Source organism: Micromonospora sp. DT62 (genome assembly GCF_049847285.1).
Classification (GTDB): domain Bacteria; phylum Actinomycetota; class Actinomycetes; order Mycobacteriales; family Micromonosporaceae; genus Micromonospora; species Micromonospora reichwaldensis.
On sequence record NZ_JBNCOB010000025.1, the window covers coordinates 1 to 57,671 of the forward strand.

Below are 57,671 nucleotides of genomic sequence, written 5' to 3' on the forward strand. Positions count from 1 at the left end.
GCGGATGTGCGGTGGGATCGGTTCGTGCCGTCGTTCACGGCGTTGCGTCCGTCCCGCCTGTTCACCGACATCCCCGAGGCACAGCCCGCACAGGCCGAGGAGACGCCGAAGGGCGAGGACCGCGGCGCGGCGTCGGCGCTGCGCGAGCGGCTCGCCGCCGCCTCCGGGCCGGAGCGCGACCGCATCCTGCTCGACCTGGTCCGCAGCACCGCTGCGGCGGTGCTGGGACACGCCACGCCGAGCGGGATCAGGCCCGCCCGCGGCTTCCTCGAACTGGGCTTCGACTCACTCACCGCCGTCGAGCTGCGCAACCGGCTGACCGCCGCAACGGGCATCGGACTGCCGGCCACCCTCGTCTTCGACCATCCCACCCCGAACGCGCTCGCCGGTCACCTGCGGGCCGAGTTGGCGCCCGAGCAGCCGGCGTTGCCGATCGTGGCCGAGATCGAACGCCTCGACAAGCTCCTCGGCGGGCTGCCGGGCGACCAGGTCGACGACGCGGTCGTCGGTCGGCTGGAGGACCTGGTGGCCAGGTGGCGGGGACGACCCGCCGCCACCGCACCCGCGCCGGCCGCCACGCAGGAGTTGGAGTCGGCGAGCCGGGATGAGCTCTTCGACATCATCCAGCGGGAGTTCGGCAAGTCCTGAGCGGACAACTGCCCGACCCCGGGCAGGACAGGCCGGGGAAAGGGACACCCGACGGCGCCGGACGCCTGACCGGCGCCGTCGGGCAGGTGCGGCTGCCTAGGGGTGCACGGATCCTGTCTAGGGGTGTGCCGGTGCGGGCCCGGCTCCGTAGGGTCGGAGCCCGTCAGGCCGTCTCGCCCTGCCCACCGGCAGCCGAGCGGTACGGATGTGGGTGCGTGCGGTACCCCGGATGGACGGGAGGTCCGCATGGCCGGATCCGGCCTGCCTCAGTTGCTCGCCATCAGTGACCTGCACGTGGTCCACGCGGAGAACAAGGCCATCGTCGAACGGCTGCGGCCGGAGCGCGACGGCGACTGGCTCATCGTCGCCGGCGACGTCGGCGAGTTCGTCGCCGACATCGAGTGGGCGCTGGGACTGCTCAGCAGCCGGTTCGCCAAGGTGATCTGGGCCCCCGGCAACCACGAGCTCTGGACCCCCCGCGAGGACCCGATCCAGCTGCGGGGAGACGCGCGCTACCAGCACCTGGTGCAGCTGTGCCGCGGGCTCGGGGTGGTGACTCCGGAGGACCCGTACCCCGTCTGGGACCCGCAGGGCGACGACCCGGTCCTGATCGCGCCGCTGTTCCTGCTCTACGACTACAGCTTCCGGCCGGCCGGGACGTACACGAAGGAGCAGGCCCTGGCGCGGGCCCACGAGGTCGGCGTGGTCTGCACCGACGAGATCCTGCTGCATCCCGACCCGTACCCGACGCGCGACGCCTGGTGCCGGGCGCGGCTGGCCCTGACCGAGCGCCGGCTCACGGCGGAACGCAACGGGCTGCCCACCGTCCTGGTCAACCACTTCCCGCTCGTCCGCGAACCCACCCGGATCCTGCGGTACCCGGAGTTCGCGCAGTGGTGCGGCACCGAGGCCACCGCCGACTGGCACGTCCGGTTCGACGCCCGCGTCGCCGTCTACGGCCACCTGCACATCCCGCGCACCACCTGGTACGACGGGGTCCGGTTCGAAGAGGTCTCGGTCGGCTACCCACGGGAGTGGCGCCGCCGCTCGACGCCGCCGGGACGGCTGCGCCGCATCCTGCCGGCGGTCGCCGGACAGCCCACCTGAGCGCCGTCGCGATCCTGGTCACCGCTTCGTCCGGGACCCGCCGCGACGGCCCTCACGGGCCGGTCGATCAGGGGTTCTCTAGGGGTTGGGCGCGTGATGGGCGCTCAGTACCGTCCAGTCACGGTGGCGGGCATGTGTCGGCGGGACAGCCCGGCGTGGCGGGCGCCTGAGCAGGCACGACAACCGGAATCAGGAGCAGGTGTCGGGATCGTTGGCCGAACGGCCGAGTCTCCACCCACCTGTGCACGAAGCCGGTCCGTCGGCGGTGGTGTGGTCAACGAATCGGCAGATTCCGATCGATAGCAAGCTCTGGGCGGGTGGGTCATGGCGGACGAAGACAAGCTCCTCGAACACCTGAAGTGGGTGACCTCCGAGCTCCGCCTGGCGCGCCGGCGCCTGACCGAGCTGGAGAACGAGGACGCCGAGCCGATCGCGATCGTCGGCATGGCCTGCCGGTTCCCCGGCGGGGTCGCCTCGCCGGAGGACCTCTGGGACCTGGTCGCGGGCGGGGTGGACGCCACCGGCACGTTCCCCGACGACCGGGGCTGGGACCTCGACGGGCTCTACGACCCCGACCCGGACCACCCCGGCACCACCTACAGCAACCGGGGCGGCTTCCTGCGCGACGCCGGCCTGTTCGATCCGACCCTGTTCGGCATCTCGCCGCGCGAGGCGCTGGCCATGGACCCGCAGCAGCGGCTCCTGCTCGAGGTGACCTGGGAGGTCTTCGAGCGGGCCGGCATCGACGCCACGTCGGTGCGGGGCAGCCGTACCGGGGTGTTCGTCGGCACCGCCGGGCAGGACTACACGTCCGTGCTGCGGCAACTGCCCGAGGGCACGGAGGGCTACGTCCTCACCGGCACGGCCGCGAGCGTCATGTCCGGCCGGCTGGCGTACTCCTTCGGGCTGGAGGGCCCGGCCGTCACGATCGACACCGCCTGCTCCTCGTCGCTGGTCGCCCTGCACCTCGCCGGTCAGGCCCTGCGTGACGGCGAGTGCTCCCTCGCCGTGGCCGGCGGCGTCACCGTGCTCGCCACGCCCGGCGCCTTCGTCGAGTTCTCCCGCCAGCGGGGGCTCGCCTCCGACGGCCGGTGCAAGGCCTTCTCCGCCGACGCCGACGGGACCGGCTGGTCCGAGGGCGTCGCCATGCTGCTCGTCGAGAAGCTCTCCGACGCCCGGCGCAACGGTCACCCCGTCCTGGCGGTGATCCGGGGCAGCGCCGTGAACCAGGACGGCGCCAGCAGCGGCCTGACCGCCCCCAACGGTCCCTCGCAGCAGCGGGTCATCCGGCAGGCGCTGGAGAACGCCCGGCTCAGCCCGTCCGACGTGGACGTGGTCGAGGCGCACGGCACGGGCACCCGGCTGGGCGACCCGATCGAGGCGCAGGCGCTGCTCGCCACGTACGGCCAGGGACGCTCCGCCGACCGGCCGCTGTGGCTGGGGTCGCTGAAGTCGAACATCGGTCACCCGCAGGCCGCGGCCGGCGCCGGCGGCGTCATCAAGATGGTGATGGCGATGCGGCACGGCGTGCTGCCGCCCACCCTGCACGTGGACCGGCCGTCGCCGCACGTCGACTGGTCGACGGGGGCCGTGTCGCTGCTCGACGAGGCACGCCCGTGGACGGGCGGTGACCACGTCCGCCGGGCCGCCGTGTCGTCCTTCGGCATGAGCGGCACGAACGCCCACCTGATCCTGGAGCAGGCCCCGGCCCCCGACCCGGCTGCCGACGAGGCCACGCCGTCGCGCCGTCCCGTCGTCGCGCCGGTGCTGCTCTCCGCCGCGCAGCCGGCCGCGCTGTCCGCGCAGGCCGACCGGCTGGCCCGTTGGCTGGGCGACGACGAGGAGCCGCGCCCGCTCGACGTGGCCTGGTCGTCGGTGGTGTCCCGCTCGACGCTCGACCGGCGTGCGGTGGTGTTCGCCGAGGACCGTGCGGGCCTGCTGGCGGGCCTGGAGTCCCTGGCGGCGGGAGCGCCGTCGGGCACGGTGGTGACGGGCCAGGCCGGGGACCGGGGTCCGCTGGCGGTGCTCTTCTCCGGTCAGGGCGCGCATCGCGCCGGCATGGGCCGGGAGCTGTACGCGGAGTTCCCCGTCTTCGCCGCCGCACTGGACGAGGCGTGCGGGCACCTGGACCGGGTGCTGCCGCGCCCGCTGAAGGAGGTGCTGTTCGCGCCGGAGGGGTCCGCCGAGGCGGAGCTGCTGGACCAGACCGCGTTCACCCAGGCCGGGCTCTTCGCGGTCGAGGTGGCGCTGTTCCGCCTGGTGGAGTCGTTCGGCGTGGTGCCGGACTTCGTGGGCGGCCACTCCGTCGGCGAGATCGCCGCCGCGCACGTGGCCGGGGTGCTGTCCCTCCAGGACGCCTGCCTGCTGGTGGCGGCGCGGGGCCGGTTGATGCAGGCGCTGCCGGAGGGCGGCGGCATGCTCGCTGTGGCCGCCGACGAGGCGGCGGTGGTCGAGTCGATCGCCGGGCTGACCGACCGGGTCGGCGTCGCGGCGGTGAACGGCCCGACCTCGGTCGTGGTCTCCGGCGCCGTCGACGCGCTGGACGAGGTGGAGCGGGCCTGGCGGGACCGGGGTGTGCGTACCCGCCGGTTGACCGTCAGCCACGCGTTCCACAGCCCGCTGATGGAGCCGGTGCTGGAGCGCTTCCGCGGCATCGTCGAGCGGCTGGACTTCGCCGCCCCCGCGCTGCCGATCGTGTCGAACCTGACCGGGGCGCTCGCCGACGCCGACGAGATCCGCACCGCCGACTACTGGGTGCGGCACGTGCGTGCGGCGGTGCGCTACGCCGACGGGATCGCGGCCCTGCGGGACGCGGGGGTCGACACGTTCCTGGAGGTCGGCCCGCAGAGCGTGCTGACCGCGATGACGGCGGACGCCCTGCCCGACGACGACGTGCTGACCGTCGCCGCCCAGCGCCGGGACCGGCCGCAGGCGCAGGCGCTGCTGGCGGCGCTGGCCGAGCTGCACGTGCACGGCGTGCCGGTCGCCTGGCAGGAGTGGTTCGCCGACACCGGGGCGCGGCGGGTGGAGCTGCCCACGTACGCCTTCCAGCGGGAGCGGTTCTGGCCCGAGGTGGTGCCGTGGCGCGTCGGTGACGTGTCGGGTGCCGGCCTGGGCGTGGCGGGCCACCCGCTGCTCGGCGCGGCGGTGCGCCTCGCCGGTGACGACGAGGTGGTGCTGACCGGCCGGCTGTCGGCGTCGACACACCCGTGGCTGGCGGACCACGTGGTCGGCGGTGCCGTGGTGGTGCCGGGCACCGCGCTGGTCGAGCTGGCGGTGCGCGCCGGCGACGAGGTGGGCGCGTCGCGCGTACGGGAGCTGACCGTGGCGGCGCCGCTGGTGCTGCCGGAGTCCGGGGCGGTACGCGTGCAGGTGCGCGTCGGCGCGGCCGACGACTCCGCCGTCCGGTCGGTGTCGGTGTACTCCCAGCCCGAGGACGACGACGACACCGAGTGGACGCGGCACGCCGACGGTGTGCTCGAACCGGTGTCGGCCGACGAGCCGGGCGTCGGCGCGTGGCCGCCGGCGGGCGCGACCGAGGTGGACCTGACCGGGTGGTATCCGGCGCTGGCGGAGCACGGCCTGTCGTACGGGCCGGTGTTCCAGGGCGTGCGGCGGGCCTGGACGGCCGACGGTGAGGCGTACGCCGAGGTGGCGTTGCCGGATGGCGCGGCCGGCGACGCGGGCGCGTTCGGGGTGCACCCGGCGTTGCTGGACGCCGCCCTGCACCCGGTGGCCCTGCTGCTGGCGGCGGAGCCGGCGGGCGGGCCCCGCGTGCCGTTCGCGTTCGAGGGCGTGCAGGTGCACGCCTCGGGCGCCAGGACGCTGCGGGTGCGGCTGACCCGGGACGGCTCCGGGGTGCGGCTGGTCGCCTGCGACGGCTCGGGCGCGCCGGTGGTGTCGGTGGACTCCCTGGTGCTGCGGGAGATGACCGCGACGGCGACCCGGGGCGCCGCCGCCCGGTCGCTCTACGAGGTGGCCTGGCAGGCCGAGCAGATCGACGGCGTCGACGACCTTCCGGGGTGGGCGGCGCTGGGCCGGCCGACCACGGAGGCGCTGCCGGAGGTGCCGGTCTTCGCGGACGTGGCGACCCTGGCGGCGGGCGGGGCCACGGCCCGGCAGGTGCTGCTGAGGGTGCCCGCCGGCGAACCCGGCGTCGCCGTGCCGGAGGCCGTGCGGGCGGTCACCGGCGGTGTGCTGGACGTGCTGCGGTCCTGGCTCGCCGCCGAGCCGCTGGCCGACACGAAGCTCGTGGTGGTGACCCGGGGCGCGGTGGCCGCCGGGGACGACGACCAGGTCACCGACCTGGCTGCCGCCGCCGTCTGGGGCCTGCTGCGCTCGGCGCAGTCGGAGCACCCGGGGCGGATCGTCCTCGCCGACGTCGACGGCGAACTGACCCCCGCGACCCTCGCCGTGCTGGCCGGGGCCGCCGTCGATTCGTCGGTCTCCGGCGGCCAGCTCGCGGTGCGCGGCGAGCGCACCCTCGTGCCGAGGCTGGCGCGGCCGGTGGGCGACGAGCTGACCCCGCCGTCCGGGCCGTGGCACCTCGCCCCCGTCACTCCCGGCACCCTGGACGGGATCGGGCCGGTCCGGGCCACGCCCGTGGAGCTGGACGCGGGCCAGGTGCGCGTCGCGGTGCGCGCGGCCGGCGTGAACTTCCGGGACGTGTTGATCGGCCTGGGCATGTACCCGGATCCGGCGGCTGTGATGGGCAGCGAGGGTGCGGGTGTCGTGGTCGAGGTCGGCCCCGGCGTGACCGACCTGGCGCCCGGCGACCGGGTGATGGGCATGTTCGAACTCGGGTTCAGCCCGCAGGCGGTCGCCCACCGCCAGCGCATCGCCAAGATGCCCGCCGGCTGGTCCTTCACCCAGGCGGCGTCCGTCCCGCTGGTCTTCCTGACCGCGTACTACGCGCTGCGTGACCTGGCCGGGCTGCGGTCCGGGGAGTCGGTGCTGATCCACAACGGCGCCGGTGGCGTCGGGATGGCCGCCATCCAGCTCGCCCACCACCTCGGCGCCACCGTCCACGCGACCGCCAGCCCCGGCAAGTGGGGTGTGCTGCGGGGCCTGGGGGTGGCCGGGGAGCGGATCGCGTCGTCGCGGACCACGGAGTTCGAGCAGGTCTTCGGCGCGGCCAGCGGTGGCGCCGGGGTCGACGTGGTGCTCGACGCGTTGGCCGGCGAGTTCGTCGACGCGTCGCTGCGGCTGCTGCCGCGCGGTGGCCGGTTCGTGGAGATGGGCAAGGCCGACGTGCGCGACCCGGAGACGGTCGCCGCCGACCACCCGGGCGTGACGTACCGCGCGTTCGACCTGAACGAGGCGGGCAGCACCCGCATCGGCGAGATGCTGACCGAGATCCTCGACCTCTTCGCGCGGGGCGCGCTGCGGCCGCTGCCCGTACGGGCGTGGGACGTGCGTCAGGCCCGGCAGGCGCTGCGGCACGTCAGCCAGGCCCGCCACGTCGGCAAGGTGGTGCTGCGCGTCCCCGCGCCCGTGGACCCCGACGGCACCGTGCTGCTCACCGGCGCGGCCGGGACCCTGGCCGGCGTACTCGCGCGGCACCTCGTCGCCACCGGCCAGGCCCGCCGCCTGCTGCTGGCCTCCCGCCGCGCACCCGGCCGGGACGACGAGTACGCCACCCTGGTCCGGGAGTTGACCGACGCGGGCGCCGACGTCACCGCCGTGGCCGTCGACGTCAGCGACCCCGCTCAGGTCACCGAGCTGGTCGCCGGGATCGACCCGGCGCACCCGCTGACCGCGGTGGTGCACACCGCCGGCGTGATCGCCGACGCGACCATCGGTTCGTTGGACGAGTCCGCCCTGCGTACGGTGCTGGCGCCGAAGGTGGACGCCGGCTGGGCGTTGCACGAGGCGACCGCGCACCTGGACCTGTCGGCGTTCGTGCTGTTCTCCTCGGTGGCGGCCACCCTCGGCTCGCCGGGGCAGGGCAACTACGCGGCGGCCAACGCGTTCCTCGACGCCCTCGCGCAGCACCGCCGCCAGCAGGGGCTGCCCGCCACCAGCCTCGCCTGGGGCATGTGGGCCACCGACAGCGCGATGACCGCCCACCTCGACGGCGACGACCAGCAGCGGCTGCGGCGGGTCGGGATGAGCCGGCTCTCCCCGGCCGAGGGCGCCGAACTCTTCGACGCCGCCCTGCCGGCGGTGCAACCCGTCGTCGTCGCGGCGCGCCTCCACGTCACCGGCGAGGCGAGCGGTGTACCGCCGCTGATGCGGCACCTGCTGCGCGGCGGCGGCCGACGCCGCACCGCCACCGACCGGCCGAGCGCCGGGGCGTCGTGGCGGGAGCGGCTCGACGGCCTGTCCGAGGCGGACGCCCGCCAGGCGCTTGTCGACCTCGTCTGCGGCCAGGCCGCCACGGTGCTGGGGCACGCCTCGGCGCAGGCGGTCCCCGCCGCCCGAGCCTTCAAGGACCTGGGCTTCGACTCGCTGACCTCGGTGGAGCTGCGCAACCGGCTGGGCGCCGCCACCGGACTGCGGCTCACCGCCACGCTGGCCTTCGACCACCCCACCCCGGCCCGACTCGCCGACCACCTGTTCGCGCAGCTCGGCCGGGCCACCGGCGCCGGCACCACCGTCCGTACGGTCGTCACGGCCGACGCCGACGAGCCGATCGCCATCATCGGCATGGCCTGCCGCTACCCCGGCGGCGTCGCCACCCCCGAGCAGCTGTGGCAGCTCGTCACCTCCGGGTCCGACGCCATCGGCGGCTTCCCCACCGACCGCGGCTGGGACCTCGACCGGCTGTACGGCACCGACGGCGACCAGGCCGGCGGCACCGTCACCGACCAGGGCGGCTTCCTCTACGACGCGGCCGACTTCGACGCCGGCTTCTTCAACATCAGCCCCCGCGAGGCCCTCGCCATGGACCCGCAGCAGCGGCTGCTGCTGGAGACCGCCTGGGAGAGCTTCGAGTACGCCCGCATCGACCCCGCCGCGCTCGGCGGCACCGCCACCGGTGTCTTCATCGGGGCCGCCTCCTCCGGCTACGCCACCAGCGGACGCGACGACCTGGACGGCCTCGAGGGGCACCTGCTCACCGGAACGGCCGGCAGCGTCGCCTCCGGGCGGGTCGCCTACATGTTCGGCCTCGAAGGCCCGGCGGTCACCGTCGACACCGCCTGCTCCTCGTCGCTGGTGGCGCTGCACCTCGCCGCCCAGGCGCTGCGCGGCGGCGAGTGCGACATGGCCCTGGCCGGCGGGGTGGCGCTGATGGCGCAGCCCGGCATGTTCTCCGAGTTCTCCCGGCAGGGCGGCCTCGCCCCGGACGGGCGGTGCAAGGCGTTCGCCGCCGGCGCCGACGGCACCGGCTGGTCCGAGGGCGTGGGCATGCTGCTCGTGGAGCGCCTGTCCGACGCCCGGCGCAACGGGCACCGGGTGCTCGCCGTACTGCGCGGCTCCGCGATCAACCAGGACGGCGCGTCCAACGGGCTGACCGCCCCGAACGGCCCGTCGCAGCAGCGGGTGATCCGGCAGGCCCTGGAGAACGCGCGGCTGAACCCGGCCGACGTGGACGCCGTCGAGGCGCACGGCACCGGTACCGTCCTCGGCGACCCGATCGAGGCGCAGGCGGTGCTGGCCACCTACGGGCAGGACCGCGCCGACGCCGAGCCGCTCTGGCTCGGCTCGATCAAGTCGAACATCGGCCACTCCCAGGCCGCGGCCGGCGTGGCCGGCGTGATCAAGATGGTGCTGGCGATGCGGCACGGCGTGCTGCCGCCCACCCTGCACGTGGATGAGCCGTCGCCCCACGTCGACTGGAGCGCCGGGGCGGTCGCCCTGCTCACCGAGGCCCGTCCGTGGCCGGCGGTGCAGCGGCCGCGCCGGGCCGCCGTGTCGTCGTTCGGCATCAGCGGCACCAACGCGCACACCATCATCGAGCAGGCGCCCGACGAGGCGGCCCCGGCGACGACCCCGCCGGCGGGGCAGGTCCCCGGCCTGGTCGGCCCCGCCGCCGTACCCCTGCTGATCTCCGGCCGCAGCGCCCGCGCGCTCGGGGCGCAGGCCGCCCGGGTCGGCGACCGGCTGGCCGGCGACGCCGACCTGGACCTGCGCGAACTCGGGTTCTCCCTGGCCGCCCAGCGGGCGCACCACCCGTACCGGGCGGTCGTCGTGGCCGCCGACCGGGACGACGCGGCCGCCCGACTGGCCGCCCTCGCCGCCGGCGACGGCCCGCCGGCCGGCGGGGACGCCGCGTCGAAGGTCGTCTTCGTCTTCCCCGGCCAGGGCTCCCAGTGGAAGGGCATGGCGCTGGACCTGCTGGAGACCTCGCCGGTCTTCCGGCAGCGGATGGGGGAGTGCGCCGAGGAGCTGTCCCGGCTCGTGGACTGGTCCCTCACCGACGTGCTCCGGGAGGCGCCCGGCGCCCCGCCCCTGGACCGGGTGGACGTGGTCCAGCCGGTGCTCTTCTCCGTCATGGTCTCCCTCGCCCAGCTCTGGCGCTCGTGCGGCGTCGTGCCGGCCGTCGTCGTCGGGCACTCGCAGGGTGAGATCGCCGCGGCCTGCGCGGCCGGCGCGCTGACCCTCGCCGACGCGGTACGGCTCGTCGTGGCGCGCAGCCGTGGCCTGCTGGCCATCTCGGGCCGGGGCGGCATGGTCTCCGTCCCGCTGCCGGCCGCCGACACCGAGCAGCTCATCGCGCAGTGGCGGGGCACTCTCTCCGTGGCCGCCCTCAACGGCGCCGCCGCGACCGTGGTCTCCGGTGACGCGGCGTCGGTCGCCGAACTGCTCGCGCACTGCGCCGAGCGGGACATCCGGGCCCGCGCGATCGCCGTCGACTACGCCTCACACTGCGGCCACGTCGACGCCGTACGCGACGACCTGGTGGCCGCGCTCGGCACGGTCGACTCCCGTTCGACCGGGGTGGCCTTCCACTCGACGGTCACCGGCGAGCCGATCGACACCGCCGAGCTCGACGCGGGCTACTGGTACCGCAACCTGCGGGAACCGGTCCGGCTCGCGCCGGTGCTGGATGAGCTGATCGACCAGGGCTTCCGGGTCTTCGTCGAGGTCAGCCCGCACCCCGTGCTGAAGGTGGTGGTCCAGGACGCGCTGGAGAAGGCCACCGGCGCCGTCGACGCGGGCGTCGTGGTCGGTTCGCTGCGCCGCGACGAGAACGGGCCGCACCAGCTGCTGACCGGCCTCGGCGACCTGCACGTCGCCGGGGTGCCCGTCGACTGGGCGGCGGTGTTCGCCGGCTCCGGCGCCACCGGCGTCGACCTGCCGACGTACGCCTTCCAGCGGGAGCGGTTCTGGCCGGCGGTGGACCACTCCGCCGGCGGCGACGTGTCGGGCGCGGGACTGGGGGCGGCGGGACATCCGCTGCTCGGCGCGTCGGTGCGTCTCGCCGGTGACGACGAGGTCGTGCTGACCGGCCGGCTGTCGGTGTCGACGCACCCGTGGCTGGCCGACCACGTGGTCGGCGGCGCGGTGCTGGCGCCGGGTACCGCGCTGGTGGAGCTGGTGGTGCGCGCCGGCGACGAGGTGGGCGCGTCGCGGGTACGCGAGTTGACGGTGGCGGCGCCGCTGGTGCTGCCCGCCTCCGGTGCCGTCCGTGTGCAGGTACGCGTCGGCGCGGCCGACAGCTCCGGCGTCCGGTCGGTGGCGGTCCACTCGCAGCCCGACGGCGACGCGGAGGCTGAGTGGACGCGGCACGCCGACGGTGTGCTGGAGCCTGCCGCCGACGAGCCGGAGGTGGGCGCCTGGCCGCCCGTCGGGGTGCCCGAGGTGGACCTCGCCGGCTGGTATCCGGCGCTGGCGGAGCGGGGCCTGACCTACGGCCCGTCGTTCCAGGGGCTACGCCGGCTGTGGGCCGCCGGCGACCACGCGTACGCCGAGGTCGCGTTGCCGGACGAGGCGATCGCCGACACCGACCGGTTCGCCGTGCACCCGGCGCTGCTGGACGCCGCGCTGCACCCCGTGGGGCTGCTGCTGGCGGACCGCTCCGGCGGGCCGCGGGTGCCGTTCGCGTTCGAGGGCGTGCAGGTGCACGCCTCCGGTGCCCGGGTGCTGCGGGTGCGGTTGACCCGGACGGGTTCCCGGGTGCGGCTGGTGGCCGGCGACGAGTCGGGCGCGCCCGTGGTGTCGGTGGACGCGCTCGCGTTGCGGGAGATGACCGCGTCCGCCGGCCAGGACCCCGCCGAGCGGGCGCTGTTCGAGGTGACGTGGCAGCCCGAGCGGGTCACGCCGGCGCGCGACGTCACCGGCTGGATGCTGCTCGGCGACACCGAGGTGCCGGCCGACCTGTCCATGCCGGCGTTCCCGACCGTGGACGACCTGGTCACGGCGATCTCCGGCGGCGTGGTCGAGGCGCCCCGCGCGCTGGTGCTGCCGGTCCGGGCGGACACGCCGGACGCCGGGCTGCCCGACCTGGTGGGCACGGTCACCGCCCAGGTGCTGGACGTGCTGCGGTCCTGGCTGGACGCCGAGGCCCTGGCCGACACGAAGCTGGTGGTGGTGACCCGCTGCGCGGTGCTCGCCGCACCGGCCGACGCGCTGTGGGACCTGGCCGGCGCGACGGTCTGGGGCCTGCTGCGCTCGGCGCAGTCGGAGCACCCGGGACGGATCGTCCTCGCCGACCTCGACGGCGCGCTCACCCCTGCGGTCCTCGCGGTGCTGGCCGCGGTGGCCGAGGACCCGTCGGCGACCGGCGGCCAGGTGGCCGTACGCGGCGACGAGGTGCGCACCCCGCGCCTGGGCCGGCCCGTTGGTCCGGCCGCCGAGGAACTCGTCGCGCCGGCCGGGCTGTGGCAGGTCGGCGCGGTGAGCCCCGGCACCCTCGACGGGATCGGCATGGTGCCCGCCACGCCCGTCGCCCTGGACGCCGGGCAGGTGCGCGTCGCGGTGCGCGCGGCCGGCGTGAACTTCCGGGACGTGTTGATCGGCCTGGGCATGTACCCGGATCCGGCGGCCGTGATGGGCAGCGAGGGCGCGGGCGTCGTGGTCGAGGTCGGCCCCGGCGTGACCGACCTGGCGCCCGGCGACCGGGTGCTCGGCATGTTCGAGCCGGCCTTCGCCCCCGAGGTGGTCGCCGCCCGCGACCTCGTCGCGAAGATCCCCGCCGGCTGGTCCTTCACGCAGGCCGCGTCGGTGCCGGTGGTGTTCCTGACCGCGTACTACGCGCTGCGTGACCTGGCCGGGCTGCGGTCCGGGGAGTCGGTGCTGATCCACAACGGCGCCGGTGGCGTCGGGATGGCCGCCATCCAGCTCGCCCGGCACTGGGGCGCGACGGTGTACGCCACCGCCAGCCCCGGCAAGTGGGATGTGCTGCGGGGCCTGGGGGTGGCCGGGGAGCGGATCGCGTCGTCGCGGACCACGGAGTTCGAGCAGGTCTTCGGCGCGGCCAGCGGTGGCGCCGGGGTCGACGTGGTGCTCGACGCGTTGGCCGGCGAGTTCGTCGACGCGTCGCTGCGGCTGCTGCCGCGCGGCGGCCGGTTCGTGGAGATGGGCAAGGCCGACGTGCGCGACCCGCAGACGGTCGCCGCCGAACACCCCGGCGTCACCTACCGTGCGTTCGACCTCAACGAGGCCGGACACCCGCGGATCGGCGAGATGCTGACCGAGATCCTCGACCTGTTCGCGCAGGGCGCGCTGCGGCCGCTGCCCGTACGGGCGTGGGACGTGCGCCAGGCCCGGCAGGCGCTGCGGCACATCAGCCAGGCCCGCCACATCGGCAAGGTCGTCCTGCGGGTGCCCGCGCCCGCCGACCCCGACGGCACCGTGCTGCTCACCGGTGCGGGAGGCGCCCTCGCCCGGGTGTTCGCCCGGCACCTGGTCGCCACCGGTCAGGCGCGGCACCTGCTGCTGGCCTCGCGCCGTGGCCCGGAGCAGTACCAGGACCTGGTCGAGGAGCTCACCCGGGCCGGTGCCCGGGTCACCGCCGGCACCGCCGACGTGACCGACCCCCGGCAGGTGACCCGGCTGCTGGAACTGGTGGACCCGGCGCACCCGCTGACGGCGGTGGTGCACACCGCCGGCGTGATCGCCGACGCGACCATCGGTTCGTTGGACGAGTCTGCCCTGCGTACGGTGCTGGCGCCGAAGGTGGACGCCGGCTGGGCGTTGCACGAGGCGACCGCGCACCTGGACCTGTCGGCGTTCGTGCTGTTCTCCTCGGTGGCGGCCACCCTCGGCTCGCCGGGGCAGGGCAACTACGCGGCGGCGAACGCGTTCCTCGACGCGCTCGCGCAGCACCGCCGGCAGCAGGGGCTGCCCGCCACCAGCCTCGCCTGGGGACTGTGGGCCACCAGCAGCGCGATGACCGCGCACCTGCACGGCAACGACCACCGCAAGGCGATCCGCGCCACCAGCGCCCCGCTGACCGACCAGCAGGGCGTCGCCCTCTTCGAGGCGGCGCGGCAGCGCGGCAGCGCCCACCTCGTACTCATGAACCTGCCGCCGGCGACCGCGCGCCCGGCCGGCGGCACCGTGCCCAGCCTGCTGCGTGACCTGGTCCGCGCCTCCGCTCCGGCCCGCCGCGCGGTGGGTCGGGGCCCGGCCGACACCGCGTCGGTGCGGGACCGCCTGGCGATGCTCAGCCCGGCCGAGCGGCGCAACCACCTGCTCGACCTGGTGGCCGCGAACGTCGCCAGCGTGCTCGGGCACCGCTCCGCGGAGAACGTCGACCCCCACCGCGCCTTCAAGGAGTTGGGCTTCGATTCGCTCACCTCGGTCGAACTACGCAACCGGCTCTCCGCCGCGACCGGGCTGCGGCTGCCCGCGACCGTGGCGTTCGACCACCCGGCCCCCGCGGTGCTCGCCGACTTCCTCGACCGGGAACTGGGCGGCGGTTCGGACGCCGCCCGCCCGGCCGCGGTCGGTACGGCCGCCGCGCTCGACGAGCCGATCGCCATCATCGGCATGGCCTGCCGCTTCCCCGGCGAGGTGCAGACCCCCGAGCAGCTCTGGCAGGTGGTCACCGCCGGCGCCGACGTCATCTCGCCGTTCCCCACCGACCGGGGCTGGGACCTGGACGACCTGAGGGCCAGCGGCGGGGACGACACGTCCGTGCCCCGCCAGGGCGGCTTCCTGCACGACGCCGCCCAGTTCGACGCCGCCTTCTTCGGGATCTCGCCCCGGGAGGCGCTGGCCATGGACCCGCAGCAGCGGTTGCTGCTGGAGACGTCCTGGGAGGCCTTCGAACGGGCGGGGATCGACCCGCACTCGGCGCGGGGCAGCAGCACCGGCGTCTACGTCGGGCTCATCTACCACGACTACGCCTCCCAGGCCGCCGGAACCACCGACGAGGTGGACGGCTACGTCGGCAACGGCAGCGCGGGAAGCGTCGCCTCGGGACGCATCTCGTACCTGTTCGGCCTCGAAGGTCCCGCGGTGACCGTCGACACCGCCTGCTCGTCGTCGCTGGTCGCCCTGCACCTGGCCACCCAGGCGCTGCGGCAGGACGAGTGCCGGCTCGCGCTCGCCGGCGGGGTGAGCGTGATGTCCACCCCCGGCATGCTGACCGAGTTCTCCCGGCAGCGCGGCCTGTCGCCCGACGGCCGGTGCAAGGCCTTCGGCGCGGGCGCCGACGGCACCGGCTTCGCCGAGGGCGTCGGCATGCTCCTGCTGGAGCGCCTCTCGGACGCGCAGCGCAACGGCCACCGCGTCCTCGCCGTCGTGCGGGGCAGCGCGGTGAACCAGGACGGGGCCAGCAGCGGCCTGACCGCGCCGAACGGTCCCGCGCAGCAGCGGGTCATCCGGCAGGCGCTGGCGAACGCCCGGCTGACCCCGGGCGACGTGGACGCCGTCGAGGCGCACGGCACGGGCACCGCGCTGGGCGACCCGATCGAGGCGCAGGCCCTCCTGGCCACGTACGGGCAGGACCGGCCGCAGGACCGGCCGCTGTGGCTCGGTTCGATCAAGTCGAACATCGGTCACGCCCAGGCGGCGGCGGGCGTCGCCGGGGTGATCAAGATGGTGTTGGCGATGCGGCACGGTGTGCTGCCGCCGACCCTGCACGCGGACGAGCCGTCGCCGCACATCGACTGGACCGCCGGATCGGTGGCCCTGCTCACCGGCACCCGCTCGTGGCCGGTCGTCGACCGGCCGCGCCGGGCCGCGGTGTCGTCGTTCGGCATCAGCGGCACCAACGCGCACACGATCATCGAACAGGCGCCGGAGTCCGTCCCGCCGCCCGCCGGACCGCCCGCGACGCCCCCGGTCGACCTCGTCGCGTGCGTCCTCTCGGCCCGCGACGACGCCGCCCTGCGCGAGCAGGCACGCCGGCTGCGGAGCCTGCTGGACGACGAACCGGACCTGACGCTCGCCGACGTCGCCCACGCGCTCGCCACCCGCCGCACGGCCTTCGAACACCGCGTGGTGCTGCTGGCCCAGGACCGCGGCGACCTGCTCACCGCCCTCGACGCGGCGGCCGACGACCAGCCCTCGGCCGCCGTCGTCCACGGCGTGGCCCGCGGCGGACGTACCGCGATCCTCTTCTCCGGCCAGGGCGCCCAGCGTCCCGGCATGGGGCGCGAGCTGTACGACGCCCACCCGGTCTTCGCCGCCGCCCTCGACGAGGTGTGCGGGCACCTGGACCAGCACCTGTCCCGTCCGCTGCGCGAGGTGCTGTTCGCCGAGGCGGGCACGCCGGAGGCGGAGCTGCTGGATCAGACCGTCTTCACCCAGGCCGGGCTGTTCGCCGTCGAGGTGGCCCTGTACCGGCTGGTCGAGTCGTTCGGCGTCCGGGCGGACCTGGTGGCCGGGCACTCGATCGGCGAGGTGGCCGCCGCCCACGTCGCCGGGCTGTTCAGCCTCGCCGACGCCTGCGCGCTGGTCGGGGCCCGTGGCCGGCTCATGCAGGACCTGCCGCAGGGCGGCGGGATGCTCGCGGTCGGCACCGACGAGCAGGCCGTCGTGGAGTCGTTGGCCGGGCTCACCGACCGGCTCGGCGTCGCGGCGGTGAACGCCCCGACCGCCGTGGTGGTCTCCGGCGAGGTCGGGGCCCTCGACGAGGTGGAGCGGACCTGGCAGGACCGGGGCGTACGCACCCGCCGGCTGAACGTCAGCCACGCCTTCCACAGCCCGCTGATGGAACCGATGCTGCGCGAGTTCCGGCAGGTGCTCGACACCCTGACGTTCCGCTGGCCGACCCTGCCGATCGTGTCGAACCTGACGGGCGAGATCGCCGACCCCGACGAGATCGGCACCCCCGACTACTGGGTCCGGCACGTCCGCGAGACCGTCCGGTTCGCCGACGGGGTCGCCAGCCTGCGTACGCGCAACGTCCGGGTCTTCCTCGAACTGGGCCCCGACGCGGTGCTCGCCGGCATGGTGCGCGGCTGCCTGCCCGACGACGGCGACACCCTCCCGTCGGCCGTGGTGGCGAGCCTGCGCCCGGGCCGCCCGGAACCGGTGTCGCTGATGAACGCGCTGGCGGAGCTGCACGTGCACGGCGTGCCGGTCACCTGGACCGACCTCCTGCCGGGCACCGCGACCCGCCCCGTGGACCTGCCGACGTACCCGTTCCAGCGCCAGCGGTTCTGGCCGGCGGTGGGACGGCTGCGGGCCGGTGACGTCAGCGGCGCGGGCCTCGGTGTGGCGGGGCACGGCCTGCTCGGCGCGACGGTGGACCTCGCCGGCGACGACGAGGTGGTACTGACCGGCCGGCTCTCGCTGACCACCCACCCCTGGCTGGCCGACCACGTGATCTCCGGCGTGCCGCTGGTCCCGGGCACGGCGCTGGTGGAACTGGCCGTGCGCGCGGGCGACGAGGCGGGCATGTCCCGGCTGCGTGACCTGGCGGTGCTGACGCCGCTGGTGCTTCCCGACGCGGGCGCCGTGCGGATCCAGGTCCGGGTGTCGGCGGGCGACTCGTCGCAGCGTCCCGTCGCCGTCTACTCGCGCCCCGACGACGACCCCGAGGCGGGCTGGCTCCAGCACGCCGAGGGTGTGCTGGAACCGGCGACGGCGGACGAGCCGAGGACGGGCACCTGGCCGCCGGCCGGCGCGACCGAGGTCGACCTGGCGGGCTGGTACCCGGCGCTCGTCGCGCGTGGCCTGGCGTACGGTCCGGTGTTCCAGGGTCTGCGCCGTGCGTGGGTGGGCGACGGCGAGGTGTTCGCCGAGGTGGTCCTGCCGGACGACGCGGTGGCGGGCACCGACCGGTTCGGGGTGCACCCGGCGCTGCTGGACGCGGCCCTGCACCCGGTCGGTCTGCTGCTGGGCGAGGAGCCGGGCGGGCCACGGGTTCCGTTCGCGTTCGAGGGTGTGCAGGTGCACGCCTCCGGTGCCAGGGTGCTGCGGGTCCGGTTGTCCCGCAGCGGTGCCGGCGTGCGGCTGGTGGCGTGCGACGAGGTGGGCGCGCCGGTGGTGTCGGTGGACTCCCTCGTCCTGCGTGAGCTGGCTGGCACGGCCACGGCGGGTGTGGCGTCCCGGTCGATGTTCGAGGTGGTCTGGCAGGCGGAGGAGACCGAACCGGTCGACGACGTGTCGGGTTGGGCGGTGCTGGGCGGTCCGGCCCTGCCGGGCGTTCCCGGCGGTCCCTCCGCCGAGACGATCAGGCAGCTGCTGGCCGCGATCGACACCGGCACCGCGCCGCCGCGCCGACTGCTGTTCACGCCGACCGGGCCGGACGCCGGCGACGTCGACGCGGCGCAGCGGGCCCGGGCCATGACGGCGGACGTGCTGGGCCTCGTGCAGGCGTGGCTGGCCGCCGACGTCCTGGCGGACTCGAAACTGGTGGTGGTCACCCGACGGGCCGTGTCCGTCGGCGACGAGGACCAGGTGACGGATCCGGCCGCCGCGGCGGTGTGGGGTCTGCTGCGCTCGGCGCAGTCCGAGCACCCGGGCCGCATCGTCCTGGCCGACGTGGACCGTGGCGTGAACCCCAACGTGCTGGGCACCCTGACCCGCTACGCGGCGGACCCGACCGGCGGCCAGGTGGCCGTCCGTGGCGGCGAGGTCTTCGTGCCGCGTCTGGTCCGTGCGGTGGTTCCGGCCTCGGCGCAGGCGCCGGCCGTGGGTGACGGCGTGGTGCTGGTGACCGGCGGTACGGGTGCGCTCGGTGCGCTGGTCGCGGAGCACCTGGTGTCGGTGCACGGCGTGCGCTCGCTGGTGCTCGTGTCGCGGCGCGGCCCGGAGGCCGAGGGTGCCGGCGAGCTGACCGGGCGGTTGACCGCGCTGGGCGCCGACGTACGAATCGTCGCCTGTGACGTGACGGACCGGGACCAGGTGTTCGGCCTGGTGGCGGAGATCGGCGCCGCAGGTCGGCTGGCGGGTGTGGTGCACACGGCCGGCGTCCTGGACGACGGTGTCGTGGAGGGGCTGACGGCGGAGCGGCTGGCCGGGGTGTTGGCGCCGAAGGTGTCGGCCGGGTGGTTCCTGCACGAGGCGACGGCGTCCCTCGCCCCGGATCTGGACCTGTTCGTGGTGTTCTCGTCGGTGGCGGGGGTGCTGGGCTCGCCGGGTCAGTCGGCGTACGCGGCGGCCAACGCGTTCCTGGACGGGCTGGCGGTGTGGCGGCGCAAGTCGGGTCTGCCCGCGGTCAGCCTGGCGTGGGGCATGTGGGACACCGCCGGCATGGCCGCGTCGATCGGTGGCGTCGAGCGGGCCCGCTCGGCGCGCGCCGGCCTGCGGGGCATGAACGCCCGGACCGGACTGGAGCTGTTCGACGCCGCCCTGGGCGCCGGCCGGCCGGCCCTGGTGCCGGCCGTGATCGACGTGCCCGCGCTGCGCTCGGCGGCCTCCGGCGGGATGGTTCCGCCCATGCTGCGGGTCCTCATCGGCACGGCGAACACCCGCCGCCAGGCGGGCAAGGGCGGTGACGGCTGGGCCGACCGGCTCGCCAGGCTCAGCGAGGAGAACGGCCTCACCGAGGTGGACCAGCTGGTGCGGGGTCTCGTCGCGCAGGTGCTGGGGCACGGCGGCGCCGAGGCGGTGCCGGCGGACCGGGCGTTCCGCGAGCTGGGCTTCGACTCGCTGACCGCCGTCGAGCTGCGCAACCGGGTCAACGGTGCGACTGGCCTGCGGCTGGCCTCGACCCTGGTGTTCGACTACCCGACCCCGCAGGCCCTGACCGCCCACGTGTACGCGGAACTGGTCGGCGAACGGCTCGCCGCGGTCGTCTCCGACGAGCCGGCCGGCGGCGACGCCGACGAGCCGATCGCGATCGTGGGCATGGCCTGCCGCTACCCCGGTGGCGTCCAGTCACCCGAGCAGCTGTGGAAGCTGGTCAGCACCGGCGGGGAGGGTGTCGGCGAGTTCCCGGCCGACCGCGGCTGGGACCTCGACACGCTCTTCCACCCCGATCCGGACCACCCCGGGACGTCGTACACGCGGCACGGCGGTTTCCTGTACGACGCCGGCGCGTTCGACCCCTCGTTCTTCGGCATCTCGCCCCGTGAGGCCCTCGCCATGGACCCGCAGCAGCGGTTGCTGCTGGAGGCGTCGTGGGAGACGTTCGAGTCGGCGGGGCTGGACCCGCAGCGGTTGCGGGGCAGCCGGACGGGCGTGTTCGCCGGCGTGATGTACCACGACTACGCGACGCGGCTCATGGAGTTGGCCGGCGAGGTCGAGGGCTACGTCGGCACCGGCAACTCGGGCAGCGTGCTGTCGGGTCGGGTGGCGTACACGTTCGGCCTGGAGGGCCCGGCGGTCAGCGTCGACACGGCGTGCTCGTCGAGCCTCGTGGCGCTGCACCTGGCGGTGCAGGCGTTGCGCTCGGGTGAGTGCGATCTGGCGCTGGCCGGTGGTGTGACGGTGATGGCGACGCCGGGGACGTTCATCGAGTTCTCGCGGCAGCGTGGCCTGTCGGCCGACGGCCGGTGCAGGTCGTTCGCGGCGTCGGCCGACGGCACGGGCTGGTCGGAGGGCGTCGGCGTGCTGCTGGTGCAGCGCCTCTCCGACGCCCAGCGGGAGGGTCGGCGGATCTACGCGGTCGTGCGGGGCACGGCGGTGAACCAGGACGGTGCGTCGAACGGGCTGACGGCCCCGAACGGCCCGTCGCAGCAGCGGGTGATCCGTCAGGCGCTGGCGAACGCGCGGCTGACCACCGCCGACGTGGACGCCGTCGAGGCGCATGGCACGGGCACCACGCTGGGTGACCCGATCGAGGCGCAGGCTCTGTTGGCGACGTACGGGCAGGAGCGTCCGCAGGATCGGCCGCTGTTGTTGGGGTCGGTGAAGTCGAACATCGGGCACACGCAGGCTGCCGCCGGTGTGGCTGGTGTGATCAAGATGGTCATGGCGATGCGGCACGGCGTCGTCCCGTCGACGCTGCACGTGGACGAGCCGTCGCCGCACGTGGACTGGTCGGCCGGGGCGGTCGCTCTCACCACCGAGGCGACGCCGTGGCCGGCCGTGGACCGGCCGCGTCGGGCGGCGGTGTCGTCGTTCGGCATCTCCGGCACCAACGCGCACGTGATCATCGAGCAGCCGCCGGCCGAGCTGGTCGAGGGCGAGATCGTCGCCGGGAACGTACCGCCGCTGGTGCCGGTGCTGCTGTCAGCCCGCGACGGCGCGTCGCTGGCCGCGCAGGCGGGCCGCTGGGCGAGCTGGCTGGCCCCCGATGGCGGCGTACGTCCGCTGGACGTGGCGTGGTCGAGCGTGGTGTCCCGGTCGGTGCTGGAACATCGTGCGGTGGTGGCCGGGACGGGCCGCGACGAGCTGCTGGCGGGCCTGGCGGCGTTGGCGGCGGGTGAGCCCTCCGGCGGGGTCTTCGCGGGTCCGGGTGGGTCCCGGGGCCAGCTGGCGCTGCTGTTCTCGGGCCAGGGCGCGCAGCGCGCCGGCATGGGCCGGGAGCTGTCCGAGGCGTTCCCGGTGTTCGCGGCCGCCCTGGACGAGGTGTGCGGACACCTCGACCCGTTGCTGCCTGGTGCGCTGCGGGAGGTGTTGTTCGCCGAGGCGGGTACGGAAGAGGCGGAACTGCTGGACCACACGGTGTTCACGCAGGCCGGGCTCTTCGCCGTCGAGGTGGCGCTGTTCCGGCTGGTGGAGTCGTTCGGCATCGTGCCCGACATGGTGGCCGGCCACTCGATCGGTGAGGTGACGGCGGCGTACGTGGCCGGGGTGCTGTCCCTGGCCGACGCGTGCGCCCTCGTCGCCGCGCGGGGCCGGTTGATGCAGGCGCTGCCGGCCGGCGGCGGGATGCTGGCCGTGGCCGCCGCCGAGGAGGCCGTGGCGGAGTCGATCGCCGGCCTGACCGACCGGGTCGGTGTCGCGGCGGTGAACGGGCCGACGTCGATCGTCGTGTCCGGCGCGGTGGAGGCCCTCGACGAGATCGAGCGTGACTGGCGGGACCGGGGCGTGCGCACCCGTCGGCTCGCCGTCAGCCACGCGTTCCACAGCCCGCTGATGGAGCCGATGCTCGCCGAGTTCCGGACGGTCCTGGACGGGCTGGAGTTCTCCGCGCCGGCGCTGCCGATCGTGTTGAACGTGACCGGGACGCTCGCCGACGCCGACGAGATCCGCACCGCCGACTACTGGGTGCGCCACGTCCGGCAGGCCGTCCGCTACGCCGACGGGGTCACCGCCCTGCGGGCCGCCGGGGTGGACACGTTCCTGGAGATCGGCCCGCAGAGCGTGCTGACCGCGATGGCGGCGGACATCCTGCCGGACGACGACGACGTCCTGTCGGTCGCCGCCCAGCGTCGGGACCGGTCGCAGGCCCAGGCGCTGCTCGGCGCGCTGGCGGAGCTGCACGTGCACGGCGTGCCGGTGACCTGGCAGGAGTGGTTCACCGACAGCGGGCCGCGGCGGGTCGACCTGCCGACGTACACCTTCCAGCACCAGCGCTACTGGCCGGAGCCGGCGAGCCGGCCGCGTACGAGGACGACCGACAGCGTCGACGCCGACTTCTGGGCCGCCGTCGAGCAGGGCGACCTGAGCGCCCTCGCCACGCAGTTCGGCGACGACGGCGCCGCCCTGGACGCCCTCACCCCGGCCCTGCCGGTCCTGTCGACCTGGCACCGGGCGCGTACGCGGCGGGCGGTCGTGGACGCGTGGTCGTACCGGGTCGGGTGGAAGCGGACCGACATCACCGCCGAGCCGGCGCGGCCCGGCGTGTGGCTGCTCGTGACGGCCGAGGACGACCTGACGGACGGCACCCGCGCGGAGGCGGTCACCAAGGCCCTCGCCGAGGTCGGCGCCGACGTGGTCCGGCTGACCGTCGACCCGGTCGGCACCGACCGGGCGGAACTCGCCCGCCGGCTGGCCGACGCGCTGGCCGACGGGCCCGTCACCGGCGTGCTGTCCCTGCTCGGCCTCCGCGACCGGCCGCACCCCGCCCACCCGGCCGTACCGGTCGGGACGGCCGCCACGCTGCTGCTGCTCCAGGCCCTGCACGACGCCGGGGCGACGACCCGGCTGTGGTGCCTGACCCAGGGCGCGGTCAGCACGAGCGACGGGGACGCGGTGCACGGCGTCGCCCAGAGCGGGCTGTGGGGCCTCGGGCTCGTGGCGGGCCTGGAACACCCCCAGCTGTGGGGTGGACTGGTGGACCTGCCCGAGCAGGTCGACGCGACGGCCTGGGACCGGGTGGCGCGGGTGGTGACCGGCGCCGGCGACGAGGACCAGCTGGCCGTACGCCCCTCCGGGGTGTTCGTCCGCCGCCTGGTCCGGGCGGCACCCGCCGCCCCCGACACGGCGGAGCGGTGGCGGCCGTCCGGCACGGTGCTGGTCACCGGCGGCACCGGCGCCCTGGGCGCCCACGTCGCCCGGTGGGCAGCGGCCAACGGCGCCGCGCACGTCGTGCTGACCAGCCGCCGGGGCGAGCGCGCCCCGGGGGCGGTGGAGCTGCGCGAGGAGCTGACGGCGCAGGGCGTACGGGCGTCGGTCGTGGCCTGCGACGTGGCCGACCGCGACCAGGTGGCGGCACTGCTGGCCCGGCTCGACGAGGACCCCGCGCCGTTGACGGCCGTGGTCCACGCGGCGGGCGCCGGCGAGCCCGGCCTGATCGCCGACACCGACCTGGCCGCGTTCGCCGGCGTGCTCGACGGCAAGGTCGCCGGCGCGGTGCACCTGGACGCGCTGCTCGGGGACCGGCCGTTGGACGCCTTCGTGCTGTTCGCCTCCATCGCCGGGGTGTGGGGCAGCGGCGGGCAGTCCGCGTACGCCGCCGGCAACGCCTTCCTGGACGCGTTGGCGGAGCAGCGTCGCGGGCGGGGCCTGCCGGCGACCTCCGTGGCCTGGGGGCCGTGGGCCGACGGCGGCATGGCCACCGGCGAGGCCCAGCAGCTGCTGGCCCGGCGCGGCCTGACCGCCATGGCACCGGCCGAGGCCGTGCACGCCATGCGGTACGCCGTCGGCCTGCCCCGGGCGGCGCTGACCGTGGTGGACGTCGACTGGGCGGTCTTCGCCCCGGCGTACGCCTCGGCCCGCCCCCGGCCGCTGCTCGACGACATCGCCGAGGCCCGCGAGGCGCTGCACGCCCAGGCCGGGCAGCAGCAGCCCGGCGGGGCCGTCGACGCCCTGCGGGAGCACCTGCTCACGCTGCCCCGGCCCGAGCGGGTCCGGCACCTGGTCGACCTCGTCCGCACCCACGCCTCCGCCGTGCTCGGCCACTCGGGCACGGACCGGGTCAAGCCGCAGCGCGCCTTCAAGGAGCTCGGATTCGACTCGCTGACGGCGGTCGAGCTGCGCAACCGACTGACCGGGGCCACCGGCCTGTCGCTGCCCGCGACCCTCGTCTTCGACTACCCGAACCCGGCCGTGCTCGCCGAGAACCTGCTCGACGGCCTGCTGCCCGAGGGGGCACAGGCGGACGGCGGCGACCCGGCGGAGACGGCCGTCCGGCAGGCGCTCGCGGCGATCCCGCTGACCCGCCTGCGGGAGGCCGGACTGCTGGACCTGCTGCTCAACCTCGCCGACGCCGACGGCGGCGACGGTGACGAGTCCACCGACGAGGACCTGGACCTCGACGACCTCGACACCGACGCCCTCGTCAGGCTGGCGCTTGACGGAACCGATTCCTGACCGTTGTCCCCAGTACGGAGCTCATGATGTCTACGTCCGCAGACAAGGTCGTCGAGGCGCTTCGCGCCTCGCTCAAGGAGACGGGCCGCCTCCGTCAGCTCAACCAGCAGCTGACCGCTGCCGCCCGGGAGCCCATCGCGATCGTCGCGATGTCCTGCCGCTACCCGGGCGGCGTCGCCAGCCCCGAGCAGCTCTGGGACCTGGTGGCCTCCGGCAGCGACGCCATCGGCGGTTTCCCGACCGACCGGGGCTGGGACCTGGCCAACCTGTACGACCCGGACGCCGACCGGGCCGGCCACTCCACCACGCGGGAGGGCGGCTTCCTCTACGACGCGGCCGACTTCGACGCCGAGTTCTTCGGCATCTCGCCGCGCGAGGCCGTGGCGATGGACCCGCAGCAGCGGCTGCTGCTGGAGACGTCGTGGGAGGCGTTCGAGCAGGCCCGGATCGCCCCCGCGTCCATGCGCGGGCAGAAGGTCGGCGTCTTCGTCGGAACCGCCGCCAACGGCTACGGCGTGGGCCCGCAGACCGAGGTCGAGGGCACCGACGAGGGCTACCTGCTGACCGGCACGGCCACCAGCATCGTCTCGGGGCGGATCGCGTACGCCCTCGGCCTGGAGGGCCCCGCCGTCACGGTCGACACCGCCTGCTCGTCGTCGCTGGTCGCCCTGCACCTGGCCTGCCAGGCGCTGCGGCAGGGCGACTTCGACCTGGCCCTGGCCGGCGGCGTCTGCGTGATGGCCACCCCCGCCCCGTTCGTGGGCTTCTCCCGGCAGCGGGGGCTCGCCCCCGACGGCCGGTGCAAGTCGTTCGCCGCCGCCGCCGACGGCACCGGCTGGTCCGAGGGCGTCGGCATCCTGCTGGTGGAGAGGCTGTCGGACGCCCAGCGCAAGGGGCACCCCGTCCTCGCCGTGATCGCCGGCAGCGCCGTCAACCAGGACGGCGCGTCCAACGGCCTCACCGCCCCCAACGGGCCGGCCCAGCAGCGGGTCATCCGGCAGGCCCTCGCGAACGCCCGGCTGACCACGGCCGACGTGGACGCCGTCGAGGCGCACGGCACCGGCACCGTCCTCGGCGACCCGATCGAGGCGCAGGCGCTGCTGGCCACGTACGGGCGGGACCGCCCCGCCGACCGGCCGCTGCTGCTCGGCTCGATCAAGTCGAACATCGGCCACAGCCAGTCCGCCGCGGGCGTGGCCGGCGTGATCAAGATGGTCATGGCGATGCGGCACGGGCTCGTCCCGTCCACGCTGCACGTCGACGAGCCGACGCCGAAGGTGGACTGGTCGGCCGGCGAGGTGTCGCTGGTGACCGAGGCGACGCCGTGGCCGGTGACCGACCGTCCCCGCCGGGCGGCCGTCTCGTCGTTCGGCATCTCCGGCACGAACGCGCACACCATCCTGGAGGAGCCGCCCGCCGCCGACGCCGCGGCCCCCGCCGACGCCGGCCCGGCCCCCGCCCTGCCGGCGATTCCCGTGCTGCTGTCCGCCCGGTCGGAGGCCGCGCTGAGGGCGCAGGCGGGCCGCTGGGCCCGGTGGCTGGACGACGACGAGACCCTCCGGCCGGTGGACGTCGGCTGGTCGTCGGTGGTGTCGCGCTCCGCGCTGGAGCACCGCGCGGTCCTCACCGCCACCGGCCGAGAGGACCTGCTGGCCGGGCTGCGCGCCCTCGCCGCCGGCCAGCCGTCCGGCGCGGTCGTCGCCGCTCAGGCCGCCGACCGGGGCCCGCTCGCGGTGCTCTTCTCCGGCCAGGGCGCGCAGCGCGCCGGCATGGGTCGGGAGTTGTACGCCGAGTTCCCGGTCTTCGCCGCCGCGCTCGACGAGGTGTGCGTGTACCTCGACGCGCTGCTGCCGCGCCCGCTGAAGGACGTGCTGTTCGCTCCCGAGGGTTCCGCCGAGGCGGAGCTGCTGGACCAGACCGCGTTCACCCAGGCCGGCCTGTTCGCCGTCGAGGTGGCGCTGTTCCGGCTCGTGGAGTCCTTCGGGATCACACCGGACTTCGTGGGCGGGCACTCGATCGGCGAGGTCGCCGCCGCGCACGTGGCGGGGGTGCTGTCGCTGGCCGATGCGGCGGCGCTGGTGGCGGCGCGGGGTCGGCTGATGCAGGCGCTGCCTACCGGCGGCGGGATGCTGGCCGTCGCGGCCACCGAGGCCGACGTCCTCGCCACGCTCGACGGTCTGGCCGACGTGGGGATCGCGGCCGTGAACGGGCCGACGTCGATCGTGGTCTCCGGCGCGGTCGAGGCCCTGGCCGAGGTGGAGCGGCTCTGGCGGGACCGGGGCGTACGCACGCGCCGGCTCACGGTCAGCCACGCGTTCCACAGCCCGCTGATGGAGCCGATGCTCGCCGAGTTCCGGGCCGTCCTCGACGGGCTGACCTTTGCCGCGCCGGCGCTGCCGATCGTGTCGAACGTGACCGGGGCGCTCGCCGACGCCGACGAGATCCGCACCGCCGACTACTGGGTGCGCCACGTCCGGCAGGCCGTCCGCTACGCCGACGGGGTCGCCGCGCTGCGCGCCGCCGGCGTGGACGCGTTCCTGGAGATCGGCCCGCGCAGCGTACTGACCGCGATGACCCGGGACGTGCTGAGCGGGCAGGAGCCGGCGGACGCCGACGACGACACCCCGGTCATCGCCGTGCCCGTCCTGCGCGCCGACCGCCCCGAGGCGCGGGCCCTGCTCGCCGCCCTCTCCGAGCTGCACGTCAACGGGGCGCCCGTCGACTGGCCGGCCCTCTACGCCGGCGCCGGCGCGACCCCGGTCGCCCTGCCCACGTACGCGTTCCAGCGGCAGCGCTACTGGCCCGAGCAGATGCCGGTCTCGGTCACCGGCCCGGTCAGCCCGGACGTGGTGGACGTCGAGTTCTGGTCGGCGGTGGAACGCTCCGACGTGGCGGCCCTCGCCGCGCAGTTCGGCGACGACGGGGCGGACGTCCTGGCCCCGGCCCTGCCGGTCCTGTCGTCCTGGCGCAAGGCGCGGCTGCGGGACGCGGTCGTCGACGGCTGGTCGTACCGGGTGGTGTGGAAGCGGACCGCCGCCCCCGCGCCGGTCACCCCCTCCGGCCGCTGGCTGCTTGTCGAACCGGCCGGCGACGCCCCCACGACGGAATGGGCCGAGGCGCTCGCGGGGGCGCTGACCGCCGCCGGCGGCGAGGTGTCCCGGCTGGCGGTGGACCCGACGGCGGAACGCGAGCACGCGACGACGCGGGTGACCGAGGCCGTGGGGGACACCCCGTTCACCGGGATCGTCTCCCTGCTGGGCCTGCTGGACCGGCCGCACCCCGGCCAGCCGGCGGTGCCGCTCGGCACGGCCGCCACGATGACGCTGGTGCAGGCCCTGCACGCGGCCGACGTCGCCGCACCCCTGTGGACGGTGACCCGGGGCGCGGTCGGCACCGGGGACGCCGACCCGGTCCGCAGCGTCGCCCAGGGCGGCCTGTGGGGCCTGGCCCGGGTCGCCGGGCTGGAACACCCGCAGCTCTGGGGCGGCCTCGTCGACCTGCCGGACGGGCCCGACCGGAGCGACTGGGACCACCTGGTGGGCGTCCTGACCGGCGGCGGTCCGGAGGACCAGGTCGCCGTCCGGCCCTCGGGCGTCTTCGTGCGCCGACTGGTGCGCGCCACGCCTGCGGCCGTGGGCACGGTCGAGCGCTGGCAGCCGTCGGGCACGGTGCTGATCACCGGTGGCACCGGGGCGCTCGGCGCCCACGTGGCCCGCTGGGCGGCGGCCAACGGCGCGGCGCACGTCGTGCTGACCAGCCGCCGGGGCGACCGCGCCCCGGGGGCGGCGGAGCTGCGCGACGAGCTGACCGGGCTCGGCGCCCGGGTGACCCTGGTCGCCGCCGACATGGCCGACCGCGCCCGGGTCGAGGCGCTGCTGCGCGACGTCGACGCCGACCCGGCGCCGCTGACGGCGGTGGTGCATGCCGCCGGGGTGGGCCAGCTGAACATGCTGGCCGACACCGACCTCGCCGGGCTGGCCGGAGTGCTGGACGGCAAGATCGCCGGTGCCGTGCACCTGGACGAGCTGCTGGGCGACCGGCCGCTCGACGCGTTCGTGCTCTTCTCCTCCATCGCCGGCATCTGGGGCAGCGGCGGACAGGCCGCGTACGCCGCCGGCAACGCCTTCCTCGACGCGCTCGCCGAGCGGCGCCGCGCCCGCGGCCTGGCCGCCACCGCCGTGGCCTGGGGACCCTGGGCCGAGGGCGGCATGGCCAGCGGCGAGGGCCAGGAACTGCTGGCCCGGCGCGGCCTCAGCCCCATGTCGCCCGCCCAGGCCGTGTACGCGCTGCGCAGCGCCGTCGGCCGGGCCGTGCCGTCGGTGACCGTGGCGGACGTCGACTGGTCCCTGTTCACCCCGGCGTTCGCCGCCGCCCGCGCCCGCCCCCTGCTCGACGACATCGCCGAGGCACGCGACGCCCTGCGCGTGGTCGACGCCGAACCGGAGGACACCGCCGGCGGCGGGCTGCGGCAGCACCTGCTGACGCTGCCCCGCGCCGAGCAGGACCGCTACCTGACCGACCTCGTACGCACGCACACCGCCGCCGTGCTCGGCCACTCCGGCACCGAGCTGGTCAAGGCGAACCGGGCGTTCAAGGAACTGGGCTTCGACTCGCTGACCGCCGTCGAGCTGCGCAACCGGCTCGGCGCCGCCACCGGGCTCACCCTGCCCACCACCCTGGTCTTCGACTACCCGAACCCGGCCGCCCTCGCCGACCACCTGTCGGCGACGCTGCGCCTGCACGAGGTCGACACCGTCACCACCTGGGGCCCCGCCGGGCCGGTGGACGACGACCCGATCGTCATCGTCGGCATGAGCTGCCGGTACCCGGGCGGCGTGGCCAACCCGGACGACCTGTGGGACCTGGTCGCCACCGGGCGCGACGGCATCAGCGGCTTCCCCGACGACCGGAACTGGGACATGGGCCGGCTGCTGGCCGTCGACGCCGACGGGCGACCCGTGTCGCACACCCGCGAGGGCGGCTTCGTCGACGGCGCCACCACGTTCGACCCCGGCTTCTTCGGCATCTCGCCGCGCGAGGCGGTCGCCATGGACCCGCAGCAGCGCCTGCTGCTGGAGGCGTCCTGGGAGGCCGTCGAGCAGGCCGGCATCGACCCGGACGAGCTGCGCGGCAGCCGTACCGGCGTCTTCGTCGGCGCCTCCCCGTCGGGCTACGGCACCACCGACACCCCGGCGGAGCTGGCCGGATACCAGCTCACGGGCGGCGCGCACAGCGTCATCTCCGGCCGGGTGTCGTACACCTTCGGGCTGGAAGGCCCGGCGGTCACGGTCGACACCGCCTGCTCGTCGTCCCTGGTGGCGGTGCACCTGGCCGCCCAGGCGCTGCGCGGCGGCGAGTGCGACCTGGCGCTGGCCGGCGGCGTCACCGTCATGGTGACCCCGGGCGCCTTCGTCGAGTTCTCCCGCCAGGGCGGCCTCGCCCCGGACGGGCGCTGCAAGTCCTTCGCCGCCGACGCCGACGGCACCGGCTGGTCGGAGGGCGTCGGCGTGCTGCTGGTCCAGCGGCTCTCCGACGCCCGACGGCAGGGCCGCCAGGTGCTCGCCGTGATCGCCGGCAGCGCCGTCAACCAGGACGGCGCGTCCAACGGCCTCACCGCCCCCAACGGGCCGGCCCAGCAGCGGGTCATCCGGCAGGCCCTCGCGAACGCCCGCCTGACCACGGCCGACGTGGACGCCGTCGAGGCGCACGGCACGGGTACGACCCTGGGTGACCCCATCGAGGCGCAGGCCCTGCTGGCGACCTACGGCCAGGGCCGCCCCGCCGACCGGCCGCTGCTGCTCGGCTCGATCAAGTCGAACATCGGCCACAGCCAGGCCGCGGCCGGTGTCGCCGGCATGATCAAGATGGTGCAGGCGATGCGGCACGGCCTGCTCCCGCAGACCCTGCACCTCGACGAGCCGACCCCCCACGTGGACTGGGCTGCCGGCGCGGTGTCCCTGCTGGCCGAGGCGCGTCCCTGGCCGGTGGTGGACCGGCCGCGCCGGGCCGCCGTGTCGTCGTTCGGCATCAGCGGTACGAACGTCCACCTGATCCTGGAGCAGCCGCCCGCGCCGACCGGCGGGGACGAGCCGGAGGTCGAGGGCGAGCCGTCGCGGACGCCGTCGGTGCTGCCGGTGCTGCTCTCGGCCCGGGACGCGGCCGGACTGTCGGCGCAGGCCGACCGCTGGGCGCAGTGGCTCAGCGGCACCCGGACCTCGCGCCCGCTCGAAGTGGCCTGGTCGTCGGTGGCGTCGCGGTCCGTGCTGGAGCACCGGGCGGTCGTGTCCGGGGCGACCCGCGACGAACTGCTGGCGGGCCTCGAAGCCGTGGCGGCGGGCGAGCCCTCGGCCGGCGTGCTCACCGGCCCGGGCGGTCAGCGCGGCCAACTCGCACTGCTGTTCTCGGGTCAGGGCGCGCAGCGCGCCGGCATGGGCCGGGAGTTGTCGGCGGAGTTCCCGGTGTTCGCCGCCGCGCTGGACGAGGTGTGTGCGCACCTCGACCCGCTGCTGCCGCGTCCGTTGCGGGAGGTGCTGTTCGCTGAGGCGGGCACCCCGGAGGCGGGGTTGTTGGATCAGACGGTGTTCACGCAGGCCGGGTTGTTCGCGGTCGAGGTGGCGCTGTTCCGCCTGGTGGAGTCGTTCGGGGTCGTGCCGGACATGCTTGCCGGTCACTCGATCGGTGAGGTGACCGCCGCGCATGTCGCGGGCGTGCTGTCGCTGGCTGACGCGTGCCAGCTCGTGGCTGCGCGGGGTCGGTTGATGCAGGCGTTGCCCACGGGTGGCGGGATGCTGGCCGTGGCCGCTGACGAGGCTGCGGTGGTGGAGTCTCTCGCTGGGCTGACCGACCGCGTCGGCATCGCCGCGGTCAACGGGCCGACCGCCGTGGTGGTGTCCGGTGCCGTCGAGGCCCTCGACGAGGTGGAGCGGATCTGGCGCGACCGCGGCACCCGCACTCGCCGGTTGACGGTGAGCCACGCGTTCCACAGTCCGTTGATGGAGCCGATGCTCGAGGAGTTCCGGGCGGTCCTGGAGGGGTTGACGTTCGCCGCGCCGCTGCTGCCGGTCGTGTCGAACGTGACCGGTGCGCTGGCCGGCGACGAGATCCGTACGGCCGACTACTGGGTGCGGCACGTGCGGGAGGCCGTCCGCTTCGCCGACGGGATCACCGCGCTGCGGAACGCCGGGGTGGACACGTTCCTGGAGGTCGGGCCGCAGAGCGTGCTGACCGCGATGGCCGCCGACGTGCTGCCCGCCGACGACGCCGTGCTGGCTGTCGCCGTGCAGCGTCGGGACCGGGCGGAGGCGCACGCGCTGCTGCACGCCCTCGCCGAGCTGCACGTGCACGGCGTTCCCGTGTCCTGGCCGCAGTGGTTCGCCGATGCCGGCGCGCGCCGCGTCGACCTGCCCACGTACGCCTTCCACCGCGAGCGGTACTGGCTGCCGCCGGCCGGCCAGTCGGCCGACGTCTCGGGAGCCGGCCTCGGCGTGGCGCGGCACCCGCTGCTCGGCGCGGCGGTGTCGGTCGCCGGCGAGGACATGGTCGTGCTGACCGGCCGGCTGTCGGTGTCGACCCACCCGTGGCTCGCCGACCACGTCATCTCCGGCGCCGTGATCGTGCCCGGCACCGCCCTGGTGGACCTCGTCGTCCGGGCGGGCGACGAGGTCGGTGCCTCCCGCGTCCGCGAGCTGACCGTGCTCGCCCCGCTCGTGCTGCCCGCCACCGGCGGCGGGGTACGGGTACAGGTCCGGGTCGGTCCCGTCGACGGGACCGGCAGCCGCTCGGTGACCGTGCACTCCCAGCCCGAGGACGACCCGGAGTCGGGCTGGACCCGGCACGCCGACGGCCTCGTCAACGCCCCCACGGCAGACGAGCCCACGGTGGGCGCGTGGCCGCCGCCCGGCGCGTCCGAGGTGGACGTCACCGGCTGGTACCCGGCGGTGGCCGAGCACGGGCTCTCGTACGGGCCGGTCTTCCGGGGGCTGCGGCGGGCGTGGACCGCCGAGGGCGAGGTGTTCGCCGAGGTCGCCCTCCCCGACGAGGTGATCGGGGACCCGGCGGGATTCGGGGTGCACCCGGCGCTGCTGGACGCCGCGCTGCACCCCGTCGGGCTGCTGCCCGCCGACGAGGCCGGCGGCGGGGCCCGGGTGCCGTTCGCGTTCGAAGGGGTGCAGGTCCACGCGGTCGGGGCCCGGACGCTCCGGGTCCGCCTCACCGCCACCGGCAACTCCGTGCGGCTGGTCGCCGTTGACGAGACCGGCGTGCCGGTGGTGTCGGTGGACTCGCTGACGCTGCGCGAGCTGACCGGCATGGCGGCGCCCTCCGACGAGGCGCACCGATCCCTGTTCGAGGTGTCCTGGCAGCCCGAGCAGATCACCGCGCCCGACGGCGCGTACGGCTGGGCCGTGCTCGGTGACCGCCCGCTCGACGGCGCGCCGCAGCTTCCGGCGTACGCCGAGGTCGCGGCGGTGGCCACGGCGGTGACGGACGGAACGGCCCCCGCTCCCGCGGCGCTGCTGCTGCCCGTCACCTCGGCCGCCTCCGGGGCGGACCTGCCCGACGCGGCGCGGTCGGTCACGGCGGACGTCCTCGGCGCGGTGCAGGCCTGGCTGGCCGCCGATGCCCTGGCGGACTCGCGGCTGGTCGTGGTGACCCGCGGCGCGGTGGCCACCGGCACGACCGACCGCGTCGCCGACCTGGCGGGCGCCGCGGTCTGGGGCCTGCTGCGCTCGGCCCAGTCGGAACACCCCGGCCGGATCGTGCTGGCCGACCTCGAACCGGGCGTCGACCTGGACGCCGACCTGCTGGCCCTGCTCGCCGCAGCCGCCGACGACCCCGCCCTCGGCGGGCAGTTCGCGGTGCGGGCGGGCACGGCGTACCTGCCGCGGCTGGTCCGCGCCACCGGCGACGCGCGTACCCCGGCGACCCTGGGCCGGGGGACCGTCCTCGTCACGGGCGGCACCGGCTCGCTGGGCGCCCTGGTGTCCGAACACCTCGTCACCGCGTACGGCGTGCGCTCGCTGGTGCTGGCGTCCCGGCAGGGCCCGGCGGCCCCCGGCGCCGACGAGCTGGTGCAGCGGCTGGCCGCGCTGGGCGCGACCGCCCGGGTGGTCGCCACGGACGTGACCGACCGCGAGCGCGTCGGCGAGCTGGTCCGGGCGATCACCGCCGAGGACCGCCTGGCCGGGGTGGTCCACACCGCCGGCGTCCTCGACGACGGCGTCATCAGCGGGATCACCGCCGAGCGGCTGGCGGACGTGCTGGCCCCGAAGGTCACGGCCGGCTGGTGGCTGCACGAGGCGACCGCCGAGCTGGACCTCGACCTGTTCGTGCTCTTCTCCTCCGTCGCCGGGGTGCTCGGCTCTCCCGGCCAGGCCGCCTACGCGGCCGGCAACGCCTTCCTGGACGCCCTCGCCGTGCTGCGGGTGCAGCGCGGACTGCCCGCGGTCAGCCTCGCGTGGGGCATGTGGGACACGGACGGCATGGCCGCGTCGATCAACGACACCGACCGGGCGCGGGTGACCCGGGCCGGTCTGGTCCCGATGACCGCCCCGGTCGGGCTCGGGCTGTGGGACGCCGCCCTGGCCCACGGCGGCGCGGCGCTGGTGCCGGCGGTGGTCGACCTGCCCGCCATGCGGGCGCAGACCGCCGCGGGCCGGGTGCCGGTGATGCTGCGGGCCCTGGTGGGACCGGGCACGAAGCGTCGCCGCTCCGGCTCCGGCGCCTGGGTCGACCGGCTGGCCGGGCTCGACCCGCAGGAGGCGCGCACGCAGGTGGCCCTGCTGGTCCGGGGGATGATCGCGCAGGTCCTCGGTCACGGCGGCGCCGAGGCGGTGCCAGCGGACCGGGCGTTCCGGGAACTGGGCTTCGACTCGCTGACCGCCGTCGAGCTGCGCAACCGGATCAACGGCGCGACCGGGCTGCGGCTCACGTCGACGCTCGTCTTCGACTACCCGACCCCCGGCGCCCTGTCGGAGCACCTGTACGAGCAGCTGTCCGGCCAGGTCGCCGACCAGCAGCAGGCCGTGCGGGCGACCACCGTCGACGAGCCGATCGCGATCGTGGGCATGGCCTGCCGCTACCCGGGTGGCGTGACGAACCCGCAGCAGTTGTGGGACCTGGTCGCCGCCGGGGCCGACGGCATCGGCGAGTTCCCCACCGACCGGGGCTGGGAACTCGACCGGCTCTTCCACCCCGACCCGGACAACCCCGGCACGTCGTACACCCGGCACGGTGGCTTCCTGTACGGGGCCGCCGAGTTCGACCCGGACTTCTTCGGCATCTCGCCCCGCGAGGCGATCGCGATGGACCCGCAGCAGCGGCTGCTGCTGGAGACCTCGTGGGAGACGTTCGAGTCGGCCGGTCTCGACCCGCAGCGGTTGCGCGGCAGCCGGACCGGCGTGTTCGCCGGCCTGATGTACCACGACTATGCCTCCGGCGTGCAGGACCTGCCCGAGGGCGTGGGCGGTTACCTCGGCACCGGCACCTCCGGCAGCGTGCTGTCCGGTCGGGTGGCGTACACGTTCGGCCTGGAGGGGCCGGCGGTCACGGTGGACACGGCGTGCTCGTCGTCGCTGGTGGCGCTGCACCTCGCGGTGCAGGCGTTGCGCTCCGGTGAGTGTGATCTGGCGCTGGCCGGTGGCGTGACGGTGATGGCGACGCCCGGCACGTTCATCGAGTTCTCGCGGCAGCGTGGCCTGTCGGCCGACGGCCGGTGCAAGTCGTTCGCCGCCTCGGCCGACGGCACGGGCTGGTCCGAGGGCGTCGGGGTGCTGCTCGTGCAGCGCCTCTCCGACGCCCGGCGCGAGGGCCGGCGGGTCCTGGCGGTGGTACGCGGATCGGCGATCAACCAGGACGGCGCGTCGAACGGGCTGACGGCCCCGAACGGTCCCTCGCAGCAGCGGGTGATCCGGCAGGCCCTCGCTAACGCGCGGCTCACCACCGCCGACGTGGATGCCGTCGAGGCGCACGGCACGGGCACCACCCTGGGTGACCCGATCGAGGCGCAGGCCCTGCTGGCGACGTACGGGCAGGACCGGCCGCAGGACCGGCCGCTGTGGCTGGGCTCGATCAAGTCGAACATCGGGCACACGCAGGCCGCCGCCGGGGTGGCCGGCATCATCAAGATGATCATGGCGATGCGGCACGGGCTGCTGCCGTCCACGCTGCACGTCGACGAGCCGTCCCCGCACATCGAGTGGAGCGCCGGGGCGGTCTCCCTGCTCACCGAGGCACGCGACTGGCCCGTGGCGGGCCGGCCGCGCCGCGCGGCGGTCTCGTCGTTCGGAGTCAGCGGCACCAACGCGCACGTCATCATCGAGCAGCCGCCCGCCGAGGCGGAGCCCACCCGGGGCGAGGGCGCGCCGACGCCCGGCGACGAACCCGCCGCCGAGCGGCTGCCGGCCCCCGTGCTGCTGTCGGCCCGGTCCGAGGCCGCCGTCGCGGCGCAGGCGGAGCGCTGGGCCGGCTGGATCGCCGGCGACGAGGAACTGCGCCCCGTCGACGTCGGCTGGTCGTCGACGGTCAGCCGCGCCGTGCTGGAGCACCGCGCGGTGGTCACCGCGACGGACCGGGACGAACTGCTGGCCGGGCTGCGTGCCCTCGCCGCCGGCGAGTCGGCCGCCACCGTGGTCACCGGCACGGGCACGACGCGTACGCAGCTGGCTGTGCTCTTCTCCGGCCAGGGCGCGCAGCGCGCCGGGATGGGCCGGGAGCTGTCCGCCCTGTTCCCGGTGTTCGCGACCGCGCTCGACGAGGTGTGCGCGCAGCTCGACCCGCTGCTGCCGCGCCCGCTGCGGGAGGTGCTGTTCGCCGAGGCGGGCAGCCCCGAGGCGGAGCTGCTGGACCAGACCGTCTTCACCCAGGCCGGTCTGTTCGCGGTCGAGGTGGCGCTGTTCCGCCTCGTGGAGTCGTTCGGGATCGTGCCCGACGTGGTGGCCGGTCACTCGATCGGCGAGGTGACGGCGGCGTACGTGGCCGGGGTGCTGTCCCTTGCTGACGCGTGCCAGCTCGTGGCTGCGCGGGGTCGGTTGATGCAGGCGCTGCCCACGGGTGGCGGGATGCTGGCCGTGGCCGCTGACGAGGCTGCGGTGGCGGAGTCTCTCGCTGGGCTGACCGATCGCGTCGGCATCGCCGCGGTCAACGGGCCGACCGCCGTGGTGGTGTCCGGTGCCGTCGAGGCGCTGGACGAGGTGGAGCAGGCCTGGCGGGACCGGGACGTGCGTACGCGCCGACTCACCGTCAGCCACGCCTTCCACAGCCCGCTGATGGCGCCGATGCTCGACGAGTTCCGCGCCGTCCTGGCGGGGCTGACGTTCCGGGCGCCGCTGCTGCCGGTGGTGTCGAACCTGACCGGAGCGCTCGCCGAACCGCAGGAGATCACCCGCGCCGAGTACTGGGTGCGGCACGTGCGGGAGGCCGTCCGCTACGCCGACGGCATCGCCGCCCTGCGGGCCACCGGGGTCGACACCTTCCTGGAGATCGGCCCGCAGAGCGTCCTGACCGCGATGAACGCCGACCTGCTCGCCGAGGACGCGCTCGCGGTGGCCGTCCAGCGCCGGGACCGTCCCGCCCCGCAGGCACTGCTGCACGCCCTCGCCGACCTGCACGCCCACGGCGTCCCGGTGACCTGGACGCAGTGGTTCACCGACGCCGGCGCCACCCGGGTGGACCTGCCGACGTACGCCTTCGAGCACCAGCGGTACTGGCTCGGCGCAGGCCAGGCGCGTACCGCCGACGTGTCCGGCGCGGGCCTCGGCGTGGCCGGGCACCCGCTGCTCGGCGCGGCGGTCACCGTCGCCGGCGCGGACATGGTGGTGCTGACCGGCCGGCTGTCCCTCGCCACCCACGCGTGGCTCGCCGACCACGTCGTCTCCGGCGCGGTCATCGTGCCCGGCACCGCCCTGGTGGAGTTGGCCGTCCGGGCCGGCGACGAGGTGGGCGCGTCGCGGGTGCGGGAGCTGACCGTGGCCGCGCCGCTGGTGCTGCCGGAGGCCGGCGCGGTACGGGTGCAGGTGCGCGTCGGCGCGGCCGACGAGGCCGGCACCCGGGTCGTGGCGGTGCACTCGCAGTCCGAGGGCGACCCGGAGGCCGACTGGGTCCACCACGCGGAGGGCGTGCTGGAGCCGGCGACGGCCGACGAGCCGAGCCTGGGGGAGTGGCCCCCGACCGGCGCGTCCGAACTCGACCTCGCGGGCTGGTACCCGACGCTGGCGGAGCACGGCCTGACGTACGGGCCGGTGTTCCAGGGGCTGCGCCGGGTGTGGACCGCCGGCGACGACGTGTACGCCGAGGTCGTGCTGCCGGACGAGGCGGCGACGGAGGCGGCGCGCTTCGGCGTGCACCCGGCCCTGCTGGACGCCGCCCTGCACCCGATCGGGCTGCTGCCCGGCACCGAGGGGTCGGGCGGGGCGCGGGTGCCGTTCGCGTTCGAGGGTGTGCAGGTGCACGCCTCGGGTGCGCGGGTGCTGCGGGTGCGGCTGTCGCGTACGGGCTCGGCGGTGCGCCTGGTGGCGTGCGACGAGTCGGGCGCGGCCGTGGTCTCGGTCGACTCCCTCGCCCTGCGCGAGCTGACCGGCGTGACCGCGGCGGGCGCGGCGGCCCGCTCGATGTTCGAACTCACCTGGCAGGCCGAGGAGATCGCCGCCGCCGGGGACCTCTCCGGGTGGGCGCTGGTCGGCGCGCCGGCAACCGCCGACCTGCCGGCGTACGGCGACGTCGAGGCGCTCGTCGCGGCGGTCGACGCCGGCCGGACGGTCGCACCGAAGGCGCTGCTGCTGCCGCTCGACGCGCCGGAGAGCGCCGTCCCCGACGCGGTACGCGCGGCGACCACGGCCGTGCTGGCGACCGTCCGGTCCTGGCTGTCGGCCGACGTGCTGGCGGAGTCGCGGCTTGTGGTGGTGACCCGGGGTGCGGTGTCGGTTGCGGCGGACGACCGGGTGTCGGACCTGGGCGGTGCGGCGGTGTGGGGTCTGCTGCGTTCGGCGCAGTCGGAGCACCCGGGTCGCATCGTGCTGGCGGACGTCGACGGTGACGTGGATGCCGGGCTGCTGGGTGTGTTGGCCTCGGTGGCTGACGAGCCGGTGGCGTTCGGTGGTCAGGTCGCGGTGCGCTCGGGTGGGGTGTTCGTGCCGCGTCTGGTGCGCGCGGTGGCCCCGGCGTCGGTGGAGACGCCGGTCGTGGGTGACGGTGCGGTGCTGGTGACCGGCGGTACGGGTGCGTTGGGTGCGCTGGTAGCGGAGCACCTGGTGTCGGTGCACGGCGTGCGGTCGCTGGTGCTGGTGTCGCGGCGGGGCCTGGAGGCCGCGGGTGCTGGCGAGCTGTCGGAGCGGCTGTCGGCGCTGGGTGCGTCGGTGCGGGTGGTCGCGTGTGACGTGACGGACCGGGACCAGGTGTTCGGTCTGGTGGCCGAGGTTTCCGCCGGGGGCCGCCTGGCGGGTGTGGTGCACACCGCCGGTGTGTTGGACGACGGGGTGATCGAGCGGGTCACCGAGGAGCGTCTGGCGGGGGTGTTGGCGCCGAAGGTGTCGGCGGGTTGGTTCCTGCACGAGGCGACGGCGTCCCTCGCGCTGGACCTGTTCGTGGTGTTCTCGTCGGTGGCGGGTGTGCTCGGTTCGCCGGGTCAGTCGGCGTACGCGGCGGGCAACGCGTTCCTGGACGGGCTTGCGGTGTACCGGCGGCAGCTCGGGTTGCCTGCCGTCAGCCTGGCGTGGGGCATGTGGGACACGGCGGGTATGGCGGCGTCGATCGAGGAGGCGGATCGGGCGCGTTCGGCGCGGGCTGGTCTGACGCCGATGAGCGCCGAGGTCGGGCTGGAGCTGTTCGACGCCGCCCTGGTGGCGGAGCGGCCGACGTTGGTGCCGGCCGTGATCGACGTACCGGCGATGCGCGCAGCGCTCGGCGCCGGCCCGGTGCCAGCCGTGCTGCGTACCCTGATCGGGTCGACGGCGGCCCGGCGACGGGCCGCGCGGGGCGGCGACTGGGCCAACCAGCTCGCGGGCCTGGCACCCGACGAGGCGCGCGCCCAGATCGACGTGCTGGTGCGGGGCCTGGTCGCGCAGGTGTTGGGGCACGGCGGTGCGGAGGCGGTGCCGGCGGACCGGGCGTTCCGGGAGTTGGGCTTCGACTCGCTGACCGCCGTGGACCTGCGTAACCGGTTGAACGCGGCCACCGGGCTGCGGCTGGCTTCGACGCTGGTGTTCGACTACCCGACACCGGCCGTGCTCGTCGACCACCTGCACGAGCAGGTCTCCGGGCAGATCACCGCCCGCCAGACGGCGGTGCGCACCGCCAGCACCGACGAGCCGATCGCGATCGTGGGCATGGCCTGCCGCTACCCGGGTGGCGTCGAGAGCCCGGACCAGCTGTGGGCGTTGCTGGCCGGCGGCGGCGACGGGATCTCGGAGTTCCCCACCGATCGCGGCTGGGACCTGGAGAGCCTGTTCGACCCGGACCCGGAGCACAGCGGCACGTCGTACACGCGCCACGGTGGTTTCCTCTACGGGGCGGCCGACTTCGACCCGGGCTTCTTCGGCATCTCGCCGCGCGAGGCCCTGGCGATGGACCCGCAGCAGCGGTTGTTGCTGGAGGCGTCGTGGGAGTCGTTCGAGTCCGCCGGTCTGGACCCGGTCCGGCTGCGGGGCAGCCGGACGGGCGTCTTCGCCGGCGTCATGTACCACGACTACGCCTCCCGCCTGATGGACCTGCCGCCGGACGCCGAGGGCTTCGTCGGCACGGGCACGTCGGGCAGCGTGCTCTCCGGTCGGGTGGCGTACACGTTCGGCCTCGAAGGCCCGGCGGTCACCGTGGACACGGCGTGCTCGTCGTCGCTGGTGGCGCTGCACCTCGCGGCGCAGGCGTTGCGCTCCGGTGAGTGCGATCTGGCGCTGGCCGGTGGTGTGACGGTGATGGCGACGCCGGGGACGTTCATCGAGTTCTCCCGGCAGCGCGGGTTGTCGCAGGACGGCCGCTGCAAGTCGTTCGCCGCCTCGGCCGACGGCACCGGCTGGTCCGAGGGCGTCGGCGTGCTGCTCGTGGAGCGGCTGTCGGACGCGCGGCGCAACGGGCACCGCGTCCTGGCAGTGGTACGCGGCACGGCCGTGAACCAGGACGGCGCGTCGAACGGGCTGACGGCCCCGAACGGCCCGTCGCAGCAGCGGGTGATCCGTCAGGCCCTCGCTAACGCGCGGCTCACCACCGCCGACGTGGACGCCGTGGAGGCGCACGGCACGGGCACTACCCTCGGCGACCCGATCGAGGCGCAGGCCCTGCTGGCGACGTACGGGCAGGAGCGTCCGGGGGATCGGCCGTTGTTGTTGGGGTCGGTGAAGTCGAACATCGGGCACACGCAGGCCGCTGCGGGCGTGGCTGGTGTGATCAAGATGGTCATGGCGATGCGCCACGGTCTTGTGCCGGCGACCCTGCACGTGGACGAGGCGTCGCCGCACGTGGACTGGACGGCCGGGGCGGTGGCCCTCGCGACGGAGGCGACCCCGTGGCCGCAGGTCGGTCGGCCGCGTCGGGCGGCGGTGTCGTCGTTCGGCATCTCCGGCACCAACGCGCACGTGATCATCGAGCAGCCGCCGGCCGAGACGATCGAGGGCGAGATCGTCGCCCGCGACGTACCGCCGGTCGTGCCGGTGCTGCTGTCGGCCCGCGACGCCGGCGCGCTGTCGGCACAGGCGGGCCGGTGGGCGCGCTGGCTGACCGCCGACGAGGCCCCGCGTCCGCTGGACGTGGCCTGGTCCTCCGTCACCACCCGACCCGCGCTGGAGCACCGGGCGGTCGTCACCGCCGCCGACCGGGACGACCTGGTCGCGGCGTTGACCGCCCTCGCCGACGGCGACCCCACCGGCACGGTCGTCTCCGGCGCCACCGGGCAGCGCGGCCAGCTCGCCCTGCTCTTCTCCGGCCAGGGCGCGCAGCGCGCCGGGATGGGCCGGGAGTTGTCCGCCCTGTTCCCGGTGTTCGCGACCGCGCTGGACGAGGTGTGTGCGCACCTCGACCCGCTGCTGCCGCGTCCGCTGCGGGAGGTGCTGTTCGCGTCGGCGGGTTCCGCCGAGGCGGAGCTGCTGGACCAGACCGTCTTCACCCAGGCCGGTCTGTTCGCGGTCGAGGTGGCGCTGTTCCGCCTGGTGGAGTCGTTCGGGGTCGTGCCGGACATGCTTGCCGGTCACTCGATCGGCGAGGTGACGGCGGCGTACGTGGCCGGCGTGCTGTCCCTGGCCGACGCGTGCGCCCTCGTGGCCGCGCGGGGTCGGTTGATGCAGGCGCTGCCCACGGGCGGCGGGATGCTGGCCGTGGCCGCTGACGAGGCCGCGGTGGTGGAGTCTCTCGCTGGGCTGACCGACCGGGTCGGCATCGCCGCGGTCAACGGGCCCACCGCAGTGGTCGTGTCGGGTGCCGTCGAGGCGCTGGACGAGGTGGAGCGGGTCTGGCGGGAGCGGGGCGTGCGTACGCGCCGCCTCACGGTCAGCCACGCCTTCCACAGCCCGCTGATGGAGCCGATGCTCGACGAGTTCCGGGCAGTCCTGGAGGGGCTGACGTTCGCCGCGCCGCTGCTGCCGGTCGTGTCGAACGTGACCGGTGCGCTGGCCGGCGACGAGATCCGCACGCCCGGCTACTGGGTGCGCCACGTTCGCGAGGCCGTCCGCTTCGCCGACGGGATCACCGCGCTGCGGAACGTCGGTGTGGACACGTTCCTGGAGGTCGGGCCGCAGAGCGTGCTGACCGCGATGGCCGCCGACGTGCTGCCCGGCGACGACGCCGTGCTGGCCGTGGCCGTGCAGCGGCGGGACCGGGCGGAGGCGCAGGCGCTGCTGCACGCCCTGGCGGAGCTGCACGTGCACGGCGTGCCGGTGACCTGGGCGCCGTGGTTCACCGACACCGGCGCCGCCCGGGTCGACCTGCCCACGTACGCCTTCCAGCACCAGCGCTACTGGCCCGCCGCCAACCGGGCGCGTACGGGCGACCTGTCCGGGGCCGGGCTCGGCCGCACCGAGCACCCGCTGCTCGGCGCGACCGTGGACCTGGCCGGCGACGACGAGATGGTGCTGACGGGCCGGCTCTCCCTGGCCACGCACCCGTGGCTGGCCGACCACACGGTCTCCGGGCTGACGCTGGTCCCGGGTACCGCCCTGGTCGAGCTGGCCGTGCGGGCTGGCGACGAGGTGGGCCTCTCCCGGCTGCGGGAGCTGACCATGGCCGCCCCGCTGGCGCTCCCCGGAACGGGAGGCGTGCGGATCCAGGTGCGGGTGTCCACGTCGGAGTCGCCGCAGCGTCCCGTCGCCGTCTACTCCCGCCCCGACGACGACCCCGAGGCGGGCTGGACCCGGCACGCGGAGGGCGTGCTGGAGCCCTCGACCGCCGACGAACCGGACCCGGTCACCTGGCCCCCCGCCGGCGCGGCGGAGGTGGACCTGGCGAGCTGGTACCCGACGCTGGCGGAACACGGCCTGACGTACGGGCCGGCCTTCCAGGGGCTCCGGCGTGCCTGGACCAGCGGCGCCGAGGTGTACGCCGAGGTGGTCCTGCCGGACGACGCCGCGACGGAGGCCGCCGGGTTCGGCGTGCACCCGGCGCTGCTGGACGCCGCCCTGCACCCGATCGGGCTGCTGTTGGGTGGCGAGGAGTCGGGCGGGCCACGGGTGCCGTTCGCGTTCGAGGGCGTGCAGGTGCACGCCTCGGGGGCGGGGGCGCTGCGGGTGCGCCTGACCCGCGACGGCTCCGGGCTGCGGCTGGCCGCGTACGACGAGGTGGGCGCGCCGGTCGTGTCGGTGGACTCCCTCGTCCTGCGGGAGCTGACCGGCGTGGCCGCGCCGGGCGTGGCCTCGCGGTCGCTGTTCGAGCTGCGGTGGCCGGCCGTGGAAACCGCGTCCGCCGGGGAGCTTTCCGGATGGGCGCTGGTGACCGGCGGCCGGGAGCTGGTGGCACCCGTCGGAGTGCCCACGTACCCCGACGTGGCGACGATCGCGGGGGAGGAGTCCGTCCCCCGGACGCTGCTGCTGCCGGTGTTCCCCGCGCCCGGGTCTGCGGCGCGGACGCCGGAGGCGGTCCGGGCGGTGACCTCGGACGTGCTGGCGACCGTGCAGTCCTGGCTCGCGGCGGACGCCCTGGCGGACTCGCGGCTCGTGGTGGTGACCCGGGGCGCGGTGTCCGTCGGCGACGACGACCGGGTGACCGACCTGGCCGGTGCGGCGGTGTGGGGTCTGCTGCGGTCGGCGCAGTCGGAGCACCCGGGCCGCCTCGTCCTCGCGGACGTCGACGGTGACCCGGATGCCGCGCTGGTGGCCCTGCTGGACGGCGTCCTGCGGGAGCCGGCCGCGACCGGCGGCCAACTCGCCGTCCGCGAAGGCGCGGTCTACTCGCCGCGCCTGGTCCGGGCCGCCATCACGGCCGCGCAGACGCCAGGCCTGGGCGACGGCGCGGTGCTGGTGACCGGTGGTACGGGTGCGTTGGGTGCGCTGGTGGCGGAGCACCTGGTGTCGGTGCACGGCGTGCGGTCGCTGGTGCTCGTGTCCCGGCGCGGTCCGGAGGCCGCCGGTGCTGGCGAGCTGTCGGAGCGGCTGTCCGCGCTGGGCGCGTCGGTGCGGGTCGCCGCGTGTGACGTGACGGACCGGGACCAGGTGTTCGCCTTGGTGACCGAGATCGGCGCCGCAGGCCGGCTGGCGGGTGTCGTGCACACCGCCGGTGTCCTGGACGACGGTGTCGTGGAGGGGCTGACGGCCGAGCGGCTGGCGGGGGTGTTGGCGCCGAAGGTGTCGGCGGGTTGGTTCCTGCACGAGGCGACGGCGTCCCTCGCGCTGGACCTGTTCGTGGTGTTCTCGTCGGTGGCGGGTGTGCTCGGTTCGCCGGGTCAGTCGGCGTACGCGGCGGGTAACGCGTTCCTGGACGGGCTTGCGGTGTACCGGCGGCAGTTGGGTCTGCCGGCGGTGAGCCTGGCGTGGGGCATGTGGGACACGGCCGGCATGGCCGCCTCGATCGACGAGGCGGATCGGGCGCGTTCGGCGCGGGCGGGTCTGACGCCGATGAGCGCCGAGGTCGGGCTGGAGCTGTTCGACGCCGCCCTGGGCGCCGACCGGGCGGCCCTCGTACCGGCCGTGATCGACGTGCCCGCGCTGCGGGCGGCCACCTCCGGCGGCCCCGTGCCGGCCGTGCTGCGCACCCTGATCGGCGTGACCAGCACCCGCCGCCAGGCGGGGCAGGGCGGTGGCGGCTGGGCCGACCGGCTCGCCGGGCTGACCGAGGACGAGGGCCGCGCCCAGGTCGACGTGCTGGTGCGGGGCCTGGTCGCGCAGGTGTTGGGGCACGGCGGTGCGGAGGCGGTGCCGGCGGACCGGGCGTTCCGGGAGTTGGGCTTCGACTCGCTGACCGCCGTGGACCTGCGTAACCGGTTGAACGCGGCCACCGGGCTGCGGCTTGCCTCGACGCTGGTGTTCGACTACCCGACCCCGGCGGTGCTCGCCGACCACCTGTGGTCGGAGTTGGCCGGGGTGCGTCAGTCGACCGCCGGCCCGGTCGCCGGCACGGTCGTCGGCACCGACGAGCCGGTCGCGATCGTGGGCATGGCCTGCCGCTACCCGGGCGGGGTGGAATCCCCCGACGAACTGTGGGAGCTGCTGGCCGGCGGCGGCGACGGGATCTCCGAGTTCCCGGCGGACCGGGGCTGGGACCTGGAGTCGCTGTTCGACCCGGACCCGAACCGCAGCGGCACGTCGTACACGCGCCACGGTGGCTTCCTCTACGGGGCGGCCGACTTCGACCCGGGCTTCTTCGGGATCTCGCCGCGCGAGGCCCTCGCGATGGACCCGCAGCAGCGGCTGCTGCTGGAGGCCTCGTGGGAGTCGTTCGAGTCCGCCGGGCTGGACCCGCAGCGGCTGCGGGGCAGCCGGACGGGTGTCTTCGCCGGCGTCATGTACCACGACTACGCCTCCCGGCTGATGGACCTGCCGACCGAGGTGGAGGGCTACGTCGGGACCGGCACCTCCGGCAGCGTGCTGTCCGGTCGGGTCGCCTACACCTTCGGGCTGGAGGGCCCGGCCGTCACGGTCGACACGGCGTGCTCGTCGTCGCTGGTGGCGCTGCATCTCGCCGCGCAGGCGTTGCGCTCCGGTGAGTGCGATCTGGCGTTGGCCGGTGGCGTGACGGTGATGGCGACGCCGGGGACGTTCATCGAGTTCTCCCGGCAGCGCGGGTTGTCGCAAGACGGCCGCTGCAAGTCGTTCGCGGCGTCGGCCGACGGCACGGGCTGGTCCGAGGGCGTCGGCGTGCTGCTCGTGCAGCGCCTCTCCGACGCCCAGCGCGAGGGCCGGAAGATCTACGCCGTGGTGCGCGGCACCGCCGTGAACCAGGACGGCGCGTCGAACGGGCTGACCGCCCCGAACGGTCCCTCGCAGCAGCGGGTGATCCGGCAGGCCCTCGCGAACGCGCGGCTCACCACTGCCGACGTGGACGCCGTCGAGGCGCACGGCACGGGCACCACCCTGGGTGACCCGATCGAGGCGCAGGCGTTGCTGGCCACCTACGGGCAGGAGCGTCCGCAGGATCGGCCGTTGCTGTTGGGGTCGGTGAAGTCGAACATCGGGCACACGCAGGCGGCTGCCGGTGTGGCTGGTGTGATCAAGATGGTCATGGCGATGCGCCACGGCCTCGTCCCGGCGACCCTGCACGTGGACGAGGCGTCCCCGCACGTCGACTGGACCGCCGGGGCGGTGGCCCTCACCACCGAGCCCACCCCGTGGCCGCAGGTCGGCCGGCCGCGTCGGGCGGCGGTGTCGTCGTTCGGCATCTCCGGCACCAACGCGCACGTGATCATCGAGCAGCCGCCGGCCGAGACGATCGAGGGCGAGATCGTCGCCCGCGAGGTACCGCCGGTCGTGCCGGTGCTGCTCTCCGCGCGCTCCGATGCGGCCCTGGCCGGCCAGGCGGGCCGGTGGGCACGCTGGCTCGCCGCCGACGAGGCCCCGCGTCCGCTGGACGTGGCCTGGTCCTCCGTCACCACCCGACCCGCGCTGGAGCAGCGCGCCGTCGCCGTGGTGGCCGACCGGGACGACCTGCTCGCCGCGCTGCGGGCCCTCGATGCGGGCGAGCCCTCCGGGGCCGTCGTGACCGGCTCCACCGCCGTACGCGGCCAGCTCGCGTTGGTGTTCTCGGGTCAGGGCGCGCAGCGCGCCGGCATGGGCCGGGAGTTGTCGGCCGAGTTCCCGGTGTTCGCGGCCGCGCTGGACGAGGTGTGTGCGCACCTCGACCCGCTGTTGCCGCGTCCGTTGCGGGAGGTGCTGTTCGCGTCGGCGGGCAGCCCCGAGGCGGAGTTGCTGGACCAGACGGTGTTCACGCAGGCCGGGTTGTTCGCGGTCGAGGTGGCGCTGTTCCGCCTGGTGGAGTCGTTCGGGGTCGTGCCGGACATGCTTGCCGGTCACTCGATCGGCGAGGTGACCGCCGCGCATGTCGCGGGCGTGCTGTCCCTGGCCGACGCGTGCGCCCTCGTGGCCGCGCGGGGCCGGTTGATGCAGGCGCTGCCCACCGGCGGCGGCATGCTGGCCGTGGCCGCTGACGAGATTGCGGTGGCGGAGTCTCTCGCTGGGCTGACCGACCGCGTCGGCATCGCCGCGGTCAACGGCCCCGCCGCCGTGGTGGTGTCCGGTGCCGTCGAGGCCCTCGACGAGGTGGAGCGGGTCTGGCGCGACCGGGGCGTGCGTACGCGCCGGTTGACGGTCAGCCACGCCTTCCACAGTCCGCTGATGGAGCCGATGCTCGACGAGTTCCGGGCGGTCCTGAACGGCCTCACCTTTGCCGCGCCGCTGCTGCCGATCGTGTCGAACGTGACGGGGGTCCTCGCCGGCGACGAGATCCGTACCCCGGAGTACTGGGTGCGGCACGTTCGCGAGGCCGTGCGCTTCGCCGACGGGATCACCGCGCTGCGGGCCGCCGGTGTCGACACGTTCCTGGAGGTCGGGCCGCAGAGCGTGCTGACCGCGATGGCCGGCGACGTGCTGCCCGACGACGACGCCGTGCTGGCTGTCGCCGTGCAGCGCCGGGACCGGCCGGAGGCGCACGCGCTGCTGCACGCCCTGGCGGAGCTGCACGTGCACGGCGTGCCGGTGACCTGGCAGCAGTGGTTCGCCGACGCCGGCGCGCGCCGCGTCGACCTGCCCACGTACGCCTTCCAGCACCAGCGCTACTGGCCGGAGGGCGCGCCCGCGAAGCAGGCCGCCCCGGAGGGCGGCGACGCCGACTTCTGGGCCGCCGTCGAGCGTGGCGACCTGGCCGCCCTCGCCGCCGAACTCGGCGACGACACCGAGGGCCTGGACGCGCTCGCCCCGGCCCTGCCGCTGCTGGCCCGCTGGCGTCAGCACCGGTCGCGGGACACCGCCCTCGACGGGTGGTCGTACCGGATCGGCTGGGAGCCGGTGCGGCCGGCCCCGGCGACCCGGCTGTCCGGGCGGTGGCTGGTCGTCACCGTCGACAGCGGCGCCGACGCGGGCGTGGCGAAGACCCTCACCCAGGCGGGCGCCCGGGTGGACACGCTCACCGTGTCGTCCACCCTCGCCCGCACCGAACTGGGCGAGCGGCTGAGCCGGATCAGCGGGGACGGCTGGGCCGGGGTGCTCTGCGTGCTGCCCCGGCAGGACCGGCCCCTGACGCACACCCCGGCGGTGCCCGCCGGCGCGGCCGCCCTGCTCACCCTCACCCGGGCGCTCACCGACACCGGCCTGCCGGGACGGGTGTGGGCGCTGAGCCGTACCGCGATGCCGGTCACGGCCGGGGAGCGGGCCGGTGACGTCTGGGCGGCCCTGGCCTGGGGCCTGGGCCGGGTCGTCGCCCTCGAACAGCCGGACCGCTGGGGCGGCCTGGTCGACCTGCCCGACCGCGCCGACCGCGGCGCCCGCGCCGGGCTCGTCGCCGTCCTCGCCGACGGCACCCTGGACCAGGTGGCCGTCCGCCGCAACGGCCTCTTCGGCCGGCGGCTGGTGCCGGCCGCGCCGCCCGCCGGGTCGGGTTGGCGGCCCGCCGGGACGGTGCTGGTGACCGGCGGTACGGGTGCCCTCGGTCGGCACGTGGCCCGCTGGTTGCTGGCCAACGGGGCTGCCGAGGTGGTGCTGGCATCGCGGCGCGGTCCGGCGGCGCCGGGCGCGGCCGAGCTGGTGGCCGAGCTGGGCGCGGTACGGGTGGTGGCGTGCGACGTCACCGACCGGGCGGCAGTCGACGCGCTCGTGGCGGACCTGCCCGGGCTGACCGCCGTCGTGCACACCGCCGGGGCGTCCGGCGGCACCACCCCGGCGTACGAGGTGACCGACGGCGAGCTGTCGGAGACCCTGGCCGGCAAGGTGCTCGGCGCCGTGCACCTCGACGCCGCCTGCCGGGGCCGGGACCTCGACGCGTTCGTGGTCTTCTCCTCCGTCGCCGGCGTCTGGGGCGGCGGCGGCCAGGCTGGCTACGCGGCCGGCAACGCCCTGCTCGACGCGCTCGTCGCCGCCCGCCGGGCGGCCGGCCTGCCCGCCACCGCCCTGGCCTACGGCCCGTGGGCGGAGGACGGCATGGCCTCCGGCGAGACGGCCGACGGCCTGCGCCGCCGCGGGTTCAGCCCGCTCGCGCCCGACGCCGCCGTCGCGGCGCTCGGCCGCTGGGTGAACGCCCCGGAGGCGGCCCCGGTGATCGTGGACGTCGACTGGTCCCGGTTCGTCACGGCGTTCACCGCCGCACGGCCGAGCCACCTCTTCGACCGGGTCGCCCCCGCCGTCGCCGAGGAGCCGGAGCGGCCGGAGAGCGCCGCCGCCACCGACGGGCTGCGGGCCAGGCTCGCCACGCTGCCGGCGACCGGCCAGGAGGCGCTGCTGGTCGACCTCGTCCGCGCGGAGGCGGCGGCCGTCCTCGGCCACCCCACCACCGACCAGGTGCCGGCCGACCGGGCGTTCCGGGAGCTGGGCTTCGACTCCCTCGCCGCCGTGCAGCTGCGCGACCGGCTGGGCCGGGTCACCGGCCTGACCCTGCCGTCGACAGTGGTCTTCGACCACCCGTCGGCGGCGGAACTGGCCCGCTTCCTGCGTACCGAAATCGTGGTCGGCGCGGACGGCGGACCGGTCACCGGCGGCGTGGCCTCGGCCCGGCCGCCGGCGGACGAGCCGATCGCGATCGTCTCCATGGCCTGCCGCTTCCCCGGCGGGGTGTCCTCGCCGCAGGAACTGTGGCGGCTGCTGGCCGACGGCGTGGACGCGGTGACGCCGATGCCCACCGACCGGGGCTGGGACCTCGACGCCCTGTTCGACAGCGACCCGGAGCGGGTCGGCACCAGCTACACGCGCAGCGGCGGGTTCCTGCGGGACGTGGCCGGCTTCGACGCCGCGTTCTTCGGGATCAACCCGCGCGAGGCCCTCGCCATGGACCCGCAGCAGCGGCTGCTGCTGCACACCACCTGGGAGGTCTTCGAACGCGCCGGCATCGACCCGCACCGGGTCCGTGGCTCCGCCACCGGCGTCTTCATGGGCACCAACGGTCAGGACTACGCCACGCTGCTGCTGGGCGCCCGCTCCCAGGTGGAGGGCTACCAGGCGACCGGCAACGGCGCGTCGGTGGTCTCCGGCCGCCTGGCGTACTCGTTCGGGCTGCACGGCCCGGCGGTCACCGTCGACACGGCCTGCTCGTCGTCGCTGGTGGCGCTGCACCTGGCCGCGCAGGCCCTGCGCAGCGGCGAGTGCGACCTCGCCCTGGCCGGCGGCGTGACGGTGATGTCGACCCCGGGCGCGTTCCTGGAGTTCTCCCGGCAGCGCGGCCTCGCCGCCGACGGGCGGGTCAAGGCGTTCGCCGAGGCCGCCGACGGCACCGGCTGGGGCGAGGGCGTCGGCGTCCTGCTGCTCCAGCGGCTCTCCGACGCCCAGCGCGACGGCAACCGGATCCTCGCCGTCGTACGGGGCAGCGCCGTCAACCAGGACGGCGCGAGCAACGGCCTCACCGCGCCGAACGGGCCCGCGCAGCAGCGGGTCATCCGGCACGCGCTGGACAACGCCGGCCTGACCCCGGGCGACGTGGACGTCGTCGAGGCGCACGGCACCGGCACCACCCTCGGCGACCCGATCGAGGCGCAGGCGCTGCTGGCGACGTACGGCAGGGAACGCTCCGCCGAGCGGCCGCTGTGGCTCGGGTCGGTGAAGTCGAACATCGGCCACACCCAGGCCGCGGCGGGCGCCGCCAGCCTGATCAAGATGGTGCTGGCCCTGCAACACGAGGTGCTGCCGGCGACCCTGCACGTCGACGCGCCGACCCCGCACGTCGACTGGTCCTCCGGCACGCTGGCGCTGCTCACCGAGGCACGACCGTGGACCACCACGGACGGGCCGCGCCGGGCCGGCGTCTCCTCGTTCGGGATCAGCGGCACCAACGCGCACGTGATCATCGAAGAGGCCCCGCAGCGGCCGGCACCGGTCGCCGCCGACGGGGAAGGACCCGAGGCGACCGTCGGGCACGGCGACGCGCGACGCGACCACCGCGGCGTGGCCCTGCCGTGGCCGGTCTCCGCCGCCGACCTGCCCGCGCTGCGCGAGCAGGCCGGCCGGCTGGCCGACCGGGTGGCGACGGTCGACGACCCCGCCGACCTGGTCGCCTGGGCGCTCGCCGCCGGCCGGGCCCACCTCGGCCGGCGGGCCACCGTGGTCGCCGCCGACCGGGAGACCCGGCTCGCCGCGCTGCGGGCGCTGGCCGGCGGCGAGGACCACCCCGCGCTGGTCACCGCCCGACGGCACGGAGGCGGCCTCGCCGTCCAGTTCTCCGGCCAGGGCGCCCAGCGCCCCGGCGCCGGCCGGCAGCTGTACGACACGTTCGGAGTCTTCGCGGCGGCCCTCGACGAGGTCTGCGCGGCGCTGGACCACCAGCTGCCGCAGCCGCTGAAGCCGGTGCTGTTCGCGGCCGAGGGCAGCGCCGAGGCCGCGCTGCTCGACGAGACGGTGTTCACCCAGGCGGGGCTCTTCGCGCTGGAGGTGGCCCTGTTCCGGCTGGTCGAGTCGTTCGGGGTGGTGCCCGGGCACGTCGCCGGGCACTCCATCGGCGAGATCACCGCCGCGCACGTCGCCGGGGTGCTGTCCCTCGCGGACGCCGCCACGCTGGTGGCCGCCCGGGGCCGGCTCATGCAGGCCCTGCCCGCCGGGGGCGGGATGCTCGCCGTCGCCGCCGACGAGGCGGCCGTGGTCGAGTCCCTCGCCGGGCTGACCGACCAGGTCGGCGTCGCCGCCGTCAACGGCCCCACCGCCGTGGTGCTCGCCGGGGCCCTCGACGCCCTCGACGGGCTGGAGCGGACCTGGCGGGAGCGCGGCGTACGTACCCGCCGGCTGCGGGTCAGCCACGCGTTCCACAGCCCGCTGATGGAGCCGATGCTGGCCGAGTTCCGGGCCGTCCTCGACGGGCTGACGTTCGCCGCGCCGCTGCTGCCGATCGTGTCGAACCTGACCGGGCGGCTCGCCGGGCCCGACGAGATCCGTACGCCCGACTACTGGGTGCGCCACGTCCGGGAGGCCGTCCGGTACGCCGACGGGATCGCCGCGCTGCGCGACGCGGGCGTCGACACCTTCCTGGAGCTCGGCCCGCAGGCGGTGCTGACCGCGATGACCGCCGGCCTGCTGCCCGGCGACGACGACGGGACGGCCGTGGCGGCGCTGCGCGCCGGCGTCGACGAGCCGGTCGCCCTGCTCGCCGCGCTGGCCGTCGTGGACGGCACCGGGCGGGACGTCGACTGGGCGGCGGTGCTCGCCGTGCTGGCCGGCCCCCGTCCGGATGCCCGCCGGCTGCCCGAGCTGCCCACGTACGCGTTCCGGCCGCAGCGCTACTGGCCGACCCTCGACGCGGCCCCGACGCCGGCCGCCGACCCGGTCGACGACGCGTTCTGGCGGGCCGTCACCGACGGCGACCTGGGCCGCCTCGGCCTCGACCCGGACCAGCCGATGCGCGAGCTGCTGCCGGAACTGGAGTCGTGGCGGCGCCGCCAGCACCTCGACGGCACCCTGGCCGGCTGGCGGTACCGGGTCACCTGGGAGCGCCGGGCGCTGACCGGCGCCGACCCCGGCACGTGGCTGGTGGTGGCCCCGCCGCACCAGGTCACCGACCGGGTGCTCGCCGCCCTCACGGCCGGCGCCGCCACGGTGCACCTGCTGACCGTCGACCCGGCCACGGCCACCCGCGACGGCCTGGCCGCCGACCTCGACCGGCTCGCCGCCGCGCACCAGCCGACGGCGCTGCTCTCCCTGCTGGCGCTGGACGAGGCGCCGCACCCGGAGCAGACCGCGCTGCCGACCGGCCTGGCGGCGAACCTGCTGCTCGTGCAGGCGCACACCCGCCGTGCCGGCCCGGCCGTGCCGCTGTGGCTGGCCACCACCGGCGCCGTCGCCGTGGACGACGAACCGGTCGTGCACCCGACGCAGGCCACCACGTGGGGCCTCGGCCTCGTCGCCGCGCTGGAGCACCCCCGGCACGTCGGCGGAGTCGTCGACCTGCCGGCGGGCCCGGCCGAGGCGGCGTACGCGGCCCTGGCCGCGGCCCTGGTCAACGTCGACGGGGAGGACCAGCTCGCCGTCCGGGAGGCCGGCGTGCACGCCCGACGCCTGGTCCGCGACACCGGGCGGCCGGCGACGGGCGGCGGGTACCGGCCGAACGGCACCGTCCTGCTCACCGGCGGGACCGGCGCCCTCGCCCGACACACCACGGACTGGCTGGGCCGCCAGGGCGCGGAGGTGCTCCCGCTGGCGGAGCCGGCGACGGGCAAGCTCGGTGACCTGATGGAGCAGCTCGCCGCCGAGAGCCGGCCGGTGACGGCGCTCGTGCACGTGCCGGCGGAGACCGGGTCGGTGCCGCTGGCCGAGCTGACCCTCGCCGGCCTCGCCACCGACGTGGCCGCGACCGTCGGCGACGTCCCGAGGTACGCCGACGAGCTGGCCCACCGGCCGCTCGACGCGTTCGTGCTGTGCACCTCCACCACGGGGGTGTGGGGCGCGGGCGGCCGGGCCGGCCAGTCCGCCGGCGACGCGCTGCTGCACGCGCTCGCGGCGAACCGGCGGCACGGCGGACTGGCGGCCACCGCCGTGGCGTGGGGCCCGTGGAGCGACGACCCCGAGTCGCCCGAGCAGGCGCAGCTGCGCCGGCGGGGCCTGCCGGGCCTGCCCCCGGAGCTGGCCGTCGAGGCGTTCGGGCAGGCGCTGCGCGCGGAGGCGGGGCTGATCGTCGCCGACGTGCGCTGGGACCGGTTCGTGCCGACGTTCGCGTCGATGCGGCCGTGCCCGCTGCTGACCGGGGTCCCCGAGGCGGGCGCGGCGATGCCCGCCGACGACGACCGCCAGCCGGCGGACGACGAGGCGGCGACCGCGCTGCGGGAGCGGCTGCGCCCGCTGAGCCCCGGCGAACGGGAGGGCGTCCTCGTCGAGCTCGTGGGCAACCTGGCGGCGGCCGTGCTCGGCCACCCCGGGGGCGGAGGGCTGGAGCCCGACCGGGCGTTCCGCGAGGTCGGCTTCGACTCGATGACGGCCGTGGAGCTGCGCAACCGGCTCCGCGCCGCCACCGGCGTCCAGCTGCCCGCCGGCGTGGTGTTCGACTACCCCACGCCCGCGGCGCTCGCCCGGCACCTGCGCGACCAGCTCGTCGAGGACGGCGCCGCCGCGGCGGCTCCGCTGCTCGCCGAGCTGGAACGGCTCGACGGCGTCTTCGCGGCCGACGCGCCGGACCGGCTGACCCGGCAGAAGCTGCTGGTGCAGTTGCAGGCGTTCGTCGCCCGGTGGGGCGACGAGCGTGGTCCCGTCGAGGAGAAGCCGGCCACGCACACCCTCGACGACGCCACCGACGCCGAGATCTTCGATTTCATCCACCGCGAGCTGGGTGGCCCCGGCGGCAATTTGCCGGGCATCTAGAAATGGTGCCGTACGGCCGTCGTCGACGGTTGTGACACCTGCGGCCGGGCGGGCCTGGACACCCGCCCGGCCGCACCCCGCGAGGGTGCCGCGCCGGACCGCTCGCAGGGCGGGTCGGCCCAGCCTGCGCCCCCGCCGCCTAGGGGCACCCGTAGGGGCACGCTAGGGGTTGTGACCGCCGTCCGGCGACAATTACCTTTCGTCCGGCGCGTAAGACCTGGTGGGGGCTGAAACGCTTTTTGTCTGGCAATTCGTGGTCGGCTGAATGGGCTTAGATCTTCGCGGCTTGTGGCGTCTGTGGACGGTATTGGGTCGCCTGTTTCTTTCCGGCCCGAAGAGGTGGCGTCAATGGCGACTGAAGATACGCTCCGGGAGTACCTGAAATGGGTGACGGCGGACCTTCACCAGACCAGGAGGAAGCTCGGCGAGCTTGAGGCGGCCAATCGGGAGCCGATCGCCATCGTCGGCATGGCCTGCCGGTTCCCGGGCGGGGTGGGCTCGCCCGAGGAGCTGTGGGAGCTCGTCGACTCCCGCCGCGACGCCTTCTCCGCGTTCCCCGCCGACCGCGGCTGGGACCTGGCGCGGCTGTTCCACCCGGACCCCGACCACCCCGGCACGTCGTACGTCGCCGAGGGCGGCTTCATCGACTCCGCCACCGAGTTCGACGCCGCGTTCTTCGGCATCTCGCCGCGCGAGGCGCTCGCCATGGACCCGCAGCAGCGGCTGCTGCTGGAGGCCGCCTGGGAGGCGTTCGAGCACGCCGAGCTCGACCCGTCGGCGCTGCGCGGCCATCAGGTGGGGGTGTTCGCCAGCACCACCGGCCAGGACTACGTGGGGCTGCTCCAGCAGCCGCCGCCCGGCACCGAGGGCTACATCCTCACCGGCACCGCGGCCAGCGTCGTCTCCGGCCGGATCTCGTACGCGCTCGGCATCGAGGGCCCCGCCGTCACCGTCGACACCGCCTGCTCGTCGTCGCTGGTCGCCCTGCACCTGGCCTGCCAGGCGCTGCGGCAGGGGGAGTGCACCCTGGCGCTCGCCGGCGGTGCCACCATCATGTCCACCCCGTCCGCCTTCATCGGCTTCAGCCGCCAGCGGGGCCTGGCCATGGACGGCCGGGTCAAGTCGTTCGCCGCCGCCGCCGACGGCACCGCCTGGGGCGAGGGGGTCGGCCTGCTGCTCGTCGAGCGGCTCTCCGACGCGCGGCGCAACGGCCACCCCGTCCTCGCGGTGGTGCGCGGCAGCGCGGTCAACCAGGACGGCGCGAGCAACGGGCTGACCGCCCCCAACGGCCCGTCCCAGCAGCGGGTCGTGCTCCAGGCGCTGGCCAGCGCCCGGCTCGCGCCGGAGCAGGTCGACGTCGTGGAGGCGCACGGCACCGGCACCACCCTCGGCGACCCCATCGAGGCGCAGGCGCTGCTGTCGACGTACGGGCAGGGCCGGCAGCCGGACCGGCCGCTCTGGCTCGGCTCGGTCAAGTCGAACATCGGGCACACCCAGGCCGCCGCCGGCGTGGCCGGGGTGATCAAGATGGTGATGGCGCTGCGGCACGAGACCGTGCCGGCGACGCTGCACGTCGACGCGCCCACCCCCAACGTGGACTGGACGGCCGGCGCGGTGTCGCTGGCGACCGAGCCGCAGCCGTGGCCCGCCGGGGAGCAGCCCCGCCGCGCGGGCATCTCCTCCTTCGGCATGAGCGGCACCAACGCCCACGTGATCATCGAGGAGGCTCCCGCCGCCGACCCGGCCGCGGTGGACGCCCGGGACGACCCCGCCGCCGCGACCGACGCGGGCACCGTGCCGGCCGCCGCCGACGCCGCACCGGTCGACGGGGCCGGCCTCGTGCCGGTGCTGGTCTCCGCCCGCGACGCCGAGTCCCTGGCCGCGCAGGCGACCCGCTGGGCCGACTGGCTCGACGGCCGCCCCGAGCTGCGGCTGACCGACGTCGGCTGGTCGTCGGCGCGTACCCGGGCCAGCCTCGAGCACCGGGCCGTGCTGCTCGCCGCCGACCGTGCCAACCTGGCCGACGGCCTGCGCGCGCTCGCCACCGGCGGCGACGCCCCGGGCCTGGTCACCGGCGCCGGCCCGCGCGGCGGCAAGCTCGCGTTCCTCTTCTCCGGCCAGGGCGCGCAGCGCAGCGGCATGGGCCGCGAGTTGGCCGCCGCGTTCCCCGTCTTCGGCCGGGCGCTCGCCGAGGTCTGCGCCGAGCTGGACCGGCACCTGCCCCGCCCGCTCACCCCGGTGCTCTTCGCGCCCGAGGGCGACGAGGCCGCCGGGCTGCTCAACCAGACCCTCTACACCCAGGCCGGCCTGTTCGCCGTCGAGGTCGCGCTGTTCCGGCTCCTGGAGAGCTGGGGGATCGTCCCGGACGTGCTGCTCGGCCACTCGATCGGCGAGCTCTCCGCCGCGCACGCGGCCGGCGTGCTGTCGCTGCCCGACGCCGCCACCCTCGTGGCCGCCCGGGGCCGGCTGATGCAGGCCCTGCCGGCCGGCGGCGCGATGCTGGCCGTCCAGCTCCCCGCCGACGCCGTCCGGGCCGCCCTGGCCGGCGTCGAGGACCGGGTCGCCGTGGCCGCCGTCAACGGGCCCACCGCCGTGGTCGTCTCCGGCGCGGCCGACGCCGTCGAGGAACTCGAACGCCGCTGGGCCGACCAGGGCGTACGCACCAGGCCGCTGCGGGTCAGCCACGCCTTCCACAGCCCGCTGATGGAACCCATGCTCGCCGAGTTCGCCGCCGTGGTGCGCGGGCTGGAACTGCACCCGCCGACGCTGCCGATCGTGTCGAACCTGACCGGCACGGTCGCCGACCCCGACGAGATCCGCACCGCCGAGTACTGGGTGCGGCACGTGCGGGAGGCAGTCCGGTTCGCCGACGGCGTCGACCAGCTGCGCGCCCTCGGTGTGCGTACGTTCCTGGAGGTCGGCCCCAGCGGCGTGCTCACCGCGCTGGCCCGCGACGTCCTGACCGCCGCCGGCGCCGACGACGACACCGCCGCCGTGGCGCTGCTGCGCCGCGACCGCCCCGAGCCCGCCTCCGCCCTCACCGCCCTCGCCGAGCTGCACGTCGGCGGGGTCGAGGTCGGCTGGGCGGAGCTGTTCGCCGGCGCCGACACCGCG

The 57,671-nt window shown here is 75.8% G+C and carries 5 protein-coding genes (1 of these 5 running past the window's edge); all 5 read left to right on the forward strand.

Annotated elements, in window-relative coordinates:
- On the forward strand, nt 1-648 hold a 648-nt coding region (locus tag ACPXCB_RS25940; RefSeq protein WP_425878247.1), incomplete at its 5' end, for a phosphopantetheine-binding protein.
- Between the two features lie 246 nt (nt 649-894).
- Nucleotides 895-1,755, forward strand: a complete 861-nt coding sequence (locus tag ACPXCB_RS25945) for a metallophosphoesterase family protein (protein ID WP_425878248.1) — start codon at nt 895-897, stop codon at nt 1,753-1,755.
- A 324-nt stretch (nt 1,756-2,079) separates the two neighbouring features.
- Nucleotides 2,080-24,684 carry a type I polyketide synthase gene (locus tag ACPXCB_RS25950; RefSeq protein WP_425878250.1) on the forward strand — a complete coding sequence of 7,535 codons (22,605 nt, stop codon included), beginning with the start codon at nt 2,080-2,082 and terminating at the stop codon, nt 24,682-24,684.
- A gap of 26 nt (nt 24,685-24,710) precedes the next feature.
- Nucleotides 24,711-54,557, forward strand: a complete 29,847-nt coding sequence (locus ACPXCB_RS25955; RefSeq protein ID WP_425878252.1) for a type I polyketide synthase — start codon at nt 24,711-24,713, stop codon at nt 54,555-54,557.
- 339 nt (nt 54,558-54,896) lie between these two features.
- Nucleotides 54,897-57,671, forward strand: partial view of a type I polyketide synthase gene (locus tag ACPXCB_RS25960; RefSeq protein ID WP_425878254.1) — the beginning only. Its footprint extends 7,374 nt past the window's final position; 2,775 of the gene's 10,149 nt are visible here — the first part of the coding sequence; it begins with the start codon at nt 54,897-54,899; the stop codon falls past the right edge of the window.

Excerpts from the sequence above, each read along its gene's own strand:
- ACPXCB_RS25945 (WP_425878248.1), top strand. The coding sequence starts at position 895 with ATGGCCGGATCCGGCCTGCCTCAGTTGCTCGCCATCAGTGACCTGCAC.
- ACPXCB_RS25950 (WP_425878250.1), top strand. The coding sequence starts at position 2,080 with ATGGCGGACGAAGACAAGCTCCTCGAACACCTGAAGTGGGTGACCTCC.
- ACPXCB_RS25955 (WP_425878252.1), top strand. The coding sequence starts at position 24,711 with ATGTCTACGTCCGCAGACAAGGTCGTCGAGGCGCTTCGCGCCTCGCTC.